The following is a 57,671-nucleotide window of genomic DNA, read 5'->3' as shown; positions in this document are numbered from 1 at the left end:
ACCGGACGGCAGCATTGTGCGCGTGGGTCAGGGCGCTGAAGATGCCGCCGATACGCGCTCGCAGCTTGCTTCGTTCATTCACTTCGAGGTCGACCGTTGCGGCGACGCAGCGAAACTCGACGCGTTGCGTGACGAGATCGCAAGAGTGCTGCGCGACGTGCGCGCCGCAGTGGAGGATTGGCCGAAGATCGTCGAACTCGCGCGCGTCACCGTCAAAGGCATGAAGGCCGGCGAGGCAGGACCGGAAGGTATGGAAGCCCGCGCGTTCCTCGAATGGATGGTGGCCGATCATTTCACGTTTCTTGGCCAGCGCGACTATGAATTGGTGCAGCACGATATCGGCTTTGGCCTGCGTGCGGTACCCGGCTCGGGCCTCGGCATTCTGCGCGACGAGTTGCGTCCCGCGGGCGCAGCGGAAATCACGCCATTGCCACCGGCGGCCGCCGATATCATCTCCGGCTCGTCGCCCATTTTCCTGACCAAGGCCAACTCGCGCGCGACGGTGCATCGGCCGGGCTATCTGGATTACGTTGGCATCAAGCTGACCGGTGCGGACGGCAAGGTGACCGGCGAGCGGCGCTTTATCGGTCTGTATACGTCCACCGCGTACCTGGTGTCGGCGGCGGAGATTCCGATCGTACGGCGCAAATGCGCGAACATCGTACGGCGGGCCGGTTTCCTGCCCAAGGGCCACCTGGCCAAATCACTGGTGACGGTGCTCGAAACCTATCCACGTGACGAACTGTTTCAGGCCGACGAAGACCAGCTCTACGATATCGCGCTGGGCGTGCTGCGTTTGCAGGAGCATCAGCGCACGCGGATGTTCGTCCGGCGCGACCGTTTCGACCGATTCGTGTCGTGTCTCGTGTTCGTGCCGCGTGACAAGTACAACACCGATCTGCGGCAGCGCATCGCGAATCTGCTGACCGATGCGTTCAACGGGGAAAGTGTCGAATTCACGCCCTTGTTGTCGGAGTCGACACTCGCGCGTATTCACTTCGTCGTGCATGCGAAGCCCGGGGGCATGCCTCATGTCGATACGCGTGAGCTCGAAGCGCGCCTCGTTCACGTTACGCGCCGCTGGCAGGACGATCTCGCCGACGCGTTGCTCGATGCATTCGGCGAAGAGCAGGGCAACCGTCTCCTGCAACACTATGCGGATTCGTTTCCCCCCGGCTATCGCGACGATTATCCGGCCCGTACTGCGGTGCGCGATATCGAGCTGATCGAGCGCGTGCAGGGCAGCGAGCGGCTCGCCATGAACCTGTACCGCCCGATCGAATCAGGGCCGCGCGCGTTCCGTTTCAAGGTTTATCGTGCGGGCTTGCCTATTGCCTTGTCGCGCAGCTTGCCGATGCTCGAACATCTCGGCGTGCGTGTCGATGAAGAGCGGCCTTATCTGATCGAAGCACTCGACGCCACGCCTGCCTGGATTCACGATTTCGGCCTTGAACTCGCGGACGATGCGGAGTTCGATATCGAACGGGTGAAGGATCTTTTCGAAGATGCGTTCGAACAGGTGTGGACCGGCGGAATCGAAAGCGATGATTTCAATCGTCTGGTGTTGCGCGCGCAACTGAGTGCGCGCGAGGTGACGATTCTGCGTGCTTACGCCAAGTACCTGAGGCAAGTGGGTTCGACGTTCAGCGACGCTTATATCGAACGCGCGGTGACCGGCAATCCGGCGATTGCCCGCATGCTGGTCGAGTTGTTCATTGCACGTTTCGATCCGGTGCTTGGCGATACACGCGAGGCCCGCGTCGATAGCTTGCTGAAGACGATCGACAGCGCGCTCGATCAGGTGCCGAATCTCGACGAGGACCGGATACTCCGGCAATTCCTCGGCGTCATCAAGGCCACGCAGCGCACGAACTACTATCGCTTCGACGCCGACGGCCATCCGAAACCGTATCTGTCGTTCAAATTCAATCCCGCCCAGGTGCCCGGTTTGCCAGAACCGAAACCGATGTTCGAAATCTGGGTGTACTCGCCGCGTGTGGAAGGCGTGCATTTGCGCGGCGGACGGGTTGCGCGCGGCGGCCTGCGCTGGTCGGATCGGCGTGAGGACTTCCGCACGGAAGTGCTCGGCTTGATGAAGGCGCAGATGGTCAAGAACGTGGTGATCGTGCCGGTTGGCTCCAAAGGCGGTTTCGTCGTGAAGAATCCGCCGCCGCAGACCGAACGCGACGCGTGGATGCGTGAGGGCATCGCCTGCTATCAGACGTTCTTGCGCGGCCTGCTCGACTTGACCGACAACCTCACGGGTACGACGGTGGTGCCGCCGCCCGATGTGGTGCGCCATGACCCCGACGATCCCTATCTGGTCGTCGCCGCCGACAAGGGCACCGCCACCTTCTCCGACTACGCGAACGCGATCTCCCAGGAATACGGCTTCTGGCTCGACGATGCCTTTGCATCGGGCGGCTCGGTCGGTTATGACCACAAGAAAATGGCGATCACGGCGCGCGGGGCCTGGGAGTCGGTCAAACGGCACTTCCGCGAAATGGGCGTCGATACGCAAGCAACTGATTTCACGGTCGTGGGCGTCGGCGATATGTCGGGCGATGTATTCGGCAACGGCATGCTGCTCTCGCCGCATATCAAACTGGTCGCCGCATTCGATCATCGGCATATCTTTCTCGATCCGAATCCCGATCCGGCGGCAAGCCTTGCCGAGCGCGGGCGACTTTTCGGGCTTGACCGGTCGAGTTGGGCCGACTACGACCCGTCGCTCATCTCGGCGGGCGGCGGCGTGTTTCCGCGCACCGCCAAGACGATTCCGTTGTCTCCAGCCGTTCAGTCGGTGCTTGGCATCAGTGCGCCGGCGCTCGCGCCCGCTGAATTGATGCGTGCGATTCTGCAGGCGCCGGTCGATCTGCTTTACAACGGCGGTATCGGCACCTATGTGAAGGCGAGTCGCGAAACGCATCTGCAGGTGGGCGACCGCGCCAACGACGCGATCCGTGTCAACGGCGCCGATCTGCACTGCAAGGTCGTCGCGGAAGGCGGCAATCTCGGTCTTACGCAACTCGGGCGTATCGAGTTCGCCCAACGCGGCGGTCGTATCAATACCGATGCGATCGACAACTCCGCCGGGGTCGACTGTTCGGACCACGAGGTCAACATCAAGATACTGCTGGGGCTGGTTGTCTCCGACGGCGAAATGACCGAGAAACAGCGCAATGCACTGCTTGCGGAAATGACCGATGAAGTCGGCTTGCTCGTCTTGCAGGACAACTATTACCAGACCCAGGCGCTCTCGATTGCGGGCCGCTACGGCGTCGAATTGCTCGATGCCGAAGCGCGCCTGATGCGTTATCTCGAACGCGCGGGCCGTCTGAACCGCGTGATCGAGTTCTTGCCGACCGATGAAGAAGTCGCCGAGCGCCAGGCCGCGAAACAAGGGCTCACCACGCCCGAACGCGCGGTGCTGCTTGCCTATAGCAAGATGTGGCTCTACGACGCGCTGCTCGAATCGTCGATGCCGGAAGACCCGCTCGTCAGCGACATGCTGATCGAGTACTTTCCGAAGCCGTTGCGGCAGCGCTTTAGCGAGCCGATGCAACGTCACCCGTTGCGGCGCGAAATCCTTGCGACGCATCTGACCAATGCGTTGGTGAATCGCGTGGGCTGCGAGTTCGTGCATCGGCTGATGGAAGAGACCGATGCGCAGCCTGGCGACATCGTGCGCGCCTGCATCATGGCGCGCGACGTGTTCGATCTCGACGACGTGTGGCGCAGTATCGATGCGCTGGATAACCGTGTCGCCGACGATGTGCAGGCACGCATGTTCGTCGAAGTGGCGCGGCTCGTCGAACGCTCGGCGCTGTGGTTCCTGCGGCAATTGCAATCAGGGGCGGTTAGCGCCGGCGATGTTGCCGGCCTGCTTGCGCGCTGCCGCGACGCGGCGCAACGCCTTGCGCCGCAATGGCCCGCGCTGCTGCCGAGTGCCGATCTCGACGCGCTGTCCGAGCGGCAACGCGTGCTCGTGGACGCGGGCGTCGATAGCGAACTGGCAGTGCGGATCGCCAGCGGAGAGATATCGGCGGCTTTGCTCGACATCGCCGAGGTGGCGTCGACTTGCGGGCGCAGTCTCGAACTCGTGGCGGGCGTCTACTTCGCGCTCGGCACGCTGCTGAACTACAGCTGGATCAGCGAGCGCGCGGCCGCGCTGCCGGCTCCCACGCACTGGGACATGCTGGCGCGCGCCACGGCTCTGGCGGAACTCGCACGCCTGAAACGCGCGCTGACCACGAGCGCACTGGCCGGCGCCGACGAGGCATCCACGCCGGACGCATTGGTTCAGGCATGGCGCGAGAAGCGCACCGCGCAACTCGAGCGTTATGCGCGTCTGCTTGCCGATCTGCGGGCCACGGGCGGCGCAAGCCTGTCGATGCTTCTGGTGATCGTGCGGGAGATGGCCGCGCTCGAAAGGGCATAGCACGACGGGGCGCGAGAGCAAGCAGATGTGCTGCATACGTCACAGCACCCGGCGCGGAACAGCGCCGGGGTTGGACGCATGCTACCTGGCATGTCCATAATACGAACTATTGCCAACCGAAAGCGCTCTGCAAACTCACGGACCCTCTCCACGACGATGAAAGAAGAATCGCCGAAAGCCATTTTCTATGCGCTTGCCGCCAACCTCGGCATCGCTATCTGCAAGTTCGCTGCTGCCGCGTTCACTGGTTCCGGCTCGATGTTCGCCGAAGCCATTCACTCGACCGCCGACTGCGGTAACCAGTTGCTGCTGCTATTCGGCTTGCGCGAAGCGCGCAAGCCGGCAAGCCCCTTGCATCCTATGGGCGGTGGCCGCGAGATCAATTTCTATTCGCTGCTGGTGGCATTGCTGCTGTTTTTTGTCGGCGGCGCGTTTTCGGTTTACGAAGGCGTGCATCGTCTATTCGCGCGCGAGCCTTTGCAGTATGCCTATGTGGCGCTCGTCGTACTGGGCGTTTCGGTGGTGCTCGAAACGCTTTCCTTGTGGGGCGCGGTCAAGGAGATCCGCAAGTCGCATCCCGACAAACATCTGTGGCGCTGGTTTCGCGAAACGCGCGAGTCCGAACTGCTGGTGGTGGCCGGCGAGGACATTGCCGCGCTGGCGGGTCTTGCGATCGCCTTTGTCGCCGTGTTGCTGACGATGGTGACCGGCAATCCCGTCTACGACGCACTGGGCTCCATCGGCGTCGGCGTGTTGCTGATGGTGATTGCGTGGCTGGTGGCGCGCGAAGTGAAGTCGATGATTGTCGGCGAATCGGCGAGCCCGGAAGTGCGCCGCGCGATCGAGACGCATCTGCGCGGCCGCTCCGAGATTCGCAGCATCATCAACATGATTACGCTGCAGTGGGGCCGTCACGTGGTGGTGGCGGTGCAGGCGGAAATGATCGACTATGCGAGCGGCCGCGCGATGGTCGATGCGATCAACGTGATCGAAGCGGATTTGCAGGAGGCATTTCCGCAAGTGCGCTGGGTGTTTTTCGAACCGGACGTGCCGCGGGTTTGATGCGTTGCCTCACTGGCGAGGATATGTCCGGTTCGTCGGTGGCCAGCGGATTGCGCTAGTTTCTTCGCTTAGGAAGGCCCTTACTTTCGCGTCCGCTGGCCAGTGCATTGGCTGCTTATTTGAAACCGGTCACCGCATGTGGCACGTACAGCTCTTCCAATTGGCGGATCTCGTCCGCGCTCAGATTCAACGTCAGTGCTGCGACCGCATCGTCCAGGTGATGCAGCTTGGTCGCGCCGACGATAGGCGCGGTGATCGGCTTCTTCTGCAACACCCAGGCTAGTGCGACTTGCGCGCGCGGCACACCGCGTTCCTTCGCAATCTGGCTGACGCGCTCCACGATCCGGCGGTCCGCGTCTTCGGTATGTGCGTACAGAGTGCGGCCGAATTCGTCGGTCTCGGAGCGTGCGCTTTCAGTGTTCCAGTCGCGCGTCAGGCGTCCGCGTGCCAGGGGGCTCCATGGAATCACGCCGATGCCTTCGCTTTCGCACAGCGGCAGCATCTCCCGCTCTTCTTCTCGATAGAGCAGATTCACGTAGTTCTGCATCGTCACGAAGCGCGTCCAGCCATGGCGTTCAGCCACATGCAATGCCTTGGCGAACTGCCACGCATACATCGACGACGCACCGATATAGCGCGCCTTGCCGGCCTTCACCACGTCGTGCAGCGCCTCCATGGTTTCTTCGATCGGTGTGTCGTAGTCCCAGCGGTGGATCTGATACAGATCGACGTAGTCCGTACCGAGACGCCTCAGGCTGTTGTCGATTTCCGCCATGATCGCCTTGCGCGACAGACCCGCGCCGTTAGGGCCCGGATGCATGCGGCTATTCACCTTGGTGGCCAGTACGATCTCGTCACGCTTCGCAAAGTCCTTCAATGCGCGGCCGACGATTTCTTCGCTGGTGCCGTCCGAGTACACGTTGGCGGTATCGAAGAAGTTGATGCCGTGGTCGAGCGCCTGCTTGATAAAGGGGCGCGCCGCTTCATCGTCGAGCGACCAGGGGTGGGTGCCGCGAGCGGGCACGCCGTAACTCATGCAGCCGAGACAAAGACGCGATACACCGAGGCCGGTGCGGCCCAGTTTCACATAGTCCATCGAGGTGCTCCTGTGTTGAAGTGCACAAACGCGGTGCGTGCTGACGACCCCCCATTATAGGAACGGACGCGTTGACGTGCTGAAGGGTGACTTGCTGCAATGCGTAGTGGAAAATAATTTCTTCGCATCTATACTTCTTTCGGCTTGAAAGCGGCCTTTCTCCCAATCTGCATCACGAGCAAAAAGGAAGAATTACGATGCTGACTCGCACACTTGGCGCAATCTCTGCCATTGCACTCGCGGCCTGCGCCGCCTTTACATCCGGTCCTGCCAGCGCGGACGACAACGACGGTTTCTCGCAAGGCGACGGCGGCTCGCACGGGCGGCCGGTCAAGGTGATGATCATTTCGATGTTTGGGCCGGAAGGGCAGGTATGGCTCGATCGGCTGGGTCCATGGCGCGAGATTACGGTCGATGGCTTATCGCCCGACTACCCGACGGTTCATTGCAATAAGCAGGACGTGTGTGTCATGACCACGGGCATGGGGCATAGCAACGCTGCCGCGTCGATTATGGCATTGACGTTTTCATCGCGTTTCGATTTGCGGCATACGTACTTTATGGTGGCGGGGATTGCCGGGATTGATCCGCAGCAGGGCACGGTCGGATCCGCCGCGTGGGCGAAGTACCTGGTCGACTTCGGGATTCAGTGGGAGATCGATGGACGGGAGATTCCGCCTGGCTGGAATACTGGATACCTGGGGATCAACACCACGAGTCCGACGGCTAAGCCACCGCTCGACTATCGGACGGAGGTGTTCCAGTTGAATACCCAGCTAGCCGATACGGCGTTTGCCTTGTCGCGTAGCGTTGTGCTGTCTGATAGCGCTCAGGCGCAGGCTGCGCGGGCCAAGTATTCGTATGCGCCGGCGAATCGGCCGCCGACTGTCATTCAGTGCGACACACTCGCCGGCGACACCTGGTGGTCGGGGACGCTGCTTGGGCAGCGGGCGCGGGATTGGACCAAGATCCTGACGGATGGCAATGGCGTGTATTGCACGACGCAGCAGGAGGATAACGCGACGTATGAGGCGCTTAAGCGCGCGGCCTCGGTGCATAAGGTTGACCTGAGCCGCGTTGCGGTGCTGCGGGCTGGGTCTGATTTTGATCGGCCATATGACGGGCAGACTAGTGCTGATAATTTGCTTAACTATGCTGCGCAGGGGGGCTTTACTATTGCTATTGAGAACCTTTATAGGTCTGGGAATCCGCTTGTGCAGGATATTGCTACTCATTGGGGGGAGTGGCGGGAAGGGGTGCCTAAGAGGTAGGTTTTTTTGCCTTTGGCGGCGCTTATTGTCCGTGTTCCTGGGGCTTTGGGCTTTCCTTGAATTGTTAGTGGTCTATTAGCGTTCCCCCTGTGCGGGGGGGCACCTACTTTTCTTTGCCGCCGCAAAGAAAAGTAGGCAAAAGAAAGCGGCTAGAAGCCCCTGCTAAGCGGGTCCCGCAGCTCGCTCACGGTAGTGGTGCGACTGGAATCTGTGTTCGTGCCGCTGCTTAGGCTTGTGACAAGGGCGTCATACTTCCGGCGGCGCTGCGCGCGCCGAAGAGCCGCTCATAAAACCAATCGCTGCGTTTCGGCATTCATGGACCTCAATCGAAGCCCGTGGTTTCCCATGCAAACCCGTCCGCGACGCACGAAGTGCGGAGTGGGAGCTGATGAATCCTTTGTCACTAACGCCGAATGTGCGAGAGCACGGATTCCAGTCGCACCACTACCCCAGGCAAACCACGGTTCCCGCTTAGCATTAGCGGTTTGAGCCGCTTTCTTTTGCCTACTTTTCTTTGCGGCGGCAAAGAAAAGTAGGTGCCCCCCCGCACAGGGGGAACGCTAATAAACCACTAACAAATCAAGGAAAGGCCAAAGTCCTAAGAACACTGACAAACAAGCGCCGCGAAGGCAAAAACAAAAACCAAAGCCTTACCGCTGCGGCGCCCGAAATGGCACCCACGCCCCCACATCCACATCCCAATCATCAAGTTCAGACGGTGTCATAACATGCTCCTTTATAAAGAGTGCAAACAACCCACCGCGATGAAAATTTCTTTTGGAAACCGAATCATCGCGGCGCATTCGCCTTACTGCCCATTCGCCACGCGAGTAACATCGCCACTAGTCCCTTCCTGCAATGCAATGCGCGCAGCCTGCGTCTGACCAATCAGACCTTTATTCGGATACGACGTACGATTCAACGCAGGCAGCGAACCATCGCGATACGCAGCGACCAGTTCAGCATTAACTTCAGCACGCGTTTTGCCGACGGTAGTCGGAGCAGGCAACGTTTGGTACGTGCCAGCATGCCCAATGCCCCCACCGTTGCTTTGAGCAAACACCGGTGCGCTGGCAAGCAGCGAAAGAGCCAGACCTGCTAAGAGATTGCGCTTCATGATTCACTCCTGTCGATTCGTTTGCAGCACGAGCGGCGCTGCGACAGGGTGAAATGTAGACTTCGAGGTGATGAGGATAAATCGCACTTTCGCGAAATGAATTGTCGCGAATCTAGAACAATCGTGACGACGTGCGTGCTAGCTGGTTACTGCAGGGCAACCGCGGCATTAGAGCCGCGGTTGAAATTCACTTTTCCATAATCTGTACTTCAACTCACGCGAATCAGGCAACCCACTCCGTTATCACCGGCGTGTCGGCTATCGGAGCAGATTCGCGTTCTTCGAAAGTGCGCTTCGTGCACATCGCGTCGAGACTGCCGCGTCCGCTCAGCAACGGGCAGCGGTCGAACAGCTCGGCAATCCAGTCTACGAAAACACGGACTTTAGGCGACAGATGCCGACTGTGCGGATAGACTGCGGAAATCGGCATCGGCAAAGGTTTCAGCTCCGGCAACACTTCAACCAGCTGTCCCGAACGCAGATGCGGCAGCACCATGAAGAGCGCCGGCTGAAACAGGCCGAAGCCTTCCAGACCGCACGTTACGTAAGCATCGGCGTCGTTCACCGACACAATGCTCTTCATCTTCACTTCGACTTCTTTGCCATCAACCATGAAGGCCCAATCGATCGTGCGCCCCGTGCGGCTCGAAAAATAATTGACTGCTTTGTGATTCTCGAGGTCTTCGAGCGAAGTCGGCATGCCTGCCCGTTCGATGTAGCTGGGGGCCGCGCATGTCACGCCCTCGAACAGACCGATACGGCGCGCCACCAGCGAGGAATCCTGTAGCGCGCCCACCCGCACCACGCAATCCACGCCTTCCTGCAGCAGATCGACGGGCCGGTCCGTCAATCCGAGCTGCAGGTCGATGTCCGGGTAACGCGTGTGGAATTCACACAGCGAAGGGATCACGAGCAAACGCCCGATCGATCCCGGCATGTCGATGCGCAGCTTGCCGTGCGGCTTTTTATTGCCGCTCTGGAAGCTGGCCTCGGTCTCTTCGACGTCCGCGAGGATGCGCACGCAGCGTTCGTAATACGCCGCGCCGTCCGGCGTCAGCGACAAACGCCGCGTGGTCCGGTGCATCAAACGCGTGCCGAGGAACGCTTCGAGGTTCTGAATGATGGTGGTAACTGATGCGCGTGGCAGATCGAGCGTTTCCGCCGCGCGGGTAAAGCTGTTGGTGTCGACGACGCGCGTGAACACTTGCATGGCCTGAAGCCGGTCCATTGCAAACCTCCAGAAAGGGGCGGACGCACCGAGCAGGAATCGAATCCGCAGAGCAATCGCATTCGATTGTTCAGGGGCGCCGAATTGTGTTGCCGGATTATAGGCATTTATTTACGAGTCTGCCGAACCCACAATTCGCACCATTGAAGTTCTATGCGCATTGCGCGGCTCGACATGGATGCATTTAAACCGCCGTACTCGTTTGTGCCCGCCGGCAGCGGCCCGGCACAGGCTGACAGCACGGCACTCGACGTCACTGACGTGCAGATCGAAGGGCACGCACAGGACATTACGTTGCGTTTGTACCGCCAGGCACAGAAAACCGCACTGCCGGTATTGCTTTACTTCCACGGTGGCGGTTTTACCAAGGGCTCGATCGATCAGGCGGACTTCGCTGCCCGGTATTTCGCAGAACACTTACCGGCTCTGGTCGTTTCGGTCGGTTATTCGCTGGCGCCGCAGTTCCCATTTCCGGCGGCGCCTGAAGACGCCCATCGCGCGGCGCTGTGGGTGCAGACACGAGCACGCGCGTTCGGCGGCAATAGCAAGAAGGTCGGCGTGGCGGGCCACGATGCCGGCGGGCAGTTGGCCAACTGCCTCGCTTTCATCGCGCGTGATCGCGGCGACGTGCGCATTGCGGCGCAAGCGCTGTTCGGACCGATGCTCGATCCAAGCCTGACGCGCCTCGGCGACGAAAAGCGCCTCGGCTCAGATATCACCGCGAAGGAATGCGCGGCGTGTTATCGCGCGTACCTGCCGCAAGCGTCGCAACGCATGCATCCGTATGCCGCGCCGCTCGAATCGTCGCGCCTCGCGGGCCTGCCTGCCACGCTGATCGCGACGGCGCAAAACGACGTGCTGCACGTGGAAGCGGAGAAATACGCGAGCGGTCTGATCGACGCGGGTGTGCTGACCCAGGTGGTCCGCTATCCCAGCGTTTCGCACGCCGCGTTGGCCGACCATCCGCCCGCCTTGCAGGAAGCGGTGCGATTTTTTCAGTGGCGCTTCGATGCACGCGCCCATCGCTGAGACACCAATAAGCAAAACTTTAATCAACGATACCGGGAGCTTCTCATGACCATCCTTCCTCTTTCCCGTCGCCGTGTGGCGATTGCCGTGCTAGCCGTCATCGTGGTGGCCGGGCTGGGTACGTTCGGCGCGATCCGCGTCGACGCGAGCTCGCCTGCTGCGCCGACCATCGTGCCGGAAGTCGACGTGGCCACCGTGGTGCAAAAGACCATCACCGACTGGCAAAGCTATTCGGGCCGCCTCGAAGCGGTCGAAAAAGTGGACGTCCGTTCGCAAGTGCCGGGCACGATCGTGTCCGTCAATTTCAAGGACGGCGCCCTTGTGAAGAAGGGCGACACGCTGTTCGTCATCGATCCGCGGCCGTACGCGGCTGAAGTCGATCGCACCGAAGCACAGGTCGCGGCGGCGCAGGCGCGTACGGGCTATACGCAAAGCGATTGGGAGCGTGCGCAACGCCTGATCGCCGACAACGCGATCGCCAAGCGCGATTACGACGAGAAGCAGAACGCGGCGCGCGAAGCGAGCGCCAACCTGAAGGCCGCGCAAGCCGCCGTCGAAACCGCGCGTATCAATCTCGGCTACACGAAGATCGTCGCGCCGGTGTCGGGCCGCGTCTCGCGTGCCGAAATCACGGTGGGCAACGTGGTGTCGGCGGGTGCAAGCGCGGCGCCGTTGACCACGCTGGTGTCGGTTTCGCCGATCTACGCATCGTTCGACGTCGACGAACAAACCTATCTGCAGTACCTGAGCCGCGCGAAGGATGGCAGCAAGGTGCCCGTGGACCTGGGGCTGGCGGATGAAAGCGGCTACTCGCGCAGCGGCACGATTGAATCCGTCGACAACCGGCTGGATACGTCGTCCGGCACGATCCGGGTGCGCGCGCGCTTCGATAACCAGGACGGTGCATTGATCCCTGGTCTCTATGCGCGCGTGAAGGTCGGCGGCAGCGAGCCGCATCCGGCACTGCTGATCGACGACGCCGCAGTGGGCACCGATCAGGACAAGAAGTTCGTGCTGGTGGTCGATCAGAGCAACCACGTCGTGTACCGGGAAATCGCAGTGGGCGGCATGCAGGGCAACCTGCGCGTCGTCAAGGGCGGTTTGCAGGCAACCGACCGGATCGTCGTGAACGGTGTCCAGCGCGTACGTCCGGGCGATGCAGTGCGCGCTCACATGGTGCCCATGACCACCGATCAGGATCCGAACAGCGCGCCGCTTGCGCAGACGCGAGCAAAAGCAGCGGACAAGAATTCGTGAGTCTCGTGTGCCGCGCTTGGCCAGTCTCGTTGACTGGCCGTAGCAGGCGCATGCTCCAACGTTAAGAGCTTCCCATGAACATATCCAAATTCTTCATCGATCGACCGATCTTTGCCGGTGTGCTATCGGTATTGATCCTGCTGGGGGGCATTATTTCGCTCTTCAAGCTGCCGATTTCGGAGTACCCGGAAGTGGTGCCGCCTTCGGTGGTGGTGCACGCGCAATATCCGGGCGCCAATCCGAAAGTGATCGCGGAGGCCGTTGCGGCGCCGCTTGAAGAGCAGATCAACGGCGTTGAGAACATGCTGTACATGCAGTCGCAAGCCAATAGCGACGGCAATCTCACGCTGACGGTGACCTTCAAGCTCGGCACCAATCCGGACCTGGCGACGCAGCTCGTGCAGAACCGCGTCAACCAGGCGCTGCCGCGCCTGCCGGAAGACGTGCAACGGCTTGGCATCACGACCATCAAGAGTTCGCCGACGCTGACGATGGTGGTCCACCTGATCTCGCCGAACAATCGCTACGACATGACGTACCTGCGCAACTACGCGTTGCTCAACGTCAAGGACCGCCTGGCGCGGATTCAGGGCGTCGGCGAAGTGCAGTTGTGGGGTTCGGGCGACTACGCGATGCGTGTCTGGCTCGATCCGCAGAAAGTCGCACAGCGTGGCTTGACGGCGACCGAAGTGGTCAACGCAATCCGTGAGCAGAACATTCAAGTGGCAGCCGGTGTGATCGGCGCATCGCCTTCGGTGCCGGGCACGCAACTGCAGTTGTCGGTGAATGCGCGTGGTCGTTTGAAGACTGAGGGCGAATTCGGCGACATCATCGTCAAAACTGCGCCGGATGGCGGCGTGACATACCTGCGTGATATCGCACGCGTCGAACTGGCGGCGTCGGAATACGGCCTGCGTTCGCTGCTCGACAACAAGCCTGCTGTGGCGCTCGCTATCAACCAGGCGCCGGGCGCGAACTCGCTCGCGATTTCCGACCAGGTTCGTTCCGCGATGAAGGAACTGGCGGAAGACATGCCGGCAGGCGTCGAATACAAGATCGTCTATGACCCGACGCAGTTCGTGCGCTCGAGTATCGAGGCGGTGATTCACACCCTGCTCGAAGCGATCGCGCTGGTGGTGATCGTGGTGATCGTGTTCCTGCAGACGTGGCGTGCGTCGATCATTCCGTTGATCGCAGTGCCGGTGTCGATTGTCGGTACGTTCTCGTTGCTGCTGGCGTTCGGCTTCTCGATCAACGCGTTGTCGTTGTTCGGGATGGTGCTGGCCATCGGGATCGTGGTGGACGATGCGATCGTGGTGGTGGAGAACGTCGAGCGGAACATCGAAAATGGGCTCAGTGCGCGCGATGCGACTTATAAGGCCATGCAGGAAGTGAGCGGGCCGATTATCGCCATCGCGCTGACGCTGGTTGCCGTGTTCGTGCCGCTCGCTTTCATGACCGGCTTGACGGGTCAGTTCTACAAGCAGTTCGCGATGACCATCGCGATCTCGACGGTGATCTCGGCGTTCAACTCGCTGACGTTGTCGCCGGCGTTGTCCGCGATGCTGTTGCGTGGCCATGGTGCCAAGGAAGACTTCCTGACGCGTGTGATGAATCGCGTGCTGGGCCGCTTCTTCAAGGGCTTCAACAAGGTGTTCCATCGCGGCTCGACGGAATACGGCCGTGGCGTGAAAGGCGTGCTGCGTCGTAAGGGCGCGATGCTCGCGGTCTACGCGATCCTGCTGGGTGCAACGGTGCTGATCTCGCGCGTCGTGCCGGGCGGTTTCGTGCCGGCGCAGGACAAGGAATACCTGATTGCGTTTGCGCAATTGCCGAACGGTGCATCGCTGGACCGCACGGAAAAGGTGATCCGCGACATGAGTGCGATTGCCTTGAAGCAGCCTGGCGTGGAAAGCGCGGTGGCGTTCCCTGGTTTGTCGGTGAACGGCTTCACCAATAGTTCGAGCGCGGGCATCGTGTTCGTCACGCTGAAGCCTTTCAAGGAGCGTGGCAACAAGAAACTCTCGGCCGGCGCGATTGCCGGTGCGTTGAACCAGCAGTACGGCGCGATCAAGGATTCGTTCGTCGCGGTGTTTCCGCCACCTCCTGTGCTTGGCCTGGGTACGCTGGGCGGCTTCAAGATGCAGTTGGAAGATCATGGTGCGGTGGGCTACGCAGAGTTGAACAAGGCTGCGGAAGCGTTCGTGAAGAAGGCAGCGCAAACGCCTGAACTCGGACCGACGTTCTCGAGCTATCAGATCAACGTGCCGCAATTGAACGTCGACCTGGATCGCGTGAAAGCCAAGCAACTCGGCGTGCCGGTCACGGACGTGTTCAACACGATGCAGATCTATCTGGGCTCGCTGTATGTGAACGACTTCAACCGCTTCGGCCGTGTGTATCAGGTGCGGGTGCAGGCTGATGCGCCGTTCCGTCAACGTGCCGATGACATCCTGCAACTGAAGACGCGCAATGCTACCGGTGACATGGTGCCGTTGTCGTCGCTGGTGACGGTGACGCCTACCTACGGTCCGGAAATGGTGGTGCGTTACAACGGCTATACGGCTGCCGACATCAACGGTGGTCCGGCGCCAGGCTTCTCGTCGGGCCAGGCGCAGGCCGCGGCCGAACGCGTAGCGGCGGAAACCTTGCCGCATGGCGTGAAGCTCGAATGGACCGACCTGACGTATCAGCAGATCATCGCCGGCAATGCGGGGCTGTGGGTGTTCCCGATTAGCGTGCTGCTCGTGTTCCTCGTGCTGGCCGCGTTGTATGAAAGCCTGACGCTGCCGCTCGCGGTGATTCTGATCGTGCCGATGAGCGTGCTGTCTGCGCTGACCGGCGTGTGGCTCACGGGTGGTGACAACAACATCTTCACGCAGATCGGTTTGATGGTGCTGGTGGGGCTGTCGGCGAAGAACGCGATTCTGATTGTCGAGTTCGCTCGCGAACTCGAACATGACGGGCGTACGCCGCTGGCGGCGGCGATCGAGGCGAGCCGCTTGCGTCTGCGGCCGATTCTGATGACGTCGATCGCTTTCATCATGGGTGTGGTGCCGCTGGTGCTCTCGAGCGGAGCGGGTTCGGAGATGCGTCATGCGATGGGTATCGCAGTGTTCTTCGGCATGCTCGGCGTGACGCTGTTCGGCCTGATGCTGACCCCTGTGTTCTATGTGGTGCTGCGTACGCTGGCGGGCGGGACGATTCACGTCGCGCAGAAAGACGCGCCGCACCTTGGTGCGCCGGTGACGGACGCCTGAGGAGAAAATAATAATGAAGCGTTTTGAATCTTTAAGCGGGTGGGGCAGAGCGGCTGCCAGCGGTTTGCTGCTGGCGTTGCTCGCGGCCTGCTCCGTGGAGCCCACGTATAAGCGGCCAGATGTGGATACGCCGGCTGCGTTCAAGGAAACGCCGACTGCTGCGTCGGCTGCGTCCGGAGCGTCGGCTACATCGGCTACCTCCGCCGCATCGCCGCAGGACACGGGCACCTGGAAGCAGGCTCAGCCTTCCGACGATGCGCATCGTGGCGAATGGTGGACGATTTTCGGCGACCCGCAACTCAATGCGCTGGAAGAGCAGGCGGCTGCCGCGAATCAGGACTTGAAGGCGGCTGCGGCACGTGTGCAACAGGCGCGTGCGGTGACGCAAGCGGCGAAGTCGGACTGGTTCCCGAAGTTCGACGCGGGCTTCGGCCCGACGCGTGAACGGGCTTCGGCGGCCTCGCAGTTTCAGCCGGATAGTGCGGGCGGGACGAACGGCACGATCTGGCGTGCGCAGGTTGGCGCATCGTATGAAACCGATCTGTTCGGGCGGGTTGGTTCGAACGTGAATGCGTCGCGGGCGGACGAGCAGCAAAGTGAAGCGTTGTTCCGGTCGGTGCAGTTGTCGTTGCAAGCCGACGTTGCGCAGAACTACTTCCAGTTGCGCGAGCTCGACACGGATCAGGATCTGTACCGCCGTACCGTGGCGTTGCGCGAGGACACGCTGAAGCTGGTCGAGCGCCGTTTCAGGGAAGGCGATATCGGTGAGCTGGATGTTTCGCGTTCTCGCAACGAACTGGCGAGTGCGCGTGCCGATGCAGTGGGCGTGGCGCGTCAGCGCGCGGCCTCCGAGCACAGTCTGGCGATTCTGCTCGGCAAGCCGCCGGCGGATTTCTCGTTCGCGGAGGCACCGCTCGTGCCGGTGACGGTGCGTGTGCCGCCAGGTTTGCCTTCGGCTCTGCTCGAACGTCGACCGGACATTTCGGCGGCGGAGCGGGCGATGATGGCGGCGAATGCGCGGGTCGGTCTGGCGAAGTCGGCGTTTTTCCCGAAGCTCGATATCACGGGTGCGGCTGGTTTTGAATCGGCGACGCTGGGCGATCTGTTCAAGTGGTCGAGCCGCGCGTTTATTCTCGGGCCATTCGCCGGTACCGCGCTGACGTTGCCTTTGTTCGACGGTGGCCGCCGCAAGGCAAACCTCGCGCAAGCTCGCTCGAAGTACGACGAAGATGTCGCGCAGTATCGTCAACAGGTGCTGGTGGCGTTCCGTGAGGCCGAGGACAACCTTGCCGATCTGCGTTTGCTCGACGATCAGATTCGCGAGCAGAACGATGCAGTCGTGGCCTCGCAACGCGCGGCGCATCTGTCGCGCACACAGTACACGGAAGGCGCGGTCAGCTATCTGGATGTGATCGACGGCGAGCGGCAGGTGCTGACATCGCAACTGCAGGCGAGCCATCTGTCGGGTACGCAGGCGGTGGCGACGGTCAATCTGATTCGCGCGCTGGGCGGCGGCTGGGGTGATGTGAAGCCTGCGGGCGATGAGGCGGTGGGGGCGGTTGCGCCGGCTTCGGGTGCGGTTGGTGCGTCTGCTTCTACGTCTACGTCTGCTTCTGCGTCGGTGGAACAGGTGGCGAAGCGCTAAGGTTTAGGTTTAGTTTTAGTTTGTTGGCTGGTGAAGAACGCCGGGTTGCGCGAAAGCGCGGCCCGGCGTTTTTTCTTTGGTGACGTGGTGTGCCTGCTCCATGGGGCAAGCCCCAAATCATTTTTCCGGCTTTCCTTCCAAAAATCCGTTCGTAGACCGCCGGTTTCCCGCCGTCTATGATGATTCGCACCTCATCTGGAGAGAGGCGATGACCTGTCCGACCTGCCGCTGTCCGCGCTGATCCGCCCGCGCGTTCTATCGCTGCCGCACGCCGGTTAAACCGCGCGCTGCAGATTTCTGTTGTCCGACCGATTTCGGCGCGCCTGCCCGCATGCCGCGGGACCGGCTCGCCTCGAAACACACCACGCCCCTATCCTAACGAGCTCACCATGCGTATTTCTCTGACCACTGCACGGCGTTTTTTCAAGGCGCGGACGCTGACGTTCCTCGGCGCGTTCGGCCTCGCGCTAACGTTGTCCGCTACGCCCGCGATCGCGGCGGACACGCCCACGCTGAAAATCGGCACTGCCACCAGCCCGCAAATCGAGGCGCTCAAAGTCGCCGCGCGCGAAGCGAAGGAGCAAGGGCTGGACGTGAAGATCATCGAGTTCACCGACTGGAATACGCCGAATGCGGCGCTCGCCAACAAGGATATCGACGTCAACTATTTCCAGCACATCCCGTTTCTCGAGAACGCGAAGAAGCAGGGCGGTTATAACTTCGTCGCGATCGCACCGGGCACGATCATGAAGATCGGCCTGTATTCGAAAAAGATCAAACGCTTCGATGAATTGAAAGACGGCGCCACCGTTGCCATCGCTAACGATCCGGTCAACGGCGGTCGTGGTCTGTTGTTGCTGCAACGCGCCGGTCTCATCAAGCTGACGCCAGGCATTGACTATCGCGCTACGACGCTGGACATCATCGACAACCCGAAGCACCTGAAGATCGTTCAGCTCGAGGCCTCGCAATTGGCCCGCTCGCTCGACGACGTCGATCTCGCCCAAGGCTACCCGAGCTTCATCAAGCTCGCGGGCACCACCGACCCGAATAGCGCATTGTTGTTCGACGGTCTGGAAAACAAGAACTACGCGATCCAGTGGGTCGTGCGTCCGGAAAGCGCAAATGATCCGCGTATCCGCAAGTTCATCTCGATCTATCAGCATTCGCCCGCTGTGCGCGCGGCGCTCGACAAAGCCTTCGGCAGCCTCTACGCCGTCGCCTGGTAAGGCGCGCCGCTAGCAACGTTGCAACCAGCAAGGAGCCGCACGATGGCGAAGAAAAAGATCCTGCTGAACGCGTTCAATATGAATGCGGTCGGTCACATCAATCATGGTCTGTGGACGCATCCGCGCGACCGTTCGGCGCATTACACCGACCTCGACTACTGGACGAGCCTCGCGCAAACGCTCGAGCGCGGCAAGTTCGACGGGATCTTTCTCGCGGATATCGTCGGCGTATACGACGTTTATCAGGGCGGCCCGGAAACTCCGTTGCGCGAATCGGTGCAGATTCCGATCAACGATCCCTCGCTGATCGTGCCCGCGATGGCACACGTGACGAAGCATATTGGCTTCGGCGTCACGTCGAATCTCACTTACGAGCCGCCGTACCTGTTCGCGCGCCGCATGTCGACGCTGGATCACCTGACGAAGGGCCGGGTCGGCTGGAACATCGTCACCGGCTATCTGGACAGCGCGGCACGCGGCATGGGTCTCGCGCAGCAGATCAGCCACGACGACCGTTACGATCGCGCGGACGATTACATGGACGTGGTCTACAAGCTATGGGAGCAAAGCTGGGAAGACGACGCGGTAGTGCGCGATCGCGAGGCGCGTATCTTCTCGCATCCTGACAAGGTGCATCGTGTGAAACACGACGGTCCGTACTATTCGATCGACGCCATTCATCTGAGCGAGCCGTCGCCGCAACGCACGCCTGTGCTGTATCAGGCGGGTTCGTCGAGCCGGGGTGTTGATTTCGCGGCGCGTCACGCGGAATGCGTGTTTGTCGGCGGCCAGAACAAGCAGCTCACGCGTTCCATTGTCGACGACATTCGCGCACGGGCGGTTAGCTTCGGCCGCGCGCCGGACGATATCAAGATCTTTGCCGGCATCACCGCTGTAGTCGGCGAAACAGAACGCGCTGCGCAGGAAAAATTCGAAGAGTACCGGCGTTATGCGAGCGCTGAGGGTGGCATTGCGCATTTCTCCAGTTCGACCGGCATCGACTTCTCACAGTACGAACTGGACGAGCCGATTTCGTATGTGAAGACCGAATCGATGCAATCGGCCGTTGAAGCGATTTCGAAGAAGAGCGTGAGTGGTGTATGGACCAAACGCAAGGTGCTCGAACAGATGACGCTCGGCGGCCGCGCGAAGCCCGTAGTCGGGTCGCCGCAGCAGATCGCGGACGAGCTGGTGTCGTGGATAGAAGAGGCCGGCGTCGACGGATTCAATCTGACGCGTACGGTCATGCCCGAATCGTTTGAAGACTTCGTCGACCTGGTGGTGCCGGAATTACAGAATCGCGGCGTCTACAAGGAAGACTACGATCCGGCGCCGACGCTGCGCGAAAAGCTTTTCGGCGGCGGCCGCGCGCGACTGCCTGAGGTGCATGCCGGCGCGCAGCATCGGCGTAATGTACCAATTACGCAAAGCGGCGCGCGATCCACCGTGGACGCTTGAGAGGAACGAAGCCATGGCTCATCTTTTTGACGCGCCGCAATTCATTGAAGACGCACCGTCCCTCGCCTTGAATCGTGATGCGGCCGATGCCGCGCAAGAAGCCGTGGTATTCGACGACGTGGGCAAGGTGTTCGCTAACACTCGCGGTGTGTCGACTGCGGCCCTGGCGAACATCACGCTGAAGGTGGCGCGAGGTGAAGTGTTCGGCATTATCGGCCGAAGCGGCGCAGGCAAATCGACCCTGCTGCGGCTCGTCAATGGTCTGGAAAAACCGAGTTCCGGCGCCGTGCGTGTGAATGGCGTGAGTGTCGGCGAGCTCGACGAACGCGGGCTGGTCACGCTGCGGCGGCGCATCGGCATGGTGTTCCAGCACTTCAATTTACTCTCCGCGAAGACGGTGCGCGAGAACATTGCGTTGCCGCTAAAAATCGCCGGCGCGCCTAAAGCTGCGATCGACAAAAAGGTTGACGCCTTGCTCGAACTCGTCGGCCTGTCGACCAAGCGCGATGCCTATCCGGCGAGTTTGTCCGGCGGCCAGAAACAGCGCGTCGGGATTGCGCGCGCCCTTGTGACCGACCCGGACATACTGCTGTGCGACGAGGCAACCTCCGCACTCGATCCTGAAACGACGCAAGCCATTCTCGCGTTGCTGCGCGATATCAATCAGCGGCTCAACCTGACCATCGTGCTGATTACGCACGAAATGCAGGTCATTCGCGAGGTCTGCGATACGGTGGCCGTGATCGAACGCGGTGAGGTGGTGGAGACGGGGCCGGTGTGGCGCGTATTCGGCGACCCACAGCATGATGCGACGCGCGCGTTGCTGCGGACCCTTGTGCATGATCTGCCTGCGGATCTCGCCGCGCGCGTCAAACCGTTGCACGAGATCGAACAAGCGGATGCGCAGATTCTGCTCGACGTGCGCTTCACCGGCAACGATGCGCGTGAGCCTGACCTGGGCGGGTTGACGTCCGCATTGAGCATTGAAGGTGGCCGCGTGAGTTTCGTGCATGGCGGCATCGACCGGATTCAGGGGCACGCGCAGGGGCGTCTGGTAGTGTCGGCGGAGGTGCGCGCGGACGCGGAAGGCACGGTGCAAAAGCAGATCGCGACGCTGCTCGAGCGTGCGCGTCACTATGCCAATCACGTCGAGGTGCTCGGTTATGTCTGACCTCTGGCTCTCGGAACTCGCAGATGCCATTCGCGACACCATCGTCATGGTCGGCGTATCGGCCTTCGTAGCGGCGCTGATCGGCATTCCCCTTGCACTGGTGCTGGTTACCACCACACGCGGCGGCATCTTTGAAAAGCGTGTGGTGAACAGCACACTCGGCGCGCTCGTCAATGCGTTCCGCTCCACGCCGTTCATCATTTTGCTGGTCGCGCTGTTGCCGCTCACGCGTTTGCTGATCGGCACGACGATCGGCGTATGGGCCGCCATCGTGCCGCTCAGCATCGCAGCGATTCCTTTTTTTGCGCGCGTGGCCGAAGTGAGCTTGCGCGAAGTGGACCGCGGTTTGATCGAAGCCGCGCAGGCAATGGGCGCGCAGCGCCGGCATATCATCCGGCATGTGCTGCTGCCTGAAGCGCTGCCGGGCATTCTCGGCGGCTTCACGATCACGGTGGTGGCGATGATCGGTTCCTCGGCCATGGCGGGCGCGGTGGGCGCCGGTGGTCTCGGCGATCTGGCGATCCGCTACGGCTATCAGCGTTTCGATACGACCGTGATGGTGACGGTGATCGCATTGCTGATCGTGATTGTGACGGCGGTGCAGTTCGTCGGCGATCGCTTCGTGCGACGGCTTGCGCAACGCGCATGATCTTCGCCTTTCGCCCGCTATTTGCATGACGAATACGCGCTTGCGGCCCACGTTTTCAGCGCTGACGCCACGGTCTATCATCCTATTTGCGACGCTGGGCGCAGCGAGACTCCCGCTCGCCAAACTTCTCCACGTGGACATTGCATGAACGAACCTCGACATCCCGAGGCGCTGCAACCGCTGCAAACCGGCGCTGCGCCTGTGGTGCGCGATCTGACCGGCTTGCTCGATGCGTTGCGCGCCAGCGCGGCTCAGCGCGATCGCGACGGCGGTCACGCCGCGCAGGAAAAACAATGGATCGCCGACGCGGGACTGCTCACGCTCGCCGTGCCGCGTGAATTCGGCGGTTCCGGCACGCGCTGGCCCGAGATCTACGAGACGATCCGCCAGATCGCGCGAGTCGACAGTGCGCTCGCGCATCTGCTTGGCTTCACGTGCCTGCAGGTGGTCAGCGTCAATGTATGGGGCAACCCGGAACAACGTGCCCGCTATCTGGGCGGCACCGTGGAAGAGCGCTGGTGGTGGGGCAATGCGGTCAATCCGCTCGACACGCGACTCGTTGCAAGCGCAACCGCCGACGGTGGCTATCTTTTAGATGGGCAGAAAGGATTTTGTTCGGGCACGCGCGGCTCGCACATGATGACGGTTTCCGGGCACGATCCGGTCGCCGGCAAAGCGGTGTTCGCGGTGGTGCCAACCGCGCGTGAAGGCATTACCGTTCACGAAGACTGGAATCCGATCGGTCAGCGGCAAACCGATAGCGGCAGCGTCTCCTTTGTGCAAGTCAAGGTTGAACCGCACGAGGTGCTGGAGCGGGCCGACACCTCATACGCGAGCCTCCGCACGCTGATCTCGCAGCAGGTGCTGATCAATCTGTTCGTCGGCATCGCGCAGGGCGCGCTCGAAGAAGCACGCGCCTATGTCACGCAGTACGGCAAGCCGTGGATATCTTCGGGCGTCGAAAAAGCCACCGACGATCCTTACCTGATCCAGCGCTTTGGCGAGATGCGTCTGCAGGTGGTGAGTGCGGAAGCGCTGGCAGTGCGTGCCGCCTACGCGCTCGAAGACGCATGGCAACAAGGCCCGACGCTGGACGCCGAAACCCGTGCTCAGGTGGCGCTCGCCACCTCGGAGGCGAAAATCGTCGCGCACCGCGCCGCGCTCGACGTCAGCGAAAAACTGTTCGATGCCTGCGGCGCGCGCGCCACCCACGCGCCACTCGCGCTCGATCGCTTCTGGCGTAACGCTCGCGTGCATACGCTGCACGATCCACTCGACTATCGCGTACGCGACGTCGGCCGTTATGCGTTAAGCGGGACATTGCCGGAAGTTTCTTTGTACACTTGAGGCGGTTCGCGGCGGCCTGCATGAGGCGTCGCGGTTTATCCCCTTCAAGAGACCACCGGCTTGCAGTTCAAATTACCGACCACCGCAACGGCGCCGTTTTGCCCATCCGAGGTGCAAGGCACGGTCGCCGTTACGCAAGGCGCGCCGTTCTGGAAAAAAATCCTGCAATTCGCGGGGCCAGGCCTGCTGATTTCGATCGGCTACATGGACCCCGGCAACTGGGCCACCGATATCGAAGCGGGCTCACGTTACGGCTACAGCCTGCTGTTCGTCGTCATGTTGTCGAGTCTTGCGGCGATGGCGCTGCAATGTCTGAGCATGCGGCTCGGCATCGCCACCGGGCGGGACCTCGCAGAATTGTCGAGACTGCGTTACTCACCAGGTGTCGCGCGCTTTCAGTGGCTGCTTGCCGAACTGTCGATCGTGGCCTGCGATCTGGCCGAAGTGCTCGGCGGCGCGCTGGCTTTCCACCTGCTCTTCAAATGTTCGCTGACCACCGGCGTGTTGCTGACCGCGTTCGACACGTTGATCGTGCTCGGCCTGAAGGGCAAGAATTTTCGCGACCTTGAAGCGATCATGCTGGGGTTGATCGCAACGATCGGCGTCGGTTACATCATCGAACTGGCGCTGGTGAAGCCGCATTGGCCGTCAGTCGCACAAGGACTGATTCCTTCGTGGCAGGCACTCAGCAGCCGCGAGCCGATGTATCTGGCGATCGGCATTCTCGGTGCGACCGTGATGCCCCACAACCTCTATCTGCATTCGTCGATCGTGCAGACCCGCGCGGTTAAACGCGACTCGGCCAGCATCCGCTCGGCGATCGGCATGTCGCGCATCGATACGATCGTCTCGCTGATCATTGCGCTGCTGATCAACATGGCGATCCTGATTCTCGCGGCGGCCGCGTTCCACGCGACCGGCCACAACCAGGTTACCGAAATCGAAGACGCGTACAAACTGCTGGCGCCGATCGTCGGCACCGGTTTCGCGGCGGTGCTGTTCGCGATCACGTTGTTGGCGTCGGGGCAAAGTTCGACCTTCACCGGCACGGTGGCGGGGCAGGTCATCATGGAAGGCTTCCTGAAGCTGAAAATTCCGTGCTGGCAGCGGCGCTTTATCACGCGGGCGCTTGCCTTGATTCCGGCGCTGATCGGCGTGCAGATGATGGGCAACGGCGCAGTCGGCAAACTGTTGGTCGCAAGCCAGGTTGTGTTGAGCCTGCAACTGCCGTTCGCGCTTTATCCGCTGATCCGCATGACCAACGATCGTTCTCTGATGGGCGAATTTGCCAACAGGCTGCCGACGCGGCTCGTCGCCTGGTCGCTGTTCGTGGTGATCAGTGCGGCGAATCTGTGGCTGGTGGTGCAGACGGTGGGACTGGTCGGCTGATGCGGCAAAGGGAGGTAGCGGGGTAGCGCCTGGTGCCTGGCGTCGGTTGCTAGATATGAGGTGTCCGTGTCAGGGCGAAAACCACACAAAAAAAAAGTCCGCGGGATGGCGGACTCTTTCCAAGGTGCTTCGGTTCGAATCAGGCTGGACCGGCCCTCATCGATTCCACTTAACTCAGGCGGCTTGCGCGATCTGCGCTGCTTCGAGCGCTTCCTGACGAGCGGCGGCCGCCTTTTTGGTCTTGCCGGCGCGCGATGGCGGTTGGCATGCGCCACACACCACGTTGTGTTGGAGGTCGTGCTTGTGCGCGACGAACTTGCCGGTGCAACGGCAGCATTTGGTCAGTTGCAGGATGTCGGCGTCGAAGAAACGCACCAGCGTCCATGCCCGCGTGAGATCCAGCACCGGTTCGGAGTCGCTGTGCTGGCAATGTTCCAGATACAGGCGATACCCTTTGGTCAGCGCATCCAGGTGCGAGCAACGCGCTTCGTTCTTCAGGAACAGGTACGTGTTGTAGAACAACGACGCGTGGATGTTCGCCAGCCACGTCATATACCAGTCCGCTGAGAACGGCAGCATGCCCTTGGGCGGCGACACACCTTTGACCTCGCGGTACAGGCGGATCATGCGGTCGCGCGAAAGCGTCAACTCGCTTTCGAGCACCTGCATGCGCGCGCCGAGTTCAATCAGCGCGATGGCACGGAATACTTCTTGTGCGTCTTCCGTCAGGCTACGCTTGAGCATCGCGGTCACCTCGATTAAGCAAACTGCTCAGCAGGCTGGCCTGCAAGCAGGATCGCCGCGTGAGTCGGTGCAACTGCTGCGTGCTTCGTCGTTTGCGTCAACGCCGACAACATCGAGTGGTCGTTGAAGCGGAAGAAGCATAAAAGCTGATCGGAAGCGGCCAGCTTGACGATCTGCGCGAGCGACAGCCCGGCTAGCAAATCAGCCAGTTCCGACGACAGTCCCAGTCGGAACATGCCGACCGGTTTGTCCTCACGCAACATACGTTGCGCGAGCATGATGTAAGACAAGTTGATCTCGCGGATTGAATCCAGCGTCTCGCTGCTACGGTCCATTTTCTGTTTTCCGAAGCCCCGAATTACTAAGTCGGCTTTTTTTGCCGTTTTGTCTTTTATGCCTCGCCGGAAACGTTGTCCTCCGGCTACATGTCACCACCTGATACAGATCGCGACTTTTTGATACATCGCGTTACATTTCGTAACAGCTTGGGTCGAATTGTATGAAGGGCAAAACAAGAAATCAATCCCTTCTCAAAAAAATATCTCAAAAAGATACATCAAATTTCGGTAAGTCTTTCACAGTCCTGTAATGGACGATGCTTAGCGGGTTTTTTGCGGCCTCGGAATTTCGTCTGATCCATGAAAACCCTTGTGTAGTGGGCTTCAGAGTCATCCATCTGAGCAATGGCATGTACCCGGTCGAGAACCGGAAAATCATGACGGAATCAGAAAGGAAATAGAAAGTGAGCCCAATTGAAAGTAATAAATACCGTTCGTTGGAACTGCAATGGGGACGAATCAGACGTGTAACATGTTGATGCGGCCCCAGTTACAAACGAGGCCGCATTTGTAACTTCTAGCAACCGTTTGCGCGGATCCGTTCGACTTCGAGGCCGAGCAGCGGGCGCAGGCGGGTGCCGAGCACGTTGCCGGCGAAGGCGGCGACCAGCCACAGCCAACCGTGCAAGCTGCCTGACACGATGCCGCTGAAATAGGCGCCGATGTTACAACCGTAGGCCAGACGGGCTCCGTAGCCGAGCATCAGGCCGCCGACCACCGCCGCGATCAGCGAGCGGGCCGGCACCTTCCAGACCGGTGCGTAACGGCCGGCCAGTGCGGCGGCCGTCATGGCGCCGAGGATGATGCCAATGTCCATCACCGTGGTGACGTCATGTGTAACAGGAGCGGCCAGTGCGCCGGCGTTGGCGTGAGTGGCCCAATACGGCCAATTGGCCACATTGATGCCCAGTGCGGCAAATATCTTGGCGCCCCACAGCGCAAACGCCGACGTCACACCCCATGGGCGACCGGACAGCGCCAGCGTCGCGAAGTTGAGCAGGACCAGCGCGATTGCACCGACGAACAACGGCCACGGACCGTGCAGCCATGGCGACGCGTGCGGCGGACGCTGCGGCTCGTCGACCAGCTGGCCATGGCGGCGCCGTTCGACCCATACGGTGAGCGCCGCGATCGCAGCGAACATGAGCAGATTCAGCGCGATCGCCCAGCCGAGACCGAGCGTGGTCACCATCGAAAGCGGTTTGAGAGACGGCAGTGCGGTCCAGAACGGCATATGAGCGGTGGCGACAACCGAACCGATGACGAACGCCGCCAGCGTGACGATCATGCGCGTGCTGCCGCCGCCTACGGTGTACAGCGTGCCGGACGCGCAGCCGCCGCCCAGCTGCATGCCGATGCCGAACATGAAGGCCCCGACCAGCACGGATGTGCCGGCCGGTGCGACGAGGCCGACCACCGGCCGGCCGAACAGCGTACCCGCGGCGAGCGCCGGAAAGAACAGCAACACGCCGAGCGCCAGCATCAGCATCTGGGCGCGCAGACCCGCGCCGCGGCCGTCGGCGATAAAGACTCGCCACGCCGAGGTAAAACCGAACGCCGCGTGATAGAGCGACAAGCCCAGCAAGGTGCCGACGATGTAGAGCGCTGCCTGACGACCGCTCACGGTCTGTGCCAGATAGACGGCGCCCAGCGCGATAAGAAGGAGTGCGGCACCTAGCGGTTTCGGATTGATGTCGAAACGGCGTGGTACACGCGGAAGGGAAGTGGCAAGGTCGGACATGGTGTTTGACTGGCGAGCGGCAAATCGAAGATAGCCCGAGGGCGGCGGATAAGCCGCTTCGGGGTTGGTGCAGCGGAAAGGTGATTGAAAAAGATAGCACGTATCGCGCGTTGAAGCAGGGCACCCGAAAGCCGTTACATGAAGCGCGCCATCAGATCAGCATCGTGAAACACGCCGCCGACGTTCAATGCTTCCACCTCGCAACCATATTTGCGAAAGCCAAGCGACTCATAGAGTTTGCGTGCCGCTTCGTTGCGGCTACCCACCATCAGCTGGATTTGCCGTAGACCTTCTATCTGCGCCGCTCGCGCCAGCAACTCATTAAGCAAGGCGCGCCCGACTCCGCGGCCCGCTGCTTCCGGCGCGACATACATACCGACGACGGAAGCCTTGTGCCTTTCCTTGTCGCTCTGGTTACGAAGCAATCCCACTACACCGATCAATGGCGTATTAGCCGATTCATAAGCACCGAGCAAAAAATCACCTTCGGCTGCGCGTGTGCCTTCCAACATCGCATCGTGCCGCGCGGCGCCCTTGGCCACCGCGTCCTCGTAGCTTTGACCGAACGACTCCGGATGCGCCTTCAGCCCGCGCAGGCGAAGCTGAAAGTAGGCGTCGCGGTCGGCGAGACCGAGTTGGCGGACCAGTAGGGCGTTGTTGATCAAGTGTGGCTCTCCGTGTGGTTTGAACGATGCTGCAAGCGGGAACAATTCAGCTTTCGATATTGCGCTCCAGGTTTCTGTGGTGCTGCTATGACTTCACAGCTTCAGCCCCTTGGCCTTCGGCGCGCTGGCTCGCGGCAAACTCACGCAGCGCGGCCGCGGTTTCCTGATCGGCGGGAAAGAACGCTTCAATAGCAAGCTCCGACAGTGTGACATCTACCGGTGTGCCGAACACCGTGGTCGTGCTGAAGAACGACAGGACGCCGATCGGCGTGCGCAACCGCAGCGGCACGGCGATCTGATTACCTGCCGTGTCGTCGAGGTCGGCCGCTTCCGCGCCGGGTGGAGCGGGATATGCAGCGAGTTCGTCGCGCAGTGCGCTCAACGTGTCGTCACCGCTCACGTCGATTTGTCGCTGAAGCCGGGACAGCGCGTGCGCCCGCCAGGCATGCCAGTTGACGATCGATGCTGCGATGCCTTCCGGATGCAAACTCAATCGCATCGCATTGACCGGCGGTTTCATAAGCTCAGGGCTTGCGCCTGCAAGCAGCGGCGCAAGCGCATTGTTCGCGGCAACGATGGTCCAGTGACGGTCGATCGCGAGAGCCGGATACGGCTCGTGACCTTTGAGCACCAACTCAACTGCCTCGCGTGCGGCGGCTAACTGCGGGTCCGTCAACGGGCGTTCGCGGAACAGCGGCGCATAACCCGCCGCAATCAGCAGTGCATTGCGCGCGCGCAGTGGCACGTCGAGCCGCTCAGCGAGGTGCATGACCATTTCCCGGCTAGGCACCGCACGGCCTGATTCGACGAAGCTCAGATGCCGCGTTGAAATATCGGCTTCAGCGGCGAGCAGCAACTGACTCATTCTTCGCCGCTGCCGCCATTCGCGCAGCAGATCGCCGACCGTGCGGCTTGCTGTCGGCCCGTTCGACGGGATGGTTTGTGCAAGAGAGAGTGTGTTCATGTTGCCGATGATAGCCAAAGCGCGTTAGCGATCCATTACCTGACAGGTAATGGAATACCCCGGGAATACCCGGGAATGCTAGGCAATACCGTGGAATGTCCGAGAAAGCGTAGGAGCACCCACGAATACGCAGCTCATTCAGGGCGTCACCCCAGGCGACAACACGCCAGGCGCGAATCAGGCGGGCGCTACGCCTTCCGGCACGGCGTTGAGTTTGACGCCCAGCGCGCGCAGCAATTTGAACACCGTGTCCATGCGCGGTTTGGAGCCGGGCGCGAGGGTTTTATAGAGGCTTTCGCGCCCGAGTCCGGCGTCCGCCGCAACCTTCGCAATGCCACGTGCTTTTGCGATGTCGGCGATCGCGGCGAGGAGCAGGTCGGCGTCGCCTTCTTCCAGCGCTGCGTTGAGATACTCGGCGATCATCTCTTCGCTATCGAGGTAATGCGATGCGTCGAACCGTGCGGTTTTGACTTTGCTCATGACAGTTCCTTTCTGATGTCTGCCCACATTGATTTGGCATGCCTGATGTCGGCTGGCTGCGTGGATTTATCGCCACCGCAGAGCAGCAGGAACACCATGCGCCCTTCGCGCGCGAAGTAGACCCGATAGCCGGGACCGCAATCGATGCGCATCTCGGACACACCGTCTTCCAGCAGCTTGACGTCGCCGAAATGACCTCGCTCAGCACGCCGGACTCGCACCAGGATTTTGGCTCTCGCCCTCAAGTTTGCGAGGCCGGCAAGCCAGTGGTCGAATTCCTCGGTGCGCTTGACCGTGTACACAGGCGGTGAACCGATTTGTTGATGAGTGTATCCTGTTGGATACGGTCTTGCAAGTGTGAAAACCATATTAAAAAAGCGGCTTGTGTCCGCGCCCATTCAGTTCGTCACATGCCGCGAGTTGACGCTGCGCGGCCCCCAATTCCGCCATGAGGTTAGCGGCTGACGAAGTCGGTGACGATTCAGCCAAATGGCCTATCCGGTGGGCAAAACAACGCGGTTCTTCACGCCGGTGCATCTCGATGCTTACCTCCAACGTAATCGACGCGCCGCGCTCGAGCCGTCAATCTTCACTCCGAGCCCGCCGCATACAACGTGTCTGCCGAGCGTAGTGCTCAGTCATGCCAATCAAGGAGTCTGAGATGAATGCGCATACCGATCTGATCGACCGTTACTTCGACGCATGGAATGAAACCGATGCAGTACGCCGCCGCGAACTGATCGCCGCGACATGGACTGCCGATGCCGACTATCGCGATCCACTGCTGGCAGGCGCGGGCCATGACGGCATCGACGCGATGATCCGCGCGGTGCATGAACGCTTCCCGCATCACACGTTTCACCGCACGACGGAAGTCGACGGTTTCGCGAACCGCCTGCGTTTTTCGTGGGCACTCACCACGCCGGCCGGCGAGGCGATCGTCAAGGGATCCGACTTCGGCGTGCTCGACACGCACGGCCGCTTGCAGGCGGTGACCGGTTTCCTCGACCAGGTCCCTGCCGCTACCTGAGCTCACGCAGTCTTTTTCACGGAGACGATCATGCACGAGTCCGTTGCCGTCACGGCTCCCGGTACTGTCCTCACGGTCACGCGCCTGTCGGGCGCTGTCGACGCGCTCTCCAGCGCGATCGCCGGCTTTGCTCTGCTGGCCGGCACGCGCGCGTTCACCTTCACAGCGTTGCTGGCCTGGCGCGAGCCGGTGCTGGGTGGCGCGGGTCTCGTGCTGCTCGCATTAGTTGGATGGCTGAGGTGGCGGTGTCGCGCAATGCCGCTCGCCGCATCGTGCGGGAAAGCGGATTGACGGTGAGCCGCCGGCAACGGACCGTGCGCCACGGTCTTGCTACAATCGATCGCGACGCGCCACAAGGACAATCCGCTCGAATCCGGGTGGCCGGCGGCCAATCGACCCTCAAGGAGACACCGTGCTGAAGAATCTGGACCCGCTGCTGAATGCCGATGTGCTGCATGCGCTACGCTCGATGGGGCATGGCGACGAACTGGTGGTTTGCGACGCCAACTTTCCGGGCGCGTCCGTCGCGCAGGAGACGGTGTTGGGCAAACTGCTGCGCCTCGATGGCGTGAACGCGCCGCGTGCCATTCGCGCGATTCTGTCGGTGATGCCGCTGGATACCTTCATCGAGCGTCCTGCGTCGCGGATGGAAGTGGTCGGTGAGCCGAACTCGATTCCGGCGGTTCAGCGCGAAGTGCAGCTCGAGATCAATGCGGCGGAAGGGCGCGAGGTGCCGTTTGCTTCTGTTGAGCGTTTCGCTTTCTATGAGCGGGCGCGCAAAGCCTATTGCGTGATCGCTACCGGCGAAGAGCGCGGTTACGGCTGCTTCGTTTTTACGAAGGGTGTCCTGCTCGCGCCGGATGCGCCGCAGCAGTAGCACCTCATAGCACCTCACGACGGCGACGAAATCCATGAGCTTCTCGATAGACAGTCTCGATCATCTCGTTCTGAATGTCGCCGACGTGGAAGCCAGTGCGGCCTGGTATGCACGCATGCTCGGCATGCGGCGTACCGAGTTCGAGTCGCGCACCGGCACGCGCGTGGCGATGACATACGGCAATCAGAAGATCAACTTGCGTCCCGTGGATGCGGACACGGTCGCGTGGTTCACCGGGCGTGAGCCGGTGCCGGGGAGCGCCGATCTGTGTTTTGTCACCACCGCGAGCCCCGCTGAGGTTAAAGCTCACTGGCTCGCTCAGGGTGTCGAGATAGAAGCCGGCCCGGTTGAACGCGATGGCGCACGCGGCAAGATGACCTCGGTGTATTGCCGCGATCCGGATGGCAATCTGATCGAGGTCGCGACATATCCCCGCGCTTAGGCACGACGTCGATACTGTCCGTGGCGTGCACGATCGGGCACGCGCTGTGCGCTCGGACACTGTTTTCCTTCCCTTGAGACGGCGCAGATTGTGCCGTTCATGCCGGCCCATGCTTGGAAAAGGCGGGCAGCGCACCTATTCTCAGATGCAAAGTAGGGAACTGCGGCCGTCTGGCCGGGTCTGCTGCTTATTCATTTACAGGAGCCCCTTATGACGCGTCCCGTCGATTCCGGCGTGATCCTCATCGCGCGTATTGCCCTTGCCGTGCTGTTCTTATGGGGCGGTGTGATGAAACTGCTGGGCTATGCGGGCTTTGTCGGCTATCTGAATGCGAAGGGTGTGCCGCTCGTCCAGGTCGCCGCACCGATTGCAACAGCGGTCGAGGCACTCGGCGGCCTGCTGCTGATCGTCGGTTTCAAGATCCGCCCGCTCGCGCTCATCATGGCCGTCTACACCGTGGCAACCGCAGTGCTGGGCCACGATTTCTGGAATGTTACCGATCCCGCTTTGCAACGCGACATGGTGATCCACTTCTGGAAAAACATCGGTATCGCGGGTGGTTTCCTGCTGCTCTTCGTGACCGGAGCGGGCCGGATCAGTATCGACGGCGCACGCTCGCCACGCGGCGGGCTGAATCTCTGATCACGCAATTGAGGTAGTCTGTGCAGGTCGCTTTTGATTGTGGTTGTAATCAAGGGAGCAAATAATGATTCAAAGCTTTGAGCAAACCATTGGCGGCAAGGTCACGCAGTTGTGTGCAAGTCTCGGCGAAGGGCCTACGCCGCATCGCGTCATCATCAGCCTTGCCGATTCGGCGAAAACGCTGGTGGTTCTGGATGCATCAGGTCTTATCAGCACGATCAAGGCCGAAATCGAGCAGCCGGAAAAACTGATCGCCGACGCGATCACCAAGGCGCAAAACGAAGGATTGATCGAACGCGCGATCGACACCGGCACGATTCAGGAAGCTCCGCTGTAAATACGTGCGGAGGCAGCGCGAGTTGTATCGCGCCTGCTGGCGCCGTATAAGCGTTGAAAGAAGACTCCTGCGATGCCTAAGCATCGTGGGGTCTTGTTTTGCACTCAGGTTGAATCGGTGCGATGTTCAGTGCGATTTGCCAACTTGCCCACGACAAGTCTCGTGCGGCCTCAAGGCCGACGCCTGCGGCTCCGGATGAACAAGGCAGCCCATTACGCCACCAACCACCAGCAAACCGACCGAGATGGCCGTCGCGGCCTGCATCCCCGCGACGATCTGCGTGGCAGCCGCGCCGCTTGCCAACGCGCCGAAGGCAGCCACACCCACCGCACCGCCTGCTTGCCGGGCGGTATTCAGCACGGCGGACGCAGTGCCGGCGCGCTGCGCTTCGACGGAAGCCAGCACGGCGGTCGTCATCGCCGGAACCGCGAGACCCATTCCGGACGGAATTAGCAGGAACGGCAACAGCAAGCCGATGAGCGGCGTGGACACATCGACGAAATGCAGCAGGCCGTAGCCGAGCCCTGCGGTGATTGCGCCGGCGATCATCGGCACACGTACCCCAAAGCGCCCGACCACCCAGCCGCTCGCCACGTTCGAAAGTAGAAAGCCGCCCGTCAACGGCAGGAACGCGAGGCCCGCCTGCAGCGGGGTATAGCCGCGTACGCGCTGCAAATACAGGCTCAGCACGAATACCATGCCGTAGTACGTCAGATTCACGCAGATGCCGAACAGCACCGCCGCATTGAAGGTGCGCTTGCTGAATAGCGAGAGCGGCAACATCGGTGCCGCGACACGCGATTCCACGACGATAAAGGCGCCGGCAGCGAGCAGAGCGAGTATGAAACCGCCGGCGACCAGCGGATGGCTCAACCCCAGCGGCCGCCATTCGATCACGGCGGCGACGAAGGCGGTGAGCGCGACGATCGCAAGGGTCTGGCCGCTCAGATCGATGCCACGGGGGATTGCTGTGGTCGTAGCCGAAGCCACTCCTTGCGCGATTTTCCGCGCGGACCCAGACCGCGGCACCCAAAGCAAAGTCGCCAGCAAACCGGCTACGCAAATCGGCAGATTGACGAGAAAGATGCTGCGCCAGCCGAACGCCGCAATCAGCACACCACCGACCACCGGTCCGGCCGCGATCGAAATCGCGCCCGCGGCGGTCCACAGTCCGACGGCGCGTGCCCGGAGCTTCGGATCGTGGCCGTATGACTGATTGAGTAGCGCGAGCGAGTTCGGCAGCATGGCGGCGGCGCCGATGCCTTGCACGGCGCGCGCGGCAACCAGCATGGTGGCATCGAGCGCCAGTCCGCAAGCGAGCGACGCGAGCGCAAACAGCACGATGCCGGCCGCGTACATGCGCCGTGTGCCGAGCCGGTCCCCGAGCGCGCCTGCCGAAAGCATCAGCACGGCGAACGCGAGCGTGTACGCGTCGACAACCCACTGCAGGCCAGCAACGTCTGCATGCAGGTCTGCGCCGATCTTTGGCAGCGCGATGTTGACGATGGTCACGTCAAGCTGCGTGACGACGAAGCCGATGCTGACGGTCGCAAGGACGCGGCCGAGGGCCGGCGAGACGGGGGTATTGGGATAGTTCATGATGGTGACGTACAAACGAAACCTGTTTTGATTTGTCCCGGTAACCTACTGATTTTTAATAAATTTCTTTAAACTTGGGCTTAAGGCTCAAACAAATAAATTTGACCTGTGCACCGCACGCTTCGTTTCGCAAGAGACAAACGAAACCTGTTCTGGGTGCGGACCAATGTCGATATCGCAATTGGTCTACCGAATCATTCGACAGCAGACGGTCGACTGGGGTGAGTGCGCGAAAGGGGGCGTCCTCTGTCTCACTCTTACAATGTAGATATGCGGCTGTGTTCATGTCGAGTGATGTCATTCGGCTGCCGAGCAAAAGCGGGAATTGGCATGGGGCCGACTGGTGCAGCGCTTTTTGGTGATGTGTGTTGTGATACGTGTGCTTGCAGCCTTGGCCGACTCGCCGCGACGCAATGCGGAAGGTGCTCTAGGTGAGGAATCGGCAAACGGCTGTTCGGATGTCAATATTATTGACATCCGGGGCAGATCCTACTACAGTTGCCGGGTCGTCAGAGTACGCACGCTATTGGATGAATCATGGTTGACGAAAAGCGCCTATACGCGGCATTGGGCGAGCGGCTGAAGCAGTTGCGCGCGGGGGCTCACGGTCCAAAGGGCAAGTTGACCCAGAGTGCGCTCGCGAACGAAGTCGGACTTGAGCGCACTTCGATAACGAACATTGAGCAGGGAAACCAAAAGGTGCCATTGCACGTGCTCTACCGAATTTGTGAGGTGCTTGAGGTGTCCATATCCGACGTGCTGCCGTTGCTTGAGGACGTTCAGCCGGGAGGGGGCGTACAGGGGGTGGAGCGAGACGTGGGTTCGCAGGGGCGAAGCGTCGTTACCTCCCAGGTGGTTGCGTCGAGCATGGAAAGCCACTGAATTCGGCGGGATAGTCGTGAAGTCCGAGAGGTAAACGGCCCCCTTGGGTCGAGCCAAGCGAGAGGAAGTGTGTCAGTGGTCGCTCAGGTGATGATGGTTCGGCTGCAGAAACTCACGATACTGCGGGCAACTTGCTTTTGAGAATATTTAAGGTCAGGTGCTATACGAAGGCAACTGCTATCAAGGAGCCGTAATGGCAACGCCGATTTCTGTCGCAAACTGGTTTATTCACCGTTTGACCAACCCTGATTCGGGTGACAATGTTACGCATTTGAAGGTTCAGAAGCTTCTGTACTTCGCGCAGGCGTGGCACTTGATGTTGCTTGAGCGTCCACTGTTTGAGGAAGGCATGCAGGCATGGGCGCATGGACCGGTTGTGCCCTCAGTCTTCCATGTGTTCAAGGGATTGGGTTGGGAGGCGTTGCCAGTTGACGGTGCAGCAGAAGGCATAGACGAAGAATCGGAAGAGATTCTTGAGCAGGTGGTAGACATCTATGGAGACTACTCGGCGAAGCGACTCGAGCAAATGACGCATGCGGAGGACCCCTGGAAGCTGACACGAGGGGATCTCCCACCAGAGGCACGATGCGAGGAGCCAATTAAGCTTGAGCTCATTCGCGACTACTATCTGAGAACGTACGCTGAAGCACTCAATGGTCAAAAAGCTGCCCAAGGAAGCCATTAAGGCCCAGATTGAAAGTCAAGTCAGGATTACGCCAGCTGAAGCGAAAGTCCATTCACTGATCCCGAGCAACGTTGGAGGCTCATACGACGACCATACGCCGTTCGTCGTACTCAAATACTTTCGAGATTCGTTTGAGTGCTTCTCGGACTGGGAGAAGGATGAGCTTAAGCAGTTCAGCAGCTTCATTGAAGAACTAAGGAAGAGAACCTGGAAACAGGTCCTTGTGACTAGTTCGAAGGAAGGTGGCAAGCGTGGGTTGGCTTATACGCCCTACGACATAAATCATGTTGACAAGGCGATCCGCGACCACTTTGAAGATGTGCGAAAACTGATCTCCGAAGACATCAGATTCTTTGAGCTTCGTGTAGACCAAGGTAAATTGCGTGTTCACGGATTCAGGTCGAAGGCGGCGTTCTTCCTTGTCCTGCTCGATCGGGAACACAAGGTCTGGCCGATGAAGTAGGCGAACATGGACTCGATGACGCCGAATCCATTGGAATTCCACTCATATTCGACCCGAAAGATTTCTGCTCCGTTAGACTGTGGCAGCGGCGAACTCCGTCGCATCCTTAGTCCTGCTGTCTACTGCTTGCAAGGAACTCAGCGATTTGGTCCCAGCGTCCATTGGTCTTCATGCGTCCATATAGCTGTTTGCTGACATATGCTTTGGCTCGCGAGTTATCTAGTCCTGCCCAACTCATTCCCGTTCCCATCTTGACGATGACACCGTCGACGGCGTCTCGAACATTGCAACTCCACCGTCGACTGGATGACCGTTGAGGAAAGACGAATTTCTCGACGACCATCCATTCGCCATCAGTCAGGTTCCACCGATCACCGATTGGACGCAGCCGAGGGTCCCCGGTTTGACGCGACTTGACGTGTCGCATCCGTCCGTTGACGAAATGGTAGATTTCCCTGTCGGTTTTTGCCCAATCCAAGGGTGGCTCGAGAGGGGCCAGCGTGAGCACATAGATACGCCTTGCATAGAAAACGCCATCGATGATTCTACCGTGGGCGGATAACTGGACGTCTGCACTAGGGAGGTCGATGTCGATTCGACCGGAGCACGCATGGCGATAGATGCTGTTCCAGGCACGATAAGCGGAAGGATACGCATAAAACCACGTAAGCCTCTCGGTCAGGACGTCACTGCGCTGCCTTGGACCGAGTTCTCTTCCAACTGGCAATGCAATGGTGAAGTTGTCTGAGTTGCACACAGGGGAACACAGTAGTTCCAGGCCGCCTGGGCGATAAACATGATTGGCGACGGTGGCGGGTGCGCCAAGCAACGTGCGTTGAAGCTCCCAGGCTGGAAAGACAATGTTCCCACCTTCATACGGGATTGAAAACATTCCGTGACGGTCCGTTATGCTGGATGTGATCTCAAATGCCGTTGCGTATTCGCACGCTGAAGTACGTTCCCATCGAGCGAATGATGTGTCTAGCGTGATCGCTTTGTACCTTCCCGAGCCAAGATTGGATGTCTGCATCTGCTCAGGGGTTAGCAGACTTTGGCTACCTGATTGTGTAATTCCGACGGCCATGAGTTGACCATCAACTCGCTCAAAACGATCCAGCCACATAAAACGTCTCCTGTGATATCAGAAGACGTGTAGGTACGAAGTTTAGCGCGACTCGGACGCGGCAAGGTCACCCTAAAATCCAAGGCAACCGCTAGGCGAAGACCGACCGGTGCAGTGTAGAGTCCAGATGGGCGGTCGGGAATATCCAAATTTTCGTTTCGAAACGCCTGGGAAGCCCGGTACGCTTGATTCGCGGACGATCGTTCTTTCGCCATCCGCGAAGGCGCGGGCGGGGGACACGTAGCATCCCTTGATGCGCGGGCATTCTGGCGAAAAGCACGACTACTCGGAGGTCAACCGGGTAGGCGTCGGGCTATCGCAGCGTCCAAGCCTGATTTCGTGCATATTGGTGCTCGCCAGTCGAGGTGAGCAATTCGACGGAGAGCCTGACGGTAACCTGCCCGGTTGCTCGGCACAATAGCCGCAGGTGAGTTGTTTTGCGCCTTTTACTTTTCGCCTACAGTCGTCTCATCAACGGCTGACGCGCGAGCTGCTACCCATTACGGCGCTGGCAGGCGGTCGACCTTCTCGGGGATGAGGTACGTGCAACGGTTCGTCTGTCTCCGCGAAGATCTATCGCTTGTCGACGCTCAAGAGTCGTCGGTCGAAACGGTAGCCCCCACAGCGCTCGTTCATTGCTTTTTGAGGAACGCACTCCGAACTCAGTAATGTTAATCTTGTGCTGCAATGGAGGACCGTTGTGCAGATGCCTTTTGGGGCAGAGAAAGTAGTGGTGGGCTAGGTGAAGGCGCTGCACTGCACCGTGGCGACCTAGGGGTAGAGATTTGCAAGTTCCAACGTTCACTCACCTAGTACGGGGTAAGCAATCATCATGTCAAATCACATCAATCCTGGACCGAAGCCGAAACGCGATGATGGCAAAGATGACAGAAGACATCACGTGAATCCGCCAACCAAACCGAAGCATCCATCGCTCCCAACCCACGATCCCAAGAAAAAGTAACGACTAATCGAAGGTCTTGGCCGCGACGGATGCGTCTTTGACGTCCCCGTCGCTAGAATGCTTTTTGGGTCGCCCATCGCCCATCGCCACGGGCGCGGAAAATTTCCTCAAGGAAATTCGACGATGTTGGTTTCCTCAGGTGCAGCATACCGTTGTGACTGTCGCCGATTTCAAAACCAGTTCGAAGCTATGTCCTGCAGATAGACTTGCTTACAGCGCTAGTTCAAGAGTCTAACGCTTGCGTTGCGTCAGCACACGGATACACAGGGCGGCGCTTGTGGGATGTGAATGCTCGTCGCGTCCGTATCCGTCCCGGCGCAACACATGGCGCAGAAGGCCAAGTCAAGCGGCCCATAGAACTGCCAAACCGTGCGCCAGCGCTCGGCGGAAGTTGTCCACAGTTCCTGTCGCAATGCTGTGGGCAACTGCGGCGCCGCAGGCCTAACGGACTGATGCAGCAACGAAATTTGGTGTCGTACTGTCCGCGAGCGCCGCGCCGCCATTCGCGCTCTTTGCGGAACGATTTGTCGCGTTGGTGTACATGACCCGGGCATATGAAATTGCAGGCTGCATCTCGCGGAGAAACAACCGGGAGTCTTTGAAGCGTTCAATCGACACTGCGCGATCAAACTGTTTCTGCAACTCCACGTAGACGATTTCGGATTCGTCGTCGGGACACCGCGCCCGATATGCCGCAGAACGTCACTGATTCGAGCCTGAAACGTCTCGTTCAATGACAGCCGCGTCGCCTCAGAGACCATCGCGTTATGCCGATGGTAATTGGAAGGTTGCGTCGCCTGCTGTGGCGACAAGCGGACAAGCACATTCCGGCAACGCGTCGGACGCAGTGCCCATTGCCTCCGGGGATACCCGGCACCGGATGCTAGTGCAACCCCACTCGCGTTCGATGCTGAGCACAGCGCGCCGACAACCAACTCGTTACCTTATTCGGTGCGCCCTTCATTGTTAGATCGGGAACATCACCGATAGGTCGTGGCTACAGCGCCAACGGCAGGGTGGTACGCACCTGTGCCTCGGATGACCATGCCGGTCACTTACAACCAATAGCCCTGCGAGTGCGTCGTAACAAAGCGCGTGTCGCTGCTTTGGTTAGTCCTTGGCCGAGTTGGTTATCTATGTGTAGGTATCGGCGAGTTATCTAGTTTCCGGATATAGTGCGCGATGGCTCGCGGCCAACAGTACCGACTATCGGCGCGGGTCAATTACTAGAATTAAAGAGACCACACTATGAACATTGATTTCCATTATGGGGTGATTTACTTGGTCGCCCGCACGGCTGGTCTGGACGTTGCACAAGCAACTACCGTCGCGCATTCTTGCCAATACGTGGATGACGCAACCACGACTGGTCTTCTGTTTTTCCGTGGCGGCGAAACCTATGAGCGCTTTGCAAGCGCTCATACAATGTTCGACTACCACAATGTCGAATCACAACTAAACCGGCTCGTGTGGACGCCGTTCCACTTTTTGCCAGCGGGGAGCGGCGCTACTCTTGAGGAAAAGGCGCTATGCAAGCCCGACAGCGAGATCGCGAGAGAAGTGGTTCGCCGAGCCATTCGCGCTTCGGATGCACCAAACGCACTGCATCGTCTCGGTGTCACACTGCACACCTACGTCGACACATGGGCACACCAGGGTTTTTCTGGCGTTGAAAGTGACTACAACCGGGTCCATAGCCTTGAGGCAGAGGACTGCTCGCCGGAAAGCTGGATGGAGCATCTCAAACATGTCACTGAGCGCCTGACCGACGATTTACAGTCGGACGCGCTTTCGCGATTCTTCCCGCTCGGACACGGTGCTGCGCTGCACTACCCGGACCAGCCATGGGCTAAGTGGAAGTACACCAACGGCAAGCAGCAGGAGATAACCCGAGATAATCTTCCGGATTTCATTGCGGCTGCGGACATGGCGTGCCGGGCCATCCGAGGATATCTTGCCAAGGATGTGTCTTTCGAAAAGCTTGCCGGTCTGCCCGAAGCGGTGAGAGCTGCATTGGAAGAACAGTTGTCGCAGAATCGGGATGACGACCCCGTCGCCCGGCTTCGGACGTTGTCTATATCTGTAAGCCAGCAACGTATTCCTGATCTGGCGGAAGTCATTCCCACGTATATCGACAAAGGTATCGGCTCCTGGAAGTACCTGGCTACCGGGATAGAAGCAAAAGGCGACGGTGATGAACGCGCCGATTACACCCCGGCCTTCGAGGAAAGCGACTATCGACACTTTCACGACGCCGTAAAGGAACACCGGTTCGTCGTAACTCAGGAAATCCTGCCAGGCCAGGGTCTGCGTATCGCTTGACACCGTGAGGCGCGTAAGGATGGCGAGATCATCGCCATCCTTACGCAGTCCTTCTCAGCGAACGCGCAGAACCGGCTGAGCCACGGGAAGTTATCCGACGTTGCAGGACGTGAGCCCAATTTGGGGAAAGAGCGACAGGTTTAGTCTGCTGCGCGATTGGATAATCCGCCTCGAATAGAGAGAAGGCGCGATGAACAGTAAGCAAATAGAAATAGAAAATATGTCACAGAACCAAGAGTCGACACCTAATTCTCGCAAGGGAAACGTAATCTGGTCAGCGGTGGTGCTGGGCACAGCAGCGGTATCTGCGGCGCTCTGGCTAGTTTTTGTTCTGCCGGGACGCGTAGCGTTGGTTACCGGTTGTTCGGCTGTTTTCGCCACAGCATTCGCGGTGGCGCCGTACGTCCGTTTCATCGACCATGGCTGGTGGACTCGCTACGACGAGTTTCGGAATCAGCTATGGGAAGATGCGCTCTCTGAATATCTTTGGCAATTCTGGCATCGACGAGGTGAGGACGCCAAGGCGTTGCAATACTTTAGCGGGGGCAAGCCTATCGTTGAAACAGATGAGGCAAAGCAAAAAAGATGGGCGAACGCAGGTCAGGTATTTGAGGAGATCTACAAAGAACAGTACGGTCTCCAGGCATTCGTGATTCCTCTGGGATTCTTGCTGGTAACGATACTGTTCGGGGCCCACTACGTGGTACTGGTTAACCTGAGAGATTTGCTACCAGCAGATAACGACGTCTTCAACCTCATCAGGAAAATGCCCGGGCATGAAGTCGCCCTTAGCGTGAGTGCAATCTGCGGCGCCTATTTGTTTGTAGTAGGCGATTGCGTCGACAGCGTGAGAAAACGCATTCTGAACGTAGCTGACGTGTACTGGTATTCGTTGCGTACACTTCTCGCTGTTCCCATCGCTGCGGCACTTACTTTTGCATTACCGGATAACGTTGCTGTCAATGTGGCATTTGCTCTTGGAGTACTGCCGGTTGCCTTCATTAACAAACAGCTGCGGCGTATGGTGGGGCGTCTGCTGAAGAGCGGGGACGACGAGGAGCCAGACCAGCTCATCAAGCTGGAAGGCGTAACCGGCCCGATAGTTTCGCTACTGAACGCAGAAGGCGTTACGTCAATCGAACAGCTTCTTGGGATGGATCCGGTTTTACTGGCAATCCAAACTGGTTTGCCGTTCCGGTTTGTCTTGCGCCTCGGAGCGCAGGCGGTAGTTCGACGCCATTTTGGAGACTCCGCGTTTGCTTTGACCGGCCTGGGTCTATCTGACGCTACATCCATCTATTGTCTGATTCACAAACCTGCCGACCCCGACGCAGCTTCGGGCGATGGCTCCAAAGTTTTTGACAAGATCGTTGATGAGGCGTGTGTGTTGTTGCAAGGCATTTCAAAAGCTACCTGGCCGCAACCAGACGGGGTCCGCCTGCGGTTGCTAGAGGTCGCAAATTTTGCATATACGCACTTTCTAATGGCTGCCGGATTCGACCGTGTTGCACGTCCGCCGGCTAGCACAGAGTCGACGACCCATCCGCCCAGTGCCGGAGAACTTGAAGGAGTAGGCCGAGACAGGCCTTAACGAGCTGTTCAATAGCGACCAATCTATCGACTGGACATCGTCGTTTGTGGTGTAGTAGCAAGAACATCAAAGCGCTGACGCAGTCCCCGTCAGCAGGGACAACCATTTGTCCTGCGAATCAGATCTGCCCGTGCAGATTTGTGCACAGTTAGATTTGCGGTCTTCGAAAGCAGTCGCTGAACTCGTACTCGACAGCGACGCTAGCACGCTACATCGGCTACTCGAAAATCGCGCATTCAGCCTGGTGAACGGACACTTAGCAGTTTGTGTTGTAACGATGTGCTTCGCCATTCCCGGAATGTTGCGCTTTGCATTGCGGTAACATGGGTAGTCGAGTTGTCGAAACAGCGCATCGCACGAGGAGACGCAACTACCGACGGCGACGATCGAAAGTAACTTCGCTTGCGAGAAAAGAAGGCATTGATTCATGCCTCATTGTGCTTTGCGGCGTAGGGTCGGCGGACGGTGTAAGTGAGGTTGTCTGCAGCATTCCTGACAGGCGCGCCAGCTGGTTTATTCAATCAAGTCCACGAGCTAGACGCAGTGTGTGTTAGACGTGGCCACGGTGACGAGACGAGAGCTTTGAATGCCGCGCTCGATATCTGGCGTTCAACGCGTCGACGTCAGCAAACTCCGCACCGCTTAAGAACAGAGGGCGACAATGACGAGAGCAGCGGTCTTGATTGGTGTGAATAAGACGGGAAACTTGCCTGAACTGAACACGGCAGTTAAGAGCGCACGCGATATGGAGCGATGGGCTCTCGCTCAAGGCTTTGCCCCGTCAACTGTGGTGGTGATAACCGATGAGGGGCAACCTGTAACCATTCTGAGGATATTCCAAGCCGTTAAGGATCTCGTGGCCAGGGATACCATCGACCAGTTATTGGTCTATTTTTCGGGGCACGGCGTCAATCGCAACTACTGCGAGTATTGGCTACTCAGCGATGCTCCGGAGGATGGAAATGCGGCAGTGAACGTGCAAGCGAGCGTCGACCGTGCGTGGAACTGCGGGATACCACACATCGTTTTGTTGTCCGACGCTTGCCGCACTGCGGCCGAAACAATTCAGGCCCAAGGCGTCGTTGGAGGCGTCATTTTTCCGAGCTTCTCTGGGGCGGCGAGCAGCTCCAAGGTCGATATTTTCTTTGCCTGTCGACTGGGTGAGCCGGCAGCAGAAGTAAAAAATTTCGACGATAGCGCATCACAGTATCAGGCCGTCTATACCAAGGTTCTCCTCGAGGCACTGGAGGGAAAGTTTCCTGATATCGTGGATGAACAGGGGCCGCTGTGGTTCGTAAGGGCGAGACGGCTTGGAAATTTTCTTGAAAGAGAGGTTGCCAGAAGGGCATATCGAAAAAAAGTCGTCCAGGTGCCAGAGGCGCGCGTGACATCCGATGAGAAGGCGTGGATTTCGCAATTGACAGCATTGCCCGAAGTCGAAGCCGGCTATTCTGCTCCGCTGCGGGACGGCTTTGAGACTGCTGCTGATGTGGCATTTGGCACTGGGCCTGACATCGAAGACGGCGGGCAAGGGCTTGGGCCGCCAAATCGTGACGACACATCTTATCTGGTGGAGCGGGAAGAACAGCCCACCTTTTATGAAGAGACGGCCATTTCGATTTCGGACTTGGCCTCACTGGCTGTTACTTACGGATTGCTGGAAGGAAACAGGAAGAATCTATATCAGCTCCTTGAACATCGGGCAGATGACTCGTCGCAAGTAACTTCTTTCAGGCAAACGCTCGCAACTTTGCTCACGGTGTGGGATCGAGGCGGTCGTCCAGAAATTGGCTGCGGCTTCAAGATATCCGGGGCCAACGTCAAATGTGCGCTTTCCATATCGCGGATAAAGGTTCGGGGCGACATAGTTGAAATCAAGGAGACTCCGGTGGCGCCGGTTGCGGTTTTACTTGAATTCGACGACGGAACGGGCGCCATCCTGCCCGCCGTTCCCGGATACCTATGCTCCGTTGTTGTCAGCGATGGTCAAATCATTGCTGTTACCTATGAAGCCACGAGACGCCACATGGCGGCGACGTCCCGTTCCCCCACCGGCGATCAGCGGCGTTTGCGAGCTGCGATCGCTGCATCGGTTCGACACGGTGTTTTCGACATCGACAGGCTCGATGTGGGTAGATTGCTGACGGTTTGTCGGCGCAGAGGGAAAATTGATGTTGCGATCGTGTTGTCTACCGTGTATGCGCTTAATGCGCTCGGCAGACATGTAGATATTGAATCAATAAAGCGAGCGGTGCTTCTTCAGTTCGGGGCCGTGTTCTTCGATTTTAGTTTTTTGACAGCTCGCGCGACGGGCGAAGGCGCGGCTATCGATGCAGGAACACCCATGTTCCCCCTGATGTCGCACGGATGGAGCTTGCTTGCTGCGCATGGAGAAGTGGCCTCGCCACTTGACACCCTGCAGTACCACCTTGCGGCATCAGTCTGGACCCTCTTCGACGCTCTTGGCGTCGCCCAGTTGAGGGCACTCTTTTTTAAGGAAATGTCATGAGCAAACGTCTCGTATTCGTACATGGGCGGTCCCAAGAGGGCAAAGACCAAGCGACACTGAAGGAGCAGTGGATCGATGCGTGGCAAAGCGGGCTGGAGAAAAGCGGCTTGAGGATGCCTATTGCTCCTTCCGATATTGTCTTTCCATACTATGGCGACGTGCTTTATGACCTGACGAATCCGAAGGAAGACGTAGACGTCATCCTTAAGGGGGCAAACGGTAATCAGAACCAGATGGATTTTGAGCGCGATATGCTCGAAGAACTATGCGCCGCAGCAGTGACGGATGAGGAAGTTGCACGTGAGATGAATGCTCCCACGATCGAAAAGGGATTTCGCGACTGGGGTTGGCTGAGAGCGGCGTTGCGTTTGCTTGACGTCACTCCCGGTGTGAGCGGGCTGACGCTTTCGCAAGTTACGCGCGACGTCTACTCGTATCTATGCAACCCAGGAGTGCGCGATTCGATTGATGACATCGTCAAGCGCGAAATTCGGAATGGTGAGGAATTCGTTCTCGTGGGCCACTCCCTCGGCACTGTCGTCACCTATAATCTCTTGCGATCGGATGCGGAGGGGCTGGGATGGCAGGTGCCGCTTCACGTGACGTTAGGTTCGCCGCTTGCCGTTCAGAGGATTCGGCAGGCGCTGAGGCCGCTGAAGCGGCCTTCGTTGATCAAGTCATGGTTCAATGCGAGGGACAAGGCCGACATTGTTGCGCTCCGTGAACTTGATAGCATTAACTTCCCCGCCCCCGAAGGGAGCATCGAAATTGAGAATTCTTCGGCGGTAGATAATTGGACGGACAATCACCACGGGATCGTCGGGTATCTGGACGATTCAGGTGTGGCCAAGCGCATTTACGACGCGCTCTAGTCGCAAGGGGGAAGTGACGTTGCTTGATTGACGTGTGGGGAATTCGCTAGAAGGCGCAGACGACGGCGCCTTCGGCCTGCCGAGCGGGCAGAGGCACCGTACAAGTGATCGACGTCAGAAGTACTCGGTTTCGCCCGCAACGTCAATACGACCAACCACACCCTTCAACTCGTCGATGGAGTCAGTGATTTCGGCAGAAAAGGGCCCATCTTCCTCCGGGCTGACACCGAAAACGCGTTCGAAATCCTCGCGCTCACCCTCTACGCTGACACCGTACATGCCTTCGTAAACTACATTGAAGCCCTGTTTGTCCAGCACATGCGCGAGCTCCGCAGCCCTTTCAGGCTGCGGTAAAGGCTCGTCAACGAGCGAATCTAGTAAGGTAACGGTAGCATGAATCACGTCAGATCCTCCTTTTGGAGGGTTTGGTTCTATTATAGAACGTGCTTTTATACCCAAGTTCCCCTTATTGACTAGACTCGTGCTAGTGCTGCGGCAGCATCCGTCAGGCCTGATCCTGACGCGGCCGACGGTTTAGGCCCTGCAAGCTGTCCTTGAGCACTTTTGCCAAACAGAACTTGCTGTCCGCTGGCACACAATATGCTTTTTACTGCGTTTTGATCGAGTTTCTTGCCCACATCTTGCGCTTTCTCAATAAGCAACGCAACAACTCCGGCGACTTGAGCGGTTGCGCTGCTCGTTCCGCTGATTCCCACCCACCCGTCTGTAGTCCCAGTCTCATCGAAAAGCGGCCACGATACGCCCCCGAACTTTTTATCGAATGTGCTCCCAGGGCTCGTCGGCGCCACAATGTGTATGCCCTCGGGTTTCATCCCGCACAAACCACAAATGTCGGGAACGGCTCGCCCGCTCGGAGTTGTGTACCCATTCGCCATGTCGCTGGCGTGACGTTGGTTGTGTTTATCAACATAAACGCCACCTACGGAAATGACCTCCGGCATGCTGCCTGGCCACGCTGGCGATCCATTTCCAGCAGCGAACAAGACAATGATGCCCGAGGATATTGCGCGCAAAATGAGAATTTGTAGTGGAATGTATGTTGGTACACCCCACGAGCAAGAAACGATGTGGGGATTACCTTTCATCGCGTCTTCGAACGCGTTATCCGGCGCTCTTGTCTGTCGGTATCCTTTCAGCGTCGCGTCCGGTGCCGTAGCAAACAGATTCATAGCCATTGCGGTGCCGTGTCCGACCGGATCATCGCCGGGTTTTGGCGACCTGGTCGTCGGCGTTGGGCAGTAATTGGGGCGCCCCTGAAAAAAGGGATGCATCCAGAACCCAGAGTCAATCACCGCGACGCTTACACCTTCACCTTTATAGGCCATCTCCGGAACGTTGAGGGCCGCGCGAATCGCGGCGCTATCTGCCGAGTGATAACTAACAGGAGGCGGGGAGCTTGCGACGGGAACTGCAGCCGCCCAGACTAAGGGCGACGGAAAGTAGATGGAATCAATACCTTCCACTCTCGACACCTCCTCTTCTGGTCTGCATGGGGCAAAAAACAGATCTTCTGGCCGGCGCCGCGGTCCACGGCCAGAGGGCTTACGAAGGCCACCGGCCAATTCGACGTTGTCGCTAACCTGCAACCAGAGGCGTATTCCCAGTTCACGTTCGATCAACTGCACTGAGCCGCTGAAAGTCAACGTGAACATGCCTCTGTACGCGAGTGCGAAGCCACGCTTGGCCATCCGATGAATTAGCCGTTCCTGGACCCGTAAGTCAGGAAAGTAATCGTCAGTTGAAACGGTATCCACATCCTGAATCTGAGCGAGGCGCTTTCCTGTGACGGTCGGAGTTGATACAGAGAACTGGACGTCGGCGCTGAGCTTCAGTGTCGCCTGGGCTAGCATTCGCGAACTTTGCACAACTTCCTCAACGCCTGGCGCGTAGCGAACGAACGCTGGAACCTTCGGCGAACTGGTCTTTTGAGGCAGCTCAGCAAAGGGTGTCCGTTCATGGGCAAGGTTGCCAAGTGGGTACTCTCTTCCTTTGCGGGACCTGAGTTTCGAATTCTCACGCCTGATAACACTGTAAGCCGGCCGGACCGGCCGATCCGGATTGAGCTTCACAATCTCCTTAAAAACTGATCCGCCCGAGCTGCTCATGCGGAGAATTTTGCTAGCAGGACGTTTTGCCACCCGACGCTTAGTGCCGCCCGGATGAGTGGGAACGGCCTGAGGACGCCGGATCCTCAGTATCCCGGAACTTTTCTTTTCTGTTTTCATAGGCCTCCAATGTCGATAAGCCACCTCACAGCGGCCAAAGGCATCCTGAGACACCCCTTGCAAATAGTTTTCTCATTGTAACGACCGGCGGTCCAGACCGCTTGCACAAACAAAACTCCGACGTGGCCTTATCGACATTGCTTTCAACGTCCTTCGGAGAGTCAACCGTTTAAATAGTGATTGCATGTACCGACGAGCACGTCACTGGTGAATGGCATATGAGGTGTCCATACCAGACGTTCCCCTACAACCGCGCCCACCTGCTTGTCTTCCTCGGCAAGCTCGATGTCTTCTAGAGTGACAAAGTCTCGGTTCGCCAAGGCGACCAGCTTTCCGTACAATTTTGATGCGCCTAAGGCGGTGTTTATCGCGTCCGCTTGATTGGGACTAGCCTCGATGTAGTGCTGCGCCGTGTGCTTGCTCGCGTGCCCTAAAAAGCTCTGTATGCTGTCGCGGCTATGTCCGGCGTCGGCCAGTGATTGCGCGGCAGAGTGTCGAAGCGCGAGCGCGGTCAGATTCGTTTGTACGCCATGAGCCTTGCAGAGCGAATTGATATTTCGATTCAATCTTATCGTCGAAGAAGTCGAGAAGAATCTGTCCCGACGAGCTTGCGTTGCGACTGTCAGTTGCTGCACTACCCCACAACTATGGCAAATCCAGGTGGAACGGAAATTCTTATGAGCACGAATCGCAACAAGTAGTCTTTTACGCTTTCTTGTAGCAATCGAATTTAAATGGACCAAGCGCAACACGTAGGGGATTACGTGTTAGAGACGTGTAGGCACCAGGTTTAGCGTGACTCGAACACGGAAAGGTCATCCTAAAATCCAAGACAATCGCTAGGCGAAGACCGACACGGCGATGTGTGGAGTCCATGCGGGCGGTCGAGAATATGCAGATTTTCGTATCGAAACGCCTGGCAAGCACGGCACGCTTGATTCGCAGACGATCGTTCATCCGCCATCCGCGAAGATGCTGGCGGGGGACGCGTAGCATCCCTTGATACGCGGGCATTCTGGCGAACAGCACGACTACCCGGAGGTCAACGGGGTAGGCGTCGGGCTATCGCGGCGCCCAAGTCCGATTTCGTGCAATTTGGTGCTCGCCAGTCGAGGTGAGCAATTCGATGGGGGCGCCTGACGGTAACCTGCCCGGTTGCTCGGCACAAGAGCCGCAGGTGAGTTGCGCTGCGCCTTTTGCTTTCCGTCTACGGTCGTATTATCAAAGGCTGACGCGCGAGCCGCTACCCATGACCGTGCTGGCGGGCGGTCGAGCGTAAGCGCTCAATCTGACACACTGGACCGATAAGGTTGCGTCGCGCTGGATCTGCGCTTACCGCGCTGCGATGATTTTCGCGAGTCGCGTTAATACGCTTGGGGATCAATCGATGTCACACGCTCAAGGCGTCGATGGCGAGAAGTTGAATGGCAGAAGATCGGTGATGTCTGCATTGGGCGGCCGTTTCGGCAGCTCGGTAAACACATGCAAGAGATACGCATAGGGCTCGACGTTGCACGCGCGGCACGTGAGCACCAGGCTATAGATCATCGCGCTGGCCTTCGCACCGGCAACGGTGTCACTGAACAGCCACGAGGCTCTGCCGATGGCCCATGGCCGTATCCGGTTTTCTAGGTTGTCTTCTATAGGCACGTGCCCGTCGTCGAGATAATGCGTGAGTGCCTCCCAACGCTTGAGACTGTAGTCCAGCGCTTTCGCAATCGCTGAACCTTCGGAAACCAGCTTGCGCTGCGCCACCGTCCATTCGTAAAAGTGTGTCGCACACCGGATTGGCCCGGCTCCGGCGGACCCTGTGGCGCTCTCGGCGTCCAGCACTGCCGCGTCGTGCTCGATGTCGTAAAGCGCAGCGAAGTACGGCATGGACTGCCCAGCGACCTGGCTGTTTGGGCATATGCCGTACTCGTCCACACCATGAACGGCGAATACATTCTTGGCAAGATCGATTCCGATAGTGACAAATGGCATGGACTTCCCCTCTCGCTGGTGTCGATGAAAGTTCGCAACTTCTTCTTGGCAGATTGATGCCGACTCGCGGCTTCCGCCGAAGCCTCGGGACGGGGGGAAGTCCCTTTCATTCTTTAAACAAAGTCCGTTCGTCGTGAGAATAGGGCATCAGCGCAAGCCAATCTCGATATATAGAATTCGCGCGCAGTGGCCATCCAGCTAGAACCTAACAAATATGCCGGCACCTAGGGCGATTTGATTTCTTGACGATGAAGGCGCGCCCTGAAAGCCGTCGCCTACGACAGCTGTTGCGTCGATGATGCTACTCCCACCTTCTGTCCCGAGCGTCTTCCCGTGCGCACGCTCAAACGCCTGTACTGCGAAAAGCGTAGTGCGCTTTGATAACGAGTAGTATTGGGCTAGATTAAACTCGTGATACTGTGCCGGGTTGGTGATTCCGTTCGCCTTGGTAGCCCGCGTGTAGCTGTAGCTTGCGGCGAGGTCCCACGCTGGTGTCGCCTTCCAATGCAGAACGGTCCCTCCTGTGTTGAAGGTTGCTGTATTGGAAAACTTCGAATTGACGCCTGGGATGTATTGAACGTTCGAATATGATGCAGAAAGATCCAACACATTAGTCAACGCATAGTCACCGGTTACCGCGATGCGCTGCTGTGCCTGCGCGGTTTGATAGCCGTTCGTTACAGCAGATACGCCTGGTTGCCCATTGGAATTCGTGGTTGAATCTGTGCCCCAAATGCCGCCGCCGGGTGTCGAGTTGCCGATTCGTTGAATTCCGGCTGCAATCCCAAAGTTGGCGGTCGCATACTGAACTGCTCCACTCCACGTAAAGCCCCGGTTGATACTACCCGGCACGCCGCCAAGCGAATATGATCCACTGAAACTAAAGCCGGAGAGACTTGGAGATCTGTACACGATCGAATTGTTTGCTCGATAGACTGTGTCTAGAGAATCCAGGTCGCCAGGATGAGCACCGAAGAATCCAGTCATCCAGACCATCGGACTATAGGGCTGCAAAAGCGTAAAGTAAGATGTATATTGGCGACCCATTGTCACCATACCGAACGATGAATTATTTATGCCCACCCAAGCTTGTCGACCAAACATAGCGTTGGTGAATTGTTGGCTGCCAGTATTTGTATTAAAACCTGACTCAAGTTGAAAAACGGATTTTGTTCCGCTCCCGAGGTCTTCTTCGCCTTTAATGCCGAAGCGACTGACACCGGATACGAGTTTTACGTTTGAATGACCGCCGCTTGTCGAGCCAATCGGCGCTTGATTATTTTGATAAACAATCACATCGTCGACCAATCCATACACCGTCACGCTGCTTTGCGCGTAGGCTGTCACGGCTGATAGAATGATTGCCGTGACGACAATTGCTTTGCATTTTTGGTAGTGTTTCATTTTGATCTCCTGTGCCTTAGCAAGCCACCCTTTTTGTATTTTGGGGCGGCTTGAAATCTGAAGTGCAAGACCTGTCTCGTATAAGATGCTGCAATGCGCGAAAGAACTTGGTACCAACAACTTCAATCGGAAGAACGTCTGGCCATTGCACGTCTGCATCCGCATAGGTTGAGTATCCGTGCCAAGACCTTGATACTCCGGCGCTCGTCGGCTCACGGTGAGCCGTGAACTGACGTGAAGCAGCGCTCCTACCGGCTACGTATCCGTCCCTGCTGAATACAATTGCCACCCTATCCAGAGCAAAGAAATCTGTTCGGCGGGAGCCGGAATGTGACTGCGTGCAGAAATTGCTAGATCAAGCGAATCGCATCACTGATGCACCCTTTCTACTTGATTCTTGGGATAATTGATTTGTGAGCAAAGCACGAAGGCAGCGACAGGACTGGGGCAGGTTCTGCGCATTGGATGCGCCCGGCACGAGACTTTGCTTCTGCCTCCGCTTGCAGCTCCAGCTTATGACTCATACGACGTCATTGCTGTGGTTGTTGGATGGCCGGCTGAATTGTCTTCAGTCCGATCGCGCACATGTCTGCCTCTTACGCCCAACAGGCCGATCGCAAGTGCGCTGATCACCATTGGTACGGCCAAAGCCAAAAAGATCTCGGAGAGAGCCCATCCGCGGTTCATCATCGTTGCGCCGATCGAACCACTACAAATTGCCCCGACCCTCCCTATGCCGTGCATACAACTAACGCCGGTGGCTCTGGCCGCCGTTGGAAATGACGTCGCGGAAAGTGCCTGTAGACCAGTCATCGAGCCGTGGAAGAAGCAGCCGAGCGCAAACATAATGATGCACAGGAATCCGAAATTGTTCAGAGCGACACTAGTCGAGGCCGAAAACGTAGCAGCTACCAGTAACGCGAGTACCAGGACCCAATGCGGGCGCATCCGGTCCATTATCGCGCCAATGCAAATGGACCCGACCGGACCCCCAAGCGTGATTGTGGCGGTGATAATTGCACCTTGTCGTAAGCTGAATCCAGCCTCTTTTGCGATGACAGGAAGCCAATTCACCATTATGTACGTTGCCATCACGCCCATGAAATACGCGAGACAAAGCAATGCGGTAACAAACGCATACTGTTTCGTCAAAAGAATAGTCAGTGGTTTGGCCGATTGCTTCACCAAAGTCGGGGCCCAAAATTCGGAATTGGGCGCGATAATGGCTGCACGATCGATCTTTTTAAGAATACTGGGAATTGATTCGATGTTTTGTTTTCTGAGAGTCAAAAATACGACCGACTCTGGAAGGGCAAAAGCAAGGACGATTGCCAACGCGATGGGCAATATCCCTGCCGTTGCAAGGGTTGCCTGCCAGCCATACGTCGGCATAAGCCATGCTGCTACAAGGCCCGACGCGGCAGCACCAGCCGTAAAGCCACTGTACACAATTGTCACGATGATTGAGCGTTTGCGGTGTGGCGCGTACTCAACCATCAGCGCAACTGCATTCGGCAGCGCCGCGCCCAAACCAAGTCCCGCCATTCCCCGGAGAATTAGCAAACTTGAAACATCGGTTGAACGCGCGGCAAAAAGCGTCAACGACCCAAACACGAAGACGCTGCAGACTAAAACGAGCTTGCGCCCGTATCGGTCGCCGAAAGGACCAGCGATAAGCGCTCCGGCAGTTACGCCCAAAAACACCACACTCAGCACAGATCCCATTTCCTGTTTTGAAATTCCCCAGTTACGCATAATCTCCGGCGCTGCAAAGCCCATGATTCCAACATCCATGCCGTCGAATGCAATCACTAGGAAGATGAACGTTATGATGATGAACTGGTATCGGCTCAGCGGTCGTTCATCGATGAACGACCGCACGTTGATCCTTTGAATTTGCGACATGTTTGTCTCCTCTTATAGGACTTCGTTTCTGGCTTCTTGGCTAAAGAATGTGTTAGATGATTGAACGGCCACCATCGATAAGTAACGTTTGGCCGGAGATATAAGACCCAGCCGGTGAGGCAAGAAGAATCGCAGCTCCGACGATGTCTTCTGGCTCCGCAAGCCGATTTGCGGGGGATTTGGCGGCGATCGCTTTCTCGGAATCAGGGTTGGTCCAAAATGCCTGTGAGAAACCTGTCCGTACCATTGAGGGCGCCAACGCATTCGCGCGAATGTTCCATTGACCCCATTCAGCAGCGATGCTCCGTACGACACTGTTCATGGCGGCCTTGGCAGCTCCGTAAGCGCCGAGAGCCGCGCTCGCTCGTAGAGAAGCGATGCTCGACATGACAAGGACGCTGCCGTATCGTTGCTCTTTCATTTCAGGGAGAAACTGTCGAATCAGGATCAAGTTGTTTCTAATGGTTGTGAGCAACCAGGCATCAAGCTCGTCGACATGAATATCGGCGATTGCTCCGACAGGCGCCGGCCCGGCCGCCTGGCAAACGACGATGTCCACTCGGCCGAAAGCCCGCCTGGATGTATCGCAAAAGGAATTAATGTCTTCCACGTTTGTGACGTCACAACGCACGCCCTTTGCTTCGAAGCCTTCGTCGCGCAGCAACTGAGCCGCTCTGTCCGTGTCAGTTTGAATGTTGCTTGACACGACGACCTTCGCGCCACACTGAGCGAATCCGCGGGCTATCGCCAGTCCCATTCCAGACGTTGAACCTGTCAGCACCGCAACTCTGCCGGAAAGATCAAATCCCGTATATATCATTAGGTTCCCTAAATTTCTAAACTGAAGGTAAGCGAAGAAGCCCCGGCGCGCGAACATGGAAGGAGCGGGGCGACTGAACCGGATCCAGTAATCGGTACGCTTGGCGGATGCCGTCGCGTCAATGGACAGGGTCCTCGCGGTTGGATGTCGGAGGTTGTTTTCTCGTGGGCTCGAAGTTGAAAGGTTCCGGCACCAGCCGGATCATAGATTCTATTATGAAAGTAACTTCTACTATAGAAGGCATGTCGCACTCATGTCAAGCATTAGGCGCAACAGTTGCGCAATTCTTCAACTGCCGATCGCATTGGTGAACGGGGCAGCGTCTGTTTCAATGAGCGCGATGCAACAGTGCGGTAAGACTGTGTGGGATCAAGGCCGGCAGTGTTTTCCCTCAGTCGAGGTTTCCCTCGGCCTGACGTCGTTGCCAGCATCTAACTTCGCTGTTCCGACTCGGAGCGTGGAGGAACGAATTGCTCCTAGTCCGAGACAACAAGTAGGGCGAGTTTATTAGGATTGGAAAACAACCGGGCGCTGAGCGTTGCGGTAGTCATCATTCGCCTGGCTATTACGCGTGTGTCGAATGGACGCAAGTTCCGATATATCGGCACCGGCTGCGAGTACGATGGCGCCAGGCTTATCCAACAGTTCGTCGCTATTGCGCCATCATGCCGCCGTCCACGGGAAGGATGTGACCTGTCACAAAAGCAGAAGCAGCGCTTGCTAGGAACAACACTGGTCCTGTCATATCGCAGGGCTCTCCGAGCCGTGCGAGCGGTACCAACGCTTCGAATTTTGCGACCAGCTCGGGTTGGCTTGTCAGCCCGTTGGTCATCGCAGTCCGAACGATGCTGGGCGCAACGGCGTTCACGCGGATGTGATACGGGGCCCATTCCACTGCCCACGACCGTGTCATGTTGACAACCGCACCCTTGGTGGCTTGATAAGCGATGTTCGGATACCAGCCACCGGAAAGGCCCAGTATTGACGCCGTGTTAACAATTGTTCCGCCACCACTTGCTTTCAGGTGCCGAGCGGCAGCTCTTGCACACAGGAACATACCTGTCATATTTACAGCGATGACGGCATTCCAATCGTCCACCGAAAGGTCGAGCGATGTGCTACGCCGATTGATGCCTGCGTTGTTGAATAAGACGTTAATACGGCCATGTTGCCTCGCGATTTCACTCATCACCCTTTCCACGTCATCTTCATTTGTCACATCCACGACGACGTGCTGTCCTCTAGCACCGAGTTCACGAGCCACGGACTCCGCAGCGGACGAATTCGTGTCAAGAACGAGGACATGAGCTCCGGCTTCGGCAAAGGTATGCGCGACCGCACGTCCGATACCACCCCCACCACCAGTCACCACGGCTACCTGATCATCAAGGCGAAAATTTGGAAACGGATATTGCATTTGGACTCCTAATTTAATAAAAGGATCTAAAAAAACCGAACGCGCCGTCGCAGCGGTGAATCAAAAATAGCCGGGGACACGTTACACCTACGAAAAATTCGGGCAAAGCCCTTGCGTTCCGCGCGTGAGCAGTCGGCAGTTCGTGTGCTATGTAACGACGCTTCTTGCATTTTTCCTGCGACGCGAAGGCGCCATCAACGTTAAACACGCGCAATTGAACAAATAGGCCCTCGCGCCTGCGGCACGTCGAGGTCGCAGTTTCCTCGTGTTACTTGCATGATGATAGTTTCCGGTAGTGTAGCCACATCGGCGAGCGTGTCAATGGGTGTCACCACTACGACGCACGACTTCGGCCGAATTCGTCAATGAGCTAGAAGTGGCAGGTCCTCACATTGGCGCTAGTTCGTTAGAACAGATCGCAAGCATTGCGGATGCTTGCATCATGATAGTGGCCGAACTATACTAGTCCAATGAAGCGGAAAAGCTATCAATCAATGCAGTGTCCGATCGCGCGCACTCTCGAATGTGTCGGTGAGTGGTGGAGCATATTGATCTTGCGGGACGCAATGACGGGGCTCACGCGTTTTGATCAATTCCAGGATAGTCTGGGTATTTCACCAAACATTTTGAGCAGGCGGTTGAAAGGGCTGGTTGAAAACGGATTTTTAGAGCGGAGGATGTACAGCGAGTCCCCTCCCCGGATGGAGTATTGTTTGACTCCAAGAGGACATGCTTTCGGACCGATCTTGATGTGCCTAAATTCTTTCGGCAATCGATATTTTGCCGATGACGGGCTGGCGTCGGTCTTGGTGGCCCGAGAAACGGGCATCCCGGCAGACCTCCAGGTAGTCGATCGTAGGACGGGCAGGGAAGTGTCGTGGCCTGAATTTGTGTTTGTTCCAGGCCCTGCCGCAAATGAAGCAATGCGGAGCAAGCTCGCGTTTTCTGAGGCTGTGGTTAGCGAAGGGCTGGCGAAGACTTCATGACAGTGCGGTAACGTGAGGCGTTAGACGCGCAACAGCGGAGAGCCCGCGAATTTGCTCAGTTGACGCACGGATATTGGACGAATTCAAGAAATCGTATTGCGCATGTAAGTATTGGGAGTTGAGGCCCCGCATTCGAAAGTGTGCATGTGCGAGCCATTTAAGGCCCTACCACGTTGTTGGTTTGTTTGGTCAATCACGTCAGAGCGCCCAATGAAGAAATCAAACTCGCTCTTCTATGGGACCTTGAAAGTCATGCCTTGTTGACGGAAAAATTCTGTTATGGGAAGGAAATCTATTAGGACCGGTTGTCTACCGGTCGGGCTGCGGGGGCGCCTGCTACGACCAGAAAGGCCGCCTGGTAGACAACCCTGAAAGCGCAGTTGTCGGGCCGATGGCATGCACCTTTGCAACTTGGCATGTCGATGTCATGTCATTAGGCCAGAGTATCTGGCGGACTCGCCCAGTGCCGGGCCGATCCGCTATCCGTGCCGGCCAACCAGGCCAGTTACTTCATGTCGCATGCGCAAAGTGCCGGATCACTCCGTTACGGACGCGCCCCATCTATTTCAAACAGCTATCCGTACGGGTATTCCGAGCGATTTACGGGCGCGTTGGCCGTTGAAAACGATTTGCCAATCCCGTGCCGTTCAGGTGTTCGCCGCGTCGACATCACCTAGCCTGAGTATTCCACCGTCGGGAATTTCACCGTGTTCGGGATAGCGGCACAAAGCAACCGTTGGACGCCGCGCGAGCGCCACCATGCCGATGCGTCGCAGTTGCTTGCCGGTGGCCGGCAGACCGCTGGTTGAACCAGTGGCTGCCAGGCTGGAAGCGCAACCAGCTCCATGCGAGCTCGACCATCAACCACCGGCATCGCCGGTTGTCTGCCTTGCTTCGTAAGCGCGCGATTTCGCACACCTAGCTTCCGTTATTGATAAGGCTCACGATTGCGTCCGCAACCCAACTTTGCGGACGCAATCCATGACAGAAG

47 protein-coding genes and 1 pseudogene (1 of these 48 running past the window's edge) are annotated in these 57,671 nt (G+C 58.5%); 27 read left to right on the top strand and 21 right to left on the bottom strand.

Annotated features, from left to right (window positions below; translation table 11 throughout):
• Together BM438_RS13360 and BM438_RS13355 are read left to right on the top strand one after the other, a co-directional pair.
• Positions 1 to 4,441: the 3' portion of an NAD-glutamate dehydrogenase gene (locus BM438_RS13360; protein WP_093634721.1), read on the top strand. It extends 401 nt beyond the left edge of the window; 4,441 of the gene's 4,842 nt are visible here — the last part of the coding sequence; the start codon falls outside the window, past its left edge; its stop codon occupies positions 4,439 to 4,441.
• Positions 4,442 to 4,597: 156 nt separating this feature from the next.
• Positions 4,598 to 5,503: a cation diffusion facilitator family transporter gene (locus BM438_RS13355; protein ID WP_054043383.1), complete on the top strand. Its 906-nt coding sequence runs from the start codon at positions 4,598 to 4,600 to the stop codon at positions 5,501 to 5,503.
• A 115-nt stretch (positions 5,504 to 5,618) separates the two neighbouring features.
• Here the strand turns inward: BM438_RS13355 and BM438_RS13350 are convergent, their stop codons facing one another.
• Positions 5,619 to 6,599: an aldo/keto reductase gene (locus BM438_RS13350; RefSeq protein ID WP_093634720.1), complete on the bottom strand. Its 981-nt coding sequence runs from the start codon at positions 6,597 to 6,599 to the stop codon at positions 5,619 to 5,621.
• Positions 6,600 to 6,796: 197 nt separating this feature from the next.
• Between BM438_RS13350 and BM438_RS13345 the strand changes: the two genes are divergently transcribed.
• Positions 6,797 to 7,870 carry a purine-nucleoside phosphorylase gene (locus BM438_RS13345; protein WP_093634719.1) on the top strand — a complete coding sequence of 358 codons (1,074 nt, stop codon included), beginning with the start codon at positions 6,797 to 6,799 and terminating at the stop codon, positions 7,868 to 7,870.
• Positions 7,871 to 8,678: 808 nt separating this feature from the next.
• Here BM438_RS13345 and BM438_RS13340 read toward each other — a convergent pair.
• Both BM438_RS13340 and BM438_RS13335 read right to left on the bottom strand, forming a co-directional pair.
• On the bottom strand, positions 8,679 to 8,987 hold the full coding sequence (locus BM438_RS13340) for a DUF4148 domain-containing protein (RefSeq protein ID WP_054039092.1): 309 nt from the start codon (positions 8,985 to 8,987) through the stop codon (positions 8,679 to 8,681).
• A 223-nt stretch (positions 8,988 to 9,210) separates the two neighbouring features.
• Positions 9,211 to 10,215: a LysR family transcriptional regulator gene (locus BM438_RS13335; RefSeq protein WP_093634718.1), complete on the bottom strand. Its 1,005-nt coding sequence runs from the start codon at positions 10,213 to 10,215 to the stop codon at positions 9,211 to 9,213.
• A 174-nt stretch (positions 10,216 to 10,389) separates the two neighbouring features.
• Here BM438_RS13335 and BM438_RS13330 point away from each other — a divergent pair, with 174 nt between their 5' ends.
• The 10 genes from BM438_RS13330 (at position 10,390) to BM438_RS13285 (ending at position 24,649) form a co-directional block, all read left to right on the top strand.
• Positions 10,390 to 11,244 carry an alpha/beta hydrolase gene (locus BM438_RS13330; protein WP_093634909.1) on the top strand — a complete coding sequence of 285 codons (855 nt, stop codon included), beginning with the start codon at positions 10,390 to 10,392 and terminating at the stop codon, positions 11,242 to 11,244.
• 45 nt (positions 11,245 to 11,289) lie between these two features.
• A complete protein-coding gene (locus BM438_RS13325; RefSeq protein ID WP_093634717.1) occupies positions 11,290 to 12,501 on the top strand; it encodes an efflux RND transporter periplasmic adaptor subunit in 1,212 nt (403 codons plus the stop codon).
• Positions 12,502 to 12,575: 74 nt separating this feature from the next.
• Positions 12,576 to 15,761 carry an efflux RND transporter permease subunit gene (locus BM438_RS13320; protein ID WP_093634716.1) on the top strand — a complete coding sequence of 1,062 codons (3,186 nt, stop codon included), beginning with the start codon at positions 12,576 to 12,578 and terminating at the stop codon, positions 15,759 to 15,761.
• A 13-nt stretch (positions 15,762 to 15,774) separates the two neighbouring features.
• A complete protein-coding gene (locus BM438_RS13315; RefSeq protein ID WP_093634715.1) occupies positions 15,775 to 17,406 on the top strand; it encodes an efflux transporter outer membrane subunit in 1,632 nt (543 codons plus the stop codon).
• Positions 17,407 to 17,795: 389 nt separating this feature from the next.
• The gene (locus BM438_RS13310; protein WP_093634714.1) at positions 17,796 to 18,635 is read left to right on the top strand and encodes a MetQ/NlpA family ABC transporter substrate-binding protein; all 840 of its coding nucleotides are present in this window, start codon (positions 17,796 to 17,798) and stop codon (positions 18,633 to 18,635) included.
• Positions 18,636 to 18,677: 42 nt separating this feature from the next.
• The gene (locus BM438_RS13305) at positions 18,678 to 20,093 is read left to right on the top strand and encodes an LLM class flavin-dependent oxidoreductase (protein WP_093634713.1); all 1,416 of its coding nucleotides are present in this window, start codon (positions 18,678 to 18,680) and stop codon (positions 20,091 to 20,093) included.
• A gap of 13 nt (positions 20,094 to 20,106) precedes the next feature.
• On the top strand, positions 20,107 to 21,264 hold the full coding sequence (locus tag BM438_RS13300) for a methionine ABC transporter ATP-binding protein (protein ID WP_093634712.1): 1,158 nt from the start codon (positions 20,107 to 20,109) through the stop codon (positions 21,262 to 21,264).
• Positions 21,257 to 21,913, top strand: coding sequence for a methionine ABC transporter permease (locus BM438_RS13295; protein WP_093634711.1), 657 nt, complete (start codon positions 21,257 to 21,259; stop codon positions 21,911 to 21,913). The genes BM438_RS13300 and BM438_RS13295 overlap by 8 nt, the downstream gene beginning before the upstream one ends.
• A 144-nt stretch (positions 21,914 to 22,057) precedes the next feature.
• A complete protein-coding gene (locus BM438_RS13290; protein ID WP_093634710.1) occupies positions 22,058 to 23,260 on the top strand; it encodes an acyl-CoA dehydrogenase family protein in 1,203 nt (400 codons plus the stop codon).
• Between the two features lie 60 nt (positions 23,261 to 23,320).
• Positions 23,321 to 24,649, top strand: coding sequence for an Nramp family divalent metal transporter (locus tag BM438_RS13285; RefSeq protein ID WP_093634709.1), 1,329 nt, complete (start codon positions 23,321 to 23,323; stop codon positions 24,647 to 24,649).
• 174 nt (positions 24,650 to 24,823) lie between these two features.
• On the opposite strand, the gene flhC is transcribed toward BM438_RS13285, so the two are convergent.
• The 7 genes from flhC to BM438_RS13250 all read right to left on the bottom strand — a co-directional run bounded on the left by flhC (position 24,824) and on the right by BM438_RS13250 (position 29,949).
• Complete coding sequence (flhC, locus tag BM438_RS13280; RefSeq protein WP_054039111.1) at positions 24,824 to 25,393, bottom strand: flagellar transcriptional regulator FlhC; 570 nt, start codon at positions 25,391 to 25,393, stop codon at positions 24,824 to 24,826.
• A gap of 14 nt (positions 25,394 to 25,407) precedes the next feature.
• Positions 25,408 to 25,728 carry a flagellar transcriptional regulator FlhD gene (flhD, locus tag BM438_RS13275; protein WP_028194930.1) on the bottom strand — a complete coding sequence of 107 codons (321 nt, stop codon included), beginning with the start codon at positions 25,726 to 25,728 and terminating at the stop codon, positions 25,408 to 25,410.
• Positions 25,729 to 26,248: 520 nt separating this feature from the next.
• Positions 26,249 to 27,472, bottom strand: coding sequence for a YeeE/YedE family protein (locus BM438_RS13270; RefSeq protein ID WP_093634708.1), 1,224 nt, complete (start codon positions 27,470 to 27,472; stop codon positions 26,249 to 26,251).
• Between the two features lie 134 nt (positions 27,473 to 27,606).
• Positions 27,607 to 28,137: a GNAT family N-acetyltransferase gene (locus BM438_RS13265; protein WP_200618272.1), complete on the bottom strand. Its 531-nt coding sequence runs from the start codon at positions 28,135 to 28,137 to the stop codon at positions 27,607 to 27,609.
• Positions 28,138 to 28,222: 85 nt separating this feature from the next.
• A complete protein-coding gene (locus BM438_RS13260) occupies positions 28,223 to 29,101 on the bottom strand; it encodes a helix-turn-helix domain-containing protein (RefSeq protein WP_093634907.1) in 879 nt (292 codons plus the stop codon).
• A gap of 177 nt (positions 29,102 to 29,278) precedes the next feature.
• Positions 29,279 to 29,581, bottom strand: coding sequence for an addiction module antidote protein (locus tag BM438_RS13255; protein WP_054039070.1), 303 nt, complete (start codon positions 29,579 to 29,581; stop codon positions 29,279 to 29,281).
• Positions 29,578 to 29,949 carry a type II toxin-antitoxin system RelE/ParE family toxin gene (locus BM438_RS13250; RefSeq protein WP_093634906.1) on the bottom strand — a complete coding sequence of 124 codons (372 nt, stop codon included), beginning with the start codon at positions 29,947 to 29,949 and terminating at the stop codon, positions 29,578 to 29,580. The genes BM438_RS13255 and BM438_RS13250 overlap by 4 nt, the downstream gene beginning before the upstream one ends.
• Positions 29,950 to 30,242: 293 nt before the next feature.
• Between BM438_RS13250 and BM438_RS13245 the strand changes: the two genes are divergently transcribed.
• The 6 genes from BM438_RS13245 to BM438_RS13220 all read left to right on the top strand — a co-directional run bounded on the left by BM438_RS13245 (position 30,243) and on the right by BM438_RS13220 (position 32,909).
• The gene (locus BM438_RS13245; RefSeq protein WP_054039068.1) at positions 30,243 to 30,611 is read left to right on the top strand and encodes a nuclear transport factor 2 family protein; all 369 of its coding nucleotides are present in this window, start codon (positions 30,243 to 30,245) and stop codon (positions 30,609 to 30,611) included.
• Between the two features lie 30 nt (positions 30,612 to 30,641).
• Positions 30,642 to 30,902, top strand: a complete 261-nt coding sequence (locus tag BM438_RS13240) for a hypothetical protein (RefSeq protein ID WP_093634707.1) — start codon at positions 30,642 to 30,644, stop codon at positions 30,900 to 30,902.
• A 121-nt stretch (positions 30,903 to 31,023) separates the two neighbouring features.
• Positions 31,024 to 31,488, top strand: a complete 465-nt coding sequence (locus BM438_RS13235) for an RbsD/FucU family protein (protein WP_093634706.1) — start codon at positions 31,024 to 31,026, stop codon at positions 31,486 to 31,488.
• A gap of 34 nt (positions 31,489 to 31,522) precedes the next feature.
• Positions 31,523 to 31,930 carry a VOC family protein gene (locus tag BM438_RS13230; protein ID WP_093634705.1) on the top strand — a complete coding sequence of 136 codons (408 nt, stop codon included), beginning with the start codon at positions 31,523 to 31,525 and terminating at the stop codon, positions 31,928 to 31,930.
• Positions 31,931 to 32,140: 210 nt separating this feature from the next.
• The gene (locus BM438_RS13225) at positions 32,141 to 32,572 is read left to right on the top strand and encodes a DoxX family protein (protein WP_054039062.1); all 432 of its coding nucleotides are present in this window, start codon (positions 32,141 to 32,143) and stop codon (positions 32,570 to 32,572) included.
• 64 nt (positions 32,573 to 32,636) lie between these two features.
• Positions 32,637 to 32,909 carry a hypothetical protein gene (locus BM438_RS13220; protein ID WP_093634704.1) on the top strand — a complete coding sequence of 91 codons (273 nt, stop codon included), beginning with the start codon at positions 32,637 to 32,639 and terminating at the stop codon, positions 32,907 to 32,909.
• 126 nt (positions 32,910 to 33,035) lie between these two features.
• Here BM438_RS13220 and BM438_RS13215 read toward each other — a convergent pair whose 3' ends face one another.
• Positions 33,036 to 34,508, bottom strand: coding sequence for an MFS transporter (locus tag BM438_RS13215; RefSeq protein WP_093634703.1), 1,473 nt, complete (start codon positions 34,506 to 34,508; stop codon positions 33,036 to 33,038).
• Positions 34,509 to 35,045: 537 nt separating this feature from the next.
• Here BM438_RS13215 and BM438_RS13210 point away from each other — a divergent pair.
• From BM438_RS13210 to BM438_RS13200, 3 genes are all read left to right on the top strand, one after another.
• Positions 35,046 to 35,390 carry a helix-turn-helix transcriptional regulator gene (locus BM438_RS13210; protein WP_093634702.1) on the top strand — a complete coding sequence of 115 codons (345 nt, stop codon included), beginning with the start codon at positions 35,046 to 35,048 and terminating at the stop codon, positions 35,388 to 35,390.
• A 193-nt stretch (positions 35,391 to 35,583) separates the two neighbouring features.
• A complete protein-coding gene (locus tag BM438_RS13205; protein WP_093634701.1) occupies positions 35,584 to 36,075 on the top strand; it encodes a Panacea domain-containing protein in 492 nt (163 codons plus the stop codon).
• On the top strand, positions 36,044 to 36,538 hold the full coding sequence (locus BM438_RS13200) for a hypothetical protein (protein ID WP_093634700.1): 495 nt from the start codon (positions 36,044 to 36,046) through the stop codon (positions 36,536 to 36,538). The genes BM438_RS13205 and BM438_RS13200 overlap by 32 nt, the downstream gene beginning before the upstream one ends.
• Positions 36,539 to 36,644: 106 nt before the next feature.
• Here the strand turns inward: BM438_RS13200 and BM438_RS13195 are convergent, their stop codons facing one another.
• Positions 36,645 to 37,661, bottom strand: a complete 1,017-nt coding sequence (locus tag BM438_RS13195; RefSeq protein ID WP_093634699.1) for a transposase — start codon at positions 37,659 to 37,661, stop codon at positions 36,645 to 36,647.
• Between the two features lie 2,212 nt (positions 37,662 to 39,873).
• Here BM438_RS13195 and BM438_RS13185 point away from each other — a divergent pair.
• The 4 genes from BM438_RS13185 to BM438_RS13170 all read left to right on the top strand — a co-directional run bounded on the left by BM438_RS13185 (position 39,874) and on the right by BM438_RS13170 (position 45,919).
• Complete coding sequence (locus tag BM438_RS13185; RefSeq protein WP_093634697.1) at positions 39,874 to 40,947, top strand: DUF6765 family protein; 1,074 nt, start codon at positions 39,874 to 39,876, stop codon at positions 40,945 to 40,947.
• Between the two features lie 190 nt (positions 40,948 to 41,137).
• Positions 41,138 to 42,538, top strand: a complete 1,401-nt coding sequence (locus tag BM438_RS13180) for a hypothetical protein (protein ID WP_093634696.1) — start codon at positions 41,138 to 41,140, stop codon at positions 42,536 to 42,538.
• A gap of 661 nt (positions 42,539 to 43,199) precedes the next feature.
• Positions 43,200 to 45,047, top strand: a complete 1,848-nt coding sequence (locus tag BM438_RS13175) for a caspase family protein (RefSeq protein ID WP_093634695.1) — start codon at positions 43,200 to 43,202, stop codon at positions 45,045 to 45,047.
• Positions 45,044 to 45,919, top strand: a complete 876-nt coding sequence (locus BM438_RS13170) for a hypothetical protein (RefSeq protein WP_093634694.1) — start codon at positions 45,044 to 45,046, stop codon at positions 45,917 to 45,919. Before BM438_RS13175 ends, BM438_RS13170 begins: the two co-directional genes overlap by 4 nt.
• A 114-nt stretch (positions 45,920 to 46,033) precedes the next feature.
• On the opposite strand, the gene BM438_RS13165 is transcribed toward BM438_RS13170, so the two are convergent.
• The 8 genes from BM438_RS13165 to BM438_RS13130 all read right to left on the bottom strand — a co-directional run bounded on the left by BM438_RS13165 (position 46,034) and on the right by BM438_RS13130 (position 55,694).
• Complete coding sequence (locus tag BM438_RS13165) at positions 46,034 to 46,321, bottom strand: hypothetical protein (protein WP_093634693.1); 288 nt, start codon at positions 46,319 to 46,321, stop codon at positions 46,034 to 46,036.
• A 71-nt stretch (positions 46,322 to 46,392) separates the two neighbouring features.
• Positions 46,393 to 48,165, bottom strand: coding sequence for a S8 family serine peptidase (locus BM438_RS13160; protein ID WP_093634692.1), 1,773 nt, complete (start codon positions 48,163 to 48,165; stop codon positions 46,393 to 46,395).
• 161 nt (positions 48,166 to 48,326) lie between these two features.
• Entirely contained in the window at positions 48,327 to 48,731 is a 405-nt protein-coding gene (locus tag BM438_RS13155; RefSeq protein ID WP_167378385.1) for a tyrosine-type recombinase/integrase, read from the bottom strand.
• Between the two features lie 832 nt (positions 48,732 to 49,563).
• Positions 49,564 to 50,148, bottom strand: a complete 585-nt coding sequence (locus BM438_RS13150; RefSeq protein WP_093634690.1) for an IS66 family transposase — start codon at positions 50,146 to 50,148, stop codon at positions 49,564 to 49,566.
• 198 nt (positions 50,149 to 50,346) lie between these two features.
• Entirely contained in the window at positions 50,347 to 51,552 is a 1,206-nt protein-coding gene (locus BM438_RS13145) for a porin (protein WP_093634905.1), read from the bottom strand.
• A gap of 513 nt (positions 51,553 to 52,065) precedes the next feature.
• Positions 52,066 to 53,457: an MFS transporter gene (locus tag BM438_RS13140; RefSeq protein ID WP_093634689.1), complete on the bottom strand. Its 1,392-nt coding sequence runs from the start codon at positions 53,455 to 53,457 to the stop codon at positions 52,066 to 52,068.
• Between the two features lie 52 nt (positions 53,458 to 53,509).
• Entirely contained in the window at positions 53,510 to 54,277 is a 768-nt protein-coding gene (locus BM438_RS13135; RefSeq protein ID WP_093634904.1) for an SDR family NAD(P)-dependent oxidoreductase, read from the bottom strand.
• A gap of 652 nt (positions 54,278 to 54,929) precedes the next feature.
• A complete protein-coding gene (locus BM438_RS13130) occupies positions 54,930 to 55,694 on the bottom strand; it encodes an SDR family NAD(P)-dependent oxidoreductase (RefSeq protein WP_093634688.1) in 765 nt (254 codons plus the stop codon).
• 470 nt (positions 55,695 to 56,164) lie between these two features.
• On the opposite strand from BM438_RS13130, the gene BM438_RS13125 reads away from it, so the two are divergent.
• Positions 56,165 to 56,680 carry a winged helix-turn-helix transcriptional regulator gene (locus BM438_RS13125; protein WP_093634687.1) on the top strand — a complete coding sequence of 172 codons (516 nt, stop codon included), beginning with the start codon at positions 56,165 to 56,167 and terminating at the stop codon, positions 56,678 to 56,680.
• A 647-nt stretch (positions 56,681 to 57,327) separates the two neighbouring features.
• Here the strand turns inward: BM438_RS13125 and BM438_RS46985 are convergent.
• Positions 57,328 to 57,574, bottom strand: a pseudogene (locus BM438_RS46985) (IS110 family RNA-guided transposase); the annotation flags it as partial.
• Positions 57,575 to 57,671: the final 97 nt, after the last annotated feature.

This window comes from Paraburkholderia aspalathi (genome assembly GCF_900116445.1).
In the GTDB taxonomy this organism is placed as follows: domain Bacteria; phylum Pseudomonadota; class Gammaproteobacteria; order Burkholderiales; family Burkholderiaceae; genus Paraburkholderia; species Paraburkholderia aspalathi.
This window is presented reverse-complemented; position numbering and strand designations above follow the sequence as displayed.

Excerpts from the sequence above, each read along its gene's own strand:
- BM438_RS13355 (WP_054043383.1), top strand. The coding sequence starts at position 4,598 with ATGAAAGAAGAATCGCCGAAAGCCATTTTCTATGCGCTTGCCGCCAAC.
- BM438_RS13350 (WP_093634720.1), bottom strand. The coding sequence starts at position 6,599 with ATGGACTATGTGAAACTGGGCCGCACCGGCCTCGGTGTATCGCGTCTT.
- BM438_RS13345 (WP_093634719.1), top strand. The coding sequence starts at position 6,797 with ATGCTGACTCGCACACTTGGCGCAATCTCTGCCATTGCACTCGCGGCC.
- BM438_RS13340 (WP_054039092.1), bottom strand. The coding sequence starts at position 8,987 with ATGAAGCGCAATCTCTTAGCAGGTCTGGCTCTTTCGCTGCTTGCCAGC.
- BM438_RS13335 (WP_093634718.1), bottom strand. The coding sequence starts at position 10,215 with ATGGACCGGCTTCAGGCCATGCAAGTGTTCACGCGCGTCGTCGACACC.
- BM438_RS13330 (WP_093634909.1), top strand. The coding sequence starts at position 10,390 with ATGGATGCATTTAAACCGCCGTACTCGTTTGTGCCCGCCGGCAGCGGC.
- BM438_RS13325 (WP_093634717.1), top strand. The coding sequence starts at position 11,290 with ATGACCATCCTTCCTCTTTCCCGTCGCCGTGTGGCGATTGCCGTGCTA.
- BM438_RS13320 (WP_093634716.1), top strand. The coding sequence starts at position 12,576 with ATGAACATATCCAAATTCTTCATCGATCGACCGATCTTTGCCGGTGTG.
- BM438_RS13315 (WP_093634715.1), top strand. The coding sequence starts at position 15,775 with ATGAAGCGTTTTGAATCTTTAAGCGGGTGGGGCAGAGCGGCTGCCAGC.
- BM438_RS13310 (WP_093634714.1), top strand. The coding sequence starts at position 17,796 with ATGCGTATTTCTCTGACCACTGCACGGCGTTTTTTCAAGGCGCGGACG.
- BM438_RS13305 (WP_093634713.1), top strand. The coding sequence starts at position 18,678 with ATGGCGAAGAAAAAGATCCTGCTGAACGCGTTCAATATGAATGCGGTC.
- BM438_RS13300 (WP_093634712.1), top strand. The coding sequence starts at position 20,107 with ATGGCTCATCTTTTTGACGCGCCGCAATTCATTGAAGACGCACCGTCC.
- BM438_RS13295 (WP_093634711.1), top strand. The coding sequence starts at position 21,257 with ATGTCTGACCTCTGGCTCTCGGAACTCGCAGATGCCATTCGCGACACC.
- BM438_RS13290 (WP_093634710.1), top strand. The coding sequence starts at position 22,058 with ATGAACGAACCTCGACATCCCGAGGCGCTGCAACCGCTGCAAACCGGC.
- flhC (WP_054039111.1), bottom strand. The coding sequence starts at position 25,393 with ATGCTCAAGCGTAGCCTGACGGAAGACGCACAAGAAGTATTCCGTGCC.
- flhD (WP_028194930.1), bottom strand. The coding sequence starts at position 25,728 with ATGGACCGTAGCAGCGAGACGCTGGATTCAATCCGCGAGATCAACTTG.
- BM438_RS13270 (WP_093634708.1), bottom strand. The coding sequence starts at position 27,472 with ATGTCCGACCTTGCCACTTCCCTTCCGCGTGTACCACGCCGTTTCGAC.
- BM438_RS13260 (WP_093634907.1), bottom strand. The coding sequence starts at position 29,101 with ATGAACACACTCTCTCTTGCACAAACCATCCCGTCGAACGGGCCGACA.
- BM438_RS13255 (WP_054039070.1), bottom strand. The coding sequence starts at position 29,581 with ATGAGCAAAGTCAAAACCGCACGGTTCGACGCATCGCATTACCTCGAT.
- BM438_RS13250 (WP_093634906.1), bottom strand. The coding sequence starts at position 29,949 with ATGGTTTTCACACTTGCAAGACCGTATCCAACAGGATACACTCATCAA.
- BM438_RS13245 (WP_054039068.1), top strand. The coding sequence starts at position 30,243 with ATGAATGCGCATACCGATCTGATCGACCGTTACTTCGACGCATGGAAT.
- BM438_RS13240 (WP_093634707.1), top strand. The coding sequence starts at position 30,642 with ATGCACGAGTCCGTTGCCGTCACGGCTCCCGGTACTGTCCTCACGGTC.
- BM438_RS13230 (WP_093634705.1), top strand. The coding sequence starts at position 31,523 with ATGAGCTTCTCGATAGACAGTCTCGATCATCTCGTTCTGAATGTCGCC.
- BM438_RS13225 (WP_054039062.1), top strand. The coding sequence starts at position 32,141 with ATGACGCGTCCCGTCGATTCCGGCGTGATCCTCATCGCGCGTATTGCC.
- BM438_RS13220 (WP_093634704.1), top strand. The coding sequence starts at position 32,637 with ATGATTCAAAGCTTTGAGCAAACCATTGGCGGCAAGGTCACGCAGTTG.
- BM438_RS13215 (WP_093634703.1), bottom strand. The coding sequence starts at position 34,508 with ATGAACTATCCCAATACCCCCGTCTCGCCGGCCCTCGGCCGCGTCCTT.
- BM438_RS13210 (WP_093634702.1), top strand. The coding sequence starts at position 35,046 with ATGGTTGACGAAAAGCGCCTATACGCGGCATTGGGCGAGCGGCTGAAG.
- BM438_RS13205 (WP_093634701.1), top strand. The coding sequence starts at position 35,584 with ATGGCAACGCCGATTTCTGTCGCAAACTGGTTTATTCACCGTTTGACC.
- BM438_RS13200 (WP_093634700.1), top strand. The coding sequence starts at position 36,044 with ATGGTCAAAAAGCTGCCCAAGGAAGCCATTAAGGCCCAGATTGAAAGT.
- BM438_RS13195 (WP_093634699.1), bottom strand. The coding sequence starts at position 37,661 with ATGTGGCTGGATCGTTTTGAGCGAGTTGATGGTCAACTCATGGCCGTC.
- BM438_RS13185 (WP_093634697.1), top strand. The coding sequence starts at position 39,874 with ATGAACATTGATTTCCATTATGGGGTGATTTACTTGGTCGCCCGCACG.
- BM438_RS13180 (WP_093634696.1), top strand. The coding sequence starts at position 41,138 with ATGAACAGTAAGCAAATAGAAATAGAAAATATGTCACAGAACCAAGAG.
- BM438_RS13175 (WP_093634695.1), top strand. The coding sequence starts at position 43,200 with ATGACGAGAGCAGCGGTCTTGATTGGTGTGAATAAGACGGGAAACTTG.
- BM438_RS13170 (WP_093634694.1), top strand. The coding sequence starts at position 45,044 with ATGAGCAAACGTCTCGTATTCGTACATGGGCGGTCCCAAGAGGGCAAA.
- BM438_RS13160 (WP_093634692.1), bottom strand. The coding sequence starts at position 48,165 with ATGAAAACAGAAAAGAAAAGTTCCGGGATACTGAGGATCCGGCGTCCT.
- BM438_RS13150 (WP_093634690.1), bottom strand. The coding sequence starts at position 50,148 with ATGCCATTTGTCACTATCGGAATCGATCTTGCCAAGAATGTATTCGCC.
- BM438_RS13145 (WP_093634905.1), bottom strand. The coding sequence starts at position 51,552 with ATGAAACACTACCAAAAATGCAAAGCAATTGTCGTCACGGCAATCATT.
- BM438_RS13140 (WP_093634689.1), bottom strand. The coding sequence starts at position 53,457 with ATGTCGCAAATTCAAAGGATCAACGTGCGGTCGTTCATCGATGAACGA.
- BM438_RS13135 (WP_093634904.1), bottom strand. The coding sequence starts at position 54,277 with ATGATATATACGGGATTTGATCTTTCCGGCAGAGTTGCGGTGCTGACA.
- BM438_RS13130 (WP_093634688.1), bottom strand. The coding sequence starts at position 55,694 with ATGCAATATCCGTTTCCAAATTTTCGCCTTGATGATCAGGTAGCCGTG.
- BM438_RS13125 (WP_093634687.1), top strand. The coding sequence starts at position 56,165 with ATGAAGCGGAAAAGCTATCAATCAATGCAGTGTCCGATCGCGCGCACT.